Below are 54,099 nucleotides of genomic sequence, written 5' to 3' on the forward strand. Positions count from 1 at the left end.
GCAGTGCCGGCAGCCTACGCGGCCGTCTTCTCCTCCTTCACGGCCAGTTGCCCGCAGGCCGCGTCGATGTCCTTGCCGCGCGAGCGGCGGATGTTGGTTTGCACGCCGCGGTCGGCCAGGTACTTGTGGAAGGCGGTGATTTTGTCGGCCTCCGCGTTCTGGTAGTCGGCGTTTTCGATGGGGTTGTACTCGATGAGGTTGATTTTGCAGGGCAGCCACTTCGAGATTTTGAGGAGGTGCTCGGCATCGTCCAGCCCGTCGTTGAAACCGTCGAATACGATGTACTCATACGTGACTTTGCGGCCGGTTTTCTGGTGGTAATACTGGAGGGCTTCCTTGAGCGCGGCCAAGGAGTTGGCCTCGTTGATGGGCATGATTTCGTTGCGCTTGGCATCGGTGGGGGCGTGCAGCGAGAGGGCCAGGTTGGCCTTCACGTCGTCATCGGCCAGCTTTTTAATCATCTTGGCAATGCCGGCCGTGCTGATGGTGATGCGGCGTGGGGCCATGTTCAGGCCATCGGGCGCGGTAATGCGGCGCACGCTTTCCACCACGTTGGCGTAGTTGAGCAGCGGCTCGCCCATGCCCATGTACACGATGTTGGTGAGCGGCGTGCCGTACTGGCTTTCGCACTGCTCCCGAATGCGCACCACCTGGTCGTAAATCTCGGCCGCGTCGAGGTTGCGCTTGCGGTCCATGTAGCCCGTGGCGCAAAACTTACACGTGAGCGAGCAGCCCACCTGGCTCGAAATGCAGGCCGTCATGCGCGTATCGTGCGGGATGAGTACGCCTTCCACAATGTTGCCATCGTAGAGCTTAAAGGCCGATTTGATGGTGCCGTCGTTGCTGAGCTGCTTGTTCTGCACCGTCACGCCGTTGATGACGAAGTGCTGGTCCAGCAGCTCGCGGGTGGCCACCGAGATGTTGTTCATCTCCTCAAACGTGGCAGCGGTGTTCTTCCACAGCCACTCGGTTACCTGCTTGGCACGGAAGGGCTTCTCGCCGTGCTCCACCATAAAGGCCTTGAGCTCGTCGGGCGAGGTTTTGCGGATATCACGCTTTTTAGCAATGGGGGCGAGGGGCAATTCTAGCAGCATAGTGCAAAGATACAAGCGAGTAGGGCGATGGGTTCCCGGGGGCGGTGAGTTTGCCTCCGGCTGTTTGGCATTGCGCGTTCAACGGCCCCGGTGACTCGCCCGATATTCCCGCAAGCCATCCGATGGCCCCGCAAGTCATCCGATGACTCCGGTAAGGCGTCCGATGGTCCCGCAAGTCATCCGATGGCTCCGGTAAGGCGTCCGATGGTCCCGGTAGCTCGTCCGACGGCTCCGCAAGTCATCCGATGGCTCCGGATGACTGTCCGATGGCCCCGGAAGGCTATCCGATGGTGCCGCAAGTCATCCGATGGTGCCGGTAGCGCATCCGACGGGCCTGGCGCCCGGTAGCGCTACTGCAATTGCGCGGCCAGCTCCGGCGGCAGCGGCCGCAGCTTGCGCAGGTTGTAATCGAAGCAGAGCATACCGGTTTTGGCGCGGGCCACTTCCTTGCCAGCCTGATTGTGGACGTGGTAGACCACGTCGAAGCCATATTTATTGAGGTCGTTGCCGGCCATCTGGATGCGCAGCACGTCGCCGTGGAAGGCCTCGGCCTTGTATTCCACGGCCACATCCACCATGATGAGGCCGAGCTTGGTGACGGCATCGTAGTCGTTGGGCAGGCCGATGGAGCGCAGGAAATGCACCCGCGCCTCGTGCAGCAGGCCCAGCAGGGCATCGTTGCCGAGATGCCCGCCGTAGTTGAGGTCGGTGATGCGGACCGGGATTTCGGTGGCGAAGGAGAAGGTATCGGGCAGGGCTACTTTTACGCGGGGCATTTTTTCACTGAAGAATTAGGAATGAAGAAGGAAGAATTCCCTGACGAGCCAAAGGTAGAAGTGCGCGTGACGGCCGACGGCTCGCCTACGCTCTTTGTGCCGGCCCTGAACGAGCATTACCACTCGCAGCACGGGGCGCGGCAGGAGTCGGCGCATGTATTTATCGAGGCGGGCCTACGTCCTCTGTTAGAAGCAGGCATGGGCCAAGCGCAACCGCTACGCTTGCTCGAAGTGGGCCTGGGCACCGGCCTCAACGCCCTGCTGACGCTGGAAGCCGCACAAGCGGCCGGCGCGGCTGTGGCCTATGATGGTTTTGAAACCTATCCACTGCCGGCCGAAACCGTCGCTGTGCTGGCTTCGCAGTGGCAAGATGAACCGATGCTGGCTACGGCATTTGCCCGAATGCACACCATGCCCTGGGGCTTGCCGCTTATGATAGCGCCGGAATTTTCACTGGCCAAAGTGCAGAAGCCCATTCAAGCCGTTGCCCTGCCAGCTAATCATTACGACCTCATCTACTTCGATGCCTTCGCTCCCGAAAAACAGCCCGAGCTGTGGACAGAAGATATTTTTCATAACCTCTACTATACCGCCGCGCCCGGCGCGGTGCTGGTGAGCTACTGCGCCCAGGGCCAGTTCCGGCGCAACCTGCGCGCCGCCGGCTGGCTGACGGAGAAGCTGCCCGGCCCCCCCGGCAAGCGCGAGATGACGCGGGCGTGGAAGGAGTAGGGGAGGAGGGTAGGAAGGGTGAGTTGCACGTCATGCAGAGCGCAGCGAAGCATCTTTACCGCGTAAGTAATTCAATCAATTGGGTTAGTATTGAGGTAAAGATGCTTCGCTGCGCTCTGCATGACGTTCTTTAGCTTTTCCCTCTGCTAACTCACCAATTCACCGTTTTGTCCCGCAAATTTCTCGATATCGAAAGCCCCGGCTGGGTCACCGATGGCCTCATCAGCGAGGCGCAGCGGCAGCAGCTGCTGGCCCGCTACCCCCAGCAAGCGCCTGCCCTGGGCCTGCTCCCCATCCTGGGCAGCGTGCTGGTGGGCCTGAGCGGCCTGAGCGTGGTAGCGGCCAACTGGCAGGGCCTGCCGGCCGCCCTGCGGCTCGCGCTGCTGCTGGGCAGCTTGGTGGGCAGCTACGCCGCCGGCAGCTACTTCCTGCGGCGCGGCAACCCCGACTTGGGCCACGGCCTCATCGGGCTGGGGCTGATTTTGTTCGGGGCCAGCATCATCCTCACCAGCCAGCTTTACCAGCTGGTGGGCTACGATGCCAGCGGCCTGCTGGCCTGGGTGATAGCCGGCGGGGCTTTGAGCTACGTGTACGGCTCGCGGCTGCTGGTGCTGCTCACGGTGCTCATCGGGGCGGCGGTGCAGACGTACTGCGTCGAGTCGCTGGGGATTTTCAGCTACGTCACGGCCTGGCTGGTGGTGGGCGGCATGGGCTACTACTGGTGGCGGCGGCCCGATACCGTGAGCGCCACCGTGCTGGCCGTGGGCTTGTTGTGGCAGGCGGGGCTGTTCATCATTGTGCAGCATTCCAAAATCACCTGGTTTTTCGTGCCCGCCATGCTCATCTACGCGGCCGGCGACTGGCAGCCCAACCGCGCCGGCGGGCGGGCCTTGCAGGTGCCGTCGCTGGTGGCGGCGTATCTGTTCATGTTCGGGCTGGCCATTTTTGGCGAAGCCGATGCTTATGCCAACATCCTGCGCCCGCCGCTGCTGCCCTACCTGGGGGCGCTGGCGGCGGTGCTGGCCGTGTCGGTGGCCGGCAAGCGGGCGCGGGGCCGCCTCGCCACGTTGCCCGAGTGGCTGCTGCTGCTGCCGGGGTTTTACCTCTCGGGCGGGCTGTCGTTGGCCGTGGCCACGCTGGTGGTGCTGTATGCCCACGCCGGCTCGGTGCTGGCCCGCGCCAACCGCGACCACGACCCCGAGCAACTCACCATCGGTGCGGTGCTGTTTGTGGCCGCCACGGCAGTGGCCTACTTCAAGCTCACCTGGGGCTTTATGGATAAGTCGCTGTTTTTCCTGCTTGGCGGCGTCCTGCTGCTGGCCCTGAGCTGGTACCTGCGTCGCCGTAATGCTCAGGTGCTGGCTGCCGCTGCACCGCCGGTAGCCCAGCAGGCTGGCACGCCGCCGCTTCCAGCTGCCGCATCCGAAGCCTCCGAGCCAACTCCTAATTCATAATTCAACATTCATAATTATCGAATGACGGACCTGCTCTCCTGGTTTTCCGCCCCGGCGCGCCGCCGCCCGCTGCTGCGGGCGCTGGTGGCCGCGCAGGTGCTCTACGTGCTGGGCGTGGCCGGCGCGGGCTACGCCACCACGGCCCTGGGCCAGCGGATAATCCTGGCCACCACGCCCCTCGACCCCAAGGATTTGCTCTACGGCGACTTCGTGCGTCTGCACTACGCCATCAGCGACAATCCGCTGAGCCGCTGGCACGGCGAGGGCGCGCCCACCCGCCGCCAGGCCGTGTTCGTGCTGCTGGCTCCCGGCCCCGACAGCCTCAGCACCGCCGTGGGCGTGTACCCCCAGGCGCCCACGCCCGGCGCGGGCCAGGCGGTATTGCGCGGCTGGGTCACGGATGTGTACCGGGGCTCGTTTGCCCTGCGCTTCAACCTGGAGCGCTACTACGTGCCCGAAGGCAGCGGCCTGCGCCTCGAAAAAGCCGGCCGCCTGCACCCGCTGCGGGTGCGCGTCAGCATCGCGCCGTGGGGCCAGGCCCGCATCACGGGCGTGGATGCGGCGTTGAAGTAGCCGGAATGGATGAAGCAAAAAAGCCCGGTGTGCTGAGCACGCCGGGCTTTTTTGCTTTGCAAAAGTTTTGCTCCGCTATTGAATGCGGTAGGTAACAGGCACGGTAAACGATACGCTCACCTCGCGGCCATTTTGCTTGCCGGGGATGAATTTGGGCAGCGTTTTGATTGCTCGCATGGTTTCCTCATCCAGCCCGGAACCCAGGCCTCTCACCACTTTCACGTCTGTCACATCGCCTTTGGGGTCCACGGTGAAGCTCACGAATACCTTGCCTTCAACCCCGTTTTGCAGGGCCTTGGCCGGGTAGCGCACCGACTTCTGAATAGCGGCTACGATGGCGGCCTGGCCCCCACCGCCGGGCAACTCAGGCATTTGCTCCACCGACACGTAAATTTTTGTGTCCACTACGCCGTCGGTGGCAGCTGGGCGCTCTACCTCTTCCAGTGGCGCAATGTCGACAGCAGTAACGCCTTCCGTGGTAACGGCCGCTACCGTTGCCGTGGCTAAGGCTTGTTGCTCAGGCACCTCTTCCGTCACGCGGTCATCAGGCGCTACCACGGGCGGCGTAAATCGAATGGTAGCTACGTGGATTGGTTGGGCCGGCGGGGCCACCGGCGGCGCGATAGGCGGGGGAGGCAGCACCTTCGGGTCGAGCGGCGGGGCAATAGGGTCTGCCGTGAAGGGGTGCGTCTGCACTTCCACTACGTCCTCCTTCAGCAGTTGCGCCAGCAGCGGAAACACCAGCAGCAACGCCAGCATGGCCGTGGCGATAATCAAGGCCCGCGTCATGTGGCGCTGGTAGAGGGCACGGAGCTCGTAGGCCCCGTAGTGGCGGTTGCGACCATCGAACACGATGTCGTCGAGGCTGGCCGTGGCCAGCTGGGCATTGTTCATCATAATGTGGCGGTTTTGAGAAGGGTTAAGTCATCCTGAGTAATCTTGACCAAGGCGTATTTTGGCTGATGCACGATGTTCATCTCGTCGAGCACGTCAATCATGTCCTGGTATTTCGAGTCGGCCGAGGGCTTGATGAGCACCACCAGGCCCGGCTGTTGCCGCATGCGGGCGATTAGCGCCGGGCGCAGGCCATCGGGGGCGAACGAGGTGGTCTTCAGCTCGGGCACGGCGGCGGTTTTGTCCTGCGGCGCATTCAGCCCGAAGAAATAGTGCACCCGGTGGTTTTTGCCCAGAATGATGGTCATGGACCGCGAGGGGGCTACCGACGTGGGCTCCGTGCTCTTCACCGGCATATTCAGGTCCATCGCGAAGGGCTTGGCGAAGGTGGTGGTGAGCATGAAGAAGGTGAGGAGCAGAAACGCCAGGTCCACCATCGGGGTCATGTCGATGCGGGTCGACATCTTCTTCGCTCGTCGTTTGCCCGGCTTCGCGGAGCCGGCGGATTGCTGCTGGATTTCGGCCATGGGTTCTGTCCTGAAAAGGTGAAAGATACCCGAGCAACGCAGCGCGTTATAGCCTTATTGTGAGAATATTATGAATAATAATTTATTCTCAACCCCTATACTAAATAGCTTAACAGTACGTTTTCACTAGATGCCTCAAAACCGCCACACCCCGCCCGGCGTGATATAGGCCGTGAGCGGCACATCGGTGGGCAGCACGTCGGCAATGGCGGCCACGGGCGCATCGTCCAGCACATTCAGACCGATGAACTGCGTGCCCGGCCGGCATTGGGCCAGAAACCGGTCATAAAAGCCGCCGCCGTAGCCCACGCGGTGGCCAGCGCAGTCCACCGCCAGCAGCGGCACCAGCACAGCATCGAAAGCGGCAGCGGGCACTTCTGTTTCGGCAGTAGCGGCGGGCTCAGGGATGCCCCAGCGGTTGGTAAGTAGCGGCGTGGCCGGTGTCAATTCATAGTGACGCAGCGAGATGCCGTCGGCCTGTACCACGGGCGCGGCTAGGCGCACCGCCAGTTCCTCAGCCCAGATTCGATGAATAATCGGCCAAGTGTCCGGCTCATTCCGTTTGGCCAGCGGCAGAAACAGATGTAGCCAGCGCCACTGCGCCACCGAGAACTGGTGGAATAACTGGTCGCAAAGCTGCTGGCTACGCTGCGCGATTTCGGCAGGTGGCAGGGCCTGGCGGCGGGCGAGGGTGGCGCGGCGCAGAGTGGCTTTATCCTGCATCGTAGCGTGGACCTACTCCTCCTCCAGCACCGTGAACTCCAGCGCCAGCGGCTCAAACGCCTCAATCAGCTGCTCGATGAAGCCGGGATTGTTTATCAGAATGCTGAGCACGTTTTCGCTGCGCTCCTGCAAGCCGCCGCCGGGAAACAGCTTGTCCTTGAGCGCGGCCAGCTGGGTGTAGGCGGTTTCGTGCTTCATTTCGGCGGCTTTGCTCAGGCGCTTTTCGAGGCCGGCGAGGCCGGCGGCGGCTTTCTGCGCTTCGGCGGCCACGGTTTTCACCAGCGTGGGGTCGAGGCGCTGGGCCAGGTCCTGCACCTGCTGGAACGATGCAGCCAGGGCCTGCTGCTGCTCTTTCAGGCTGATTTCTTCCTGGCCCAGGGCCGCGCCTACCTGCTTCTTCAGCTCCGGCAGCGGCCGGAAAATCTCGTGCGTAGTCAGGCCCAGCTTTTTCAGCTTGCCCGCGTTGGCCCGGCTGATGTACTCGGCCGAGTTACGTGGCAGCACGATGGGGAAAGGCACGCCGAACGCCGCAAACACGTCCTTCAATTGAAACCAGTACGCCACCTCAGCCCCGCCGCCGATGTAGACCAAGTTCGGCAGCAGGATTTCCTGATACACCGGGCGCAGCACCACGTTGGGACTGAACTGTTCGGGGTGCGCCTTCGCCAAGGCCAGTAGTTCGGCCTGGCTGTGGCATTTCGCGGTGTTGCGAATGGTAACTTCCACGCAGTCGGCTCCGCTGGCGTCGGGTTCCAGGCGTTCGCGCTTGCCCTCGTCGGTGATGAAAAACAGGTTTACGGGCCGCGAATACACCTGCGGCTTGTAACCGGCGGCGGTCAGGCGGGCGTTGGTGGCCTGCACGGCGGCGTTGGAGGCGTGCGTTCCGATTTCTTTCTCCAGCAGCGGCACCAGGGCCTGTTTCAGGGCCGGGCGGTCGGCATCCAGCGTCACCAGACCGAACTCACCGAAGAGGGAATCGGCCAGCTTGCGGGTGGCTTCGGCCAGGGTTTTCGATTCGGAATAGGCCTTGTGGAAGGCGGCTGGTACCTCGGGCGGCAGCTGGCTTAGCAGCTGCTCGCTGAGGCCGTCGAGGGGCAGGCGGCCCACCGGGCCGCCGGTGCCGGCCGCGTCCCAGGCGTAGGTTTTGCCGAAGAGTGAGAAGTGGTTGATTTCGGCAAAATCATGGTCCTCCGTGGCCATCCAGTGCACCGGCACGAAATCATACTGCGGGTATTTCGCCTTCAATTCCCGGCTCAGCTTGATGGCCGACACGATTTTATAAATGAAATACAGCGGCCCCGTAAGCAGGTTGAGCTGGTGCCCGGTAGTCACGGTGAAGGTGGTGGGCTCGGCCAGCAGGAGCAGGCTGTTTTCGATGGCCGGCTCCGGGTCGGGGGCAAAGCCGTATTGGTCGCGCAGGGCCGCTACCAGCCGCTTGCGGGCTTCGGGCGAGTAGGCGGCTTTCTTTTCTTCAATTTGGGCGGCGAAGTTTTCGAGAGCCGGAAAGCGGTTGTAAAACGGGGCCAGGGCCGGGTTTTGGGCAATGTAATCGGTCAGCAGGCCCGAGAAAGCGCCGGTTTCGGCGTAGGGCAGCGTGGTACAACGAGTAGGCATGGGGGAAATACGAGCAAGGCCGGGTTCGGTATGAACCCTGGCCAATGGCAAAAGTCCGCACAAAACCCGGCCCCGGCCGAAAAGTTAAATCTTACGCTTATTCAGCCGCCCAAAACCGCATTTCGAGCGAGAGGCGCGTTTCATCCTCGTTCAAATTCACGGCCCCGCCGTGCAGCAGGTAGGGCGAGAAAAGCAGCACTTCCTCCGGCCCCGGGTTGGGGCGCAGCAGGTGCAGCGGCTGGGCCGAGGCCACCACGCCGGGCACGCTGTATTGCGCACCGTTGTACACGGCCCCGGCGTGGGTGCGCGTCAGCTGGTCCTCGGGCCACCAGTGCGAGCCGGGCAGCAGCGCCAGCGACGAATCGGCGGTGCTGCCCGCCAGCGGGAAATAGATATTGATGCCGTTACGCAGCCGGTCAATCCACACGTCGCGGTGCAACGGGTTGTTATCGGAGCGCCGGGGCCGCACGATGCGCAAGTGGAACTGCGCCCGGCCGAGGGCCGGGTTGTGGGCGCTGATGGGCCGGCCGCACAACTCCGCCACCCGCGCTTCGAGGGCGGCCACCGGCAGGGGCAGCCACGCCAGTGGGCAGGTGGTGGTTTGCTGCACCACGGCCAGGTGGCGGGCATCGTCGTCGCCAACCAGCCGGTGGTAATCCGTCACGGGCCAGTCGGCCGCGATGTCAAAGCCCGCGCCGCGCACGGCCGTGCGTATCACCTCAATCAGGCCTTCGCGCAGGGTCGCGTTTTCGGCCGGCGTGAGCCAGGGAGCTACCGTGTAGCCGGCTGCTGCCCAGGGCTGCGTGGCCGTGAGGTCGGTATCATTGGCCAGCAGGATTTCGGCCGCGCCGGGGCTGGCAGGGCCTTCCACATGGTATTCGATATCATGCTGGTTGAGACGAGCTTTCATGCGGAAATCTGTCGCGTCTTTATACCAAGTGGCCGTATAGGTCGAAATCCGAGGCCGAGTCAATCTTCACATTTGCAAAATCGCCCAAGCGCACAAACGTGTCCTTTTCCACCGCTACCAGCACTTCGTTGTCCACCTCCGGCGAATCAAATTCCGTGCGGCCCACGAAATGGCCGCTTTCCTTGCGGTCGAACAGCACCTTGTAGGTCTGGCCCACGCGGGCTTCGTTCAGCTCCATCGAAATGCCCTGCTGCAATTCCATGATGGCATCGGCGCGCTCCTGCTTCAGCTCTGCCGGTACGTCGTCCACCAGGGTGTGCGAGTGCGTGTTTTCCTCGTGCGAGTAGGTGAAAATACCCAGGCGCTCAAAGCGGGTCTCCTCCACGAAATCATACATCTCTTGGAAGTCCTTTTCCGTCTCGCCGGGGTGGCCGGCGATGAGCGTGGTACGCAGCGCAATGCCCGGTACGCGCTGCCGAATGGTATCGACCAGCTCAATGGTGCGGCGTTTGGTGATGCCCCGGCGCATGCTTTTTAGCATGGCATCGGAGCCGTGCTGCAAGGGCATATCCAGGTATTTGCAGATGTTTTCGCGCTCGGCCATCACATCCAGCGCATCCAGCGGAAACTGCGACGGGTAGGCGTATTGCAGACGAATCCAGTCGATGCCGTTCACGTCCGACAGGTTGCGGAGCAAATCGGCCAGCTTGCGCTCGCCGTAGGCTTCCAGGCCATAATACGTCAAATCCTGGGCAATGAGAATCAACTCCTTGGTGCCCATGCTGGCGAGGCGCTTGGCCTCCTTCACCAGGTCCTCAATCTTGCGGTCGACGTGCTTGCCGCGCATCAGCGGGATGGCGCAGAACGAGCAGGGGCGGTTGCAGCCCTCCGCAATTTTGAAGTAGGCGTAGTGCTTGGGCGTCGTAATCAGACGCTCGCCGATGAGCTCGTGCTTGTAGTCGGCGTTCAGCACCTTTAGCATCTGCGGCAGCTCCAGGGTGCCGAAATAGGCATCTACCTGCGGAATTTCCACCTCCAGCTCGTCCTTGTAGCGCTGCGAGAGGCAGCCCGTCACGTACAGTTTATCCAGCCGGCCGGCCTCCTTCTCATCCGCGTAGCGCAGAATGGTGTCGATGCTTTCCTGCTTGGCGTTATCAATAAAGCCGCAGGTGTTGATAATGACGATGTTGGCGTCGGACTTCTCGGCCTCGTGGGTCACGTCGAAGTCGTTGGCCTGGAGCTGGCCCATCAAAACTTCGCTGTCCACGATGTTCTTCGAGCAGCCGAGGGTGATGACGTTTACTTTATTGGTGGTCTGATTTCTAACCTTCATGAATCACAGAATTATCGGAACCTACCTGCTGAGATAGGTTGCATAGAATGCCCGCAGGCATAGATTGGTTCGGTTGTGCTTGATTTAGAGCGCCTCAAACTGCCGCAGGAAGCGCATGTCATTCTCCGTGAACAGGCGCAAGTCCTTAATCTGGTACTTGAGCATGGCGATGCGCTCGATGCCCATGCCCCAGGCGTAGCCGGAGTATTTCTCGGGGTCGATGCCAGCGTTTTCGAGTACGGCGGGGTCTACCATGCCGCAACCGCCGATTTCGACCCAGCCCGAGTATTTGCAGATGTTGCAGCCCGCGCCCTTGCAAATCAGGCAGGTAATGTCAATTTCGGCGCTGGGCTCGGTGAAGGGGAAGAAGCTGGGGCGGAAGCGGATGTTGATATCGGCCCCGAACAGCTCCTGCACGAAGTAATACACCGTCTGCTTCAGGTCGGCGAAGCTCACGCCCTCGTCAATGAAAATGCCTTCCACCTGATGGAACATCATGTGGGCGCGGGCTGAAATGGCCTCGTTGCGGAACACCCGGCCTGGCATCACGCGGCGGATGGGCAGGGGCTCGGTTTCCATCACGCGCACCTGCACGGTGCTGGTGTGGGTGCGCAGCAAGTGCGGCAAAGCCGGTGCGCCAGTGGCGGCTTCGCCAGTTGTTCCAGCGTTGGCCGCGCCGGCCGCGTGCGACACCGGGGCCACGAAAAACGTGTCCTGCATGTCGCGCGCCGGGTGGTTTTCGGGGAAGTTGAGGGCCGTGAAGTTGTGCCAGTCGTCCTCAATCTCAGGGCCTTCGGCCACGGCGAAACCGATGCGGCCGAAGATGCGCAGCATCTCCTCGCGCACCAGGCTCAGGGGGTGGCGGGTGCCCAGGGCGTTGGGCACCACGGGCAGGGAGTAGTCGAAATCGGGGTTGGCGGGGGCGTTGTCGGCCGCCGCTTCGGCGGCCTGCTGGGCCTCGTCGAAGCGGGCCTGGGCCTGCTGCTTCAGGGTGTTGAGCTGCTGGCCCACAGCACGTTTGTCTTCGGCAGGCACGGTCTTGAGCTGGTCGAACAAGTCGGCCAGCCGGCCCTTACGGCCGAGGTAGCTGATGCGAAAGGCATCGAGTTCGGCGGGATTATTCAGTTCGGCCGTTGTAATTTCGGCCGTCAGCGCGGCAATGGATTCCTGCATCATAGCCCGCAAAGTTACGGCAAGGCTCCGGCCCTGGCCGAACGTTTCGCAAACACATTCAGTTACGCCGTTTATAAACCACCCACGAAAATCTCCTGCCATGAAGCGCGCCCTATTTTTTTTACTTATCAGCGGAGGCTTAGTTACTTCCGCCGCCGCCCAAAGCGGTGGCTGGGACGCCCCGAGTGGCTGGGATACCCCCAAAAAAGCTCCGGCTAAGAAGACCACCAAGAGCAGCACCTCCACCGCGGCCGGCGCGAAAGCCACGCAAAACGGCGGCGCAGCCGCAGTAGCCCCCGAAGCTGCAGGTGCTATGCCGACCCCCGAGGCAACGCCCGCACCGGCTGCGGCCGATAAAGCTGGCTTTGGTGGCGGTGGCGGCAGCAGTGCCGGCGGCGTGGCCAGCGGCTCGGGCATTTCGGTAGCGCCTGGTGCCCCCGTTATCATGCGCGGCGGTCGTAGCGTGATGGCTGATGATGCTGCTGCCATGCGTGAGCGCCGCCTCAACCGCAAGCCGCGCCGCGACAAGCCGTGGCCTCCGCGCCCGGCTACAGCCCTCGCACCTGCCGCGCCAGCTCCTGCTGCTGCCGCCCCAGTAGCTGCTGAGGCTGCTACCGGCGCCGGCAATGCCGCCAACGGTGCCGAGATGGCTCCTACCGCTGCTGCACCCAAAGCCGGCACGCCCGCCAAGGCTCCCGCTAAGGCCGTTGCTCCCGCTCCTGCGCCTAAGAAAAAAGCGCCTGAGCCGCTGGGTTGGTAGTAGCCTGGCTGCGTTGCAGATAAAGCCTCCGGGTTTTTCTCTGCCTGGCATCAATTAGTATTAGAAAGCCCGGTTGTGCCCTGAAAAGGAACAGCCGGGCTTTTTTGCGTCCCGATTTTTCCTTGTGATAAAAACTGAACTGCGGTGCGGCAGCGGGCAAATGGCATTGGATGAGTAGTGAGCTTGGACCTTACCGCCGGGTTTCGCGTATGCCCGGAGCCGGGCTGCTTCGCAACGCTGGCGTTTTCCCTCACCACCCCCAATTCACGCTTATGATTCGTTCTGTTCTCACCCTGATACTGGCGCTGGCCATCGCGGCGGAAGCATCGGCCCAAACGGCCCCCGCGACCAAAACCGCCGCCCGCAAAACCACAACTACCCGCAAAACCACCGCGAAAAAGATGGTGACGCGCAATACCACCGCCCGCCCCGCGCCCGCCGAAACGGGCGGCCGTACCAAAACCGGCCCCGCTGGCAATGGCTCGGTAGGCTCCACGGAAAGCGCCGATGGCAAGGGCCAGAGCGTGTACGCCGCCCCCGGCATGCCCGTGAACGTGGACAACCCCAAGAAGGTAGAAGGCTACAATGGCCCGGCTCCCGCCCGCACCAAAAGCCGCACCACGCTCACGCCCCGGTAAACTCCCGGCTTCTGTCGATGAAACGGCCCGGTTGGTCCGCATTTGCGGGCTGGCCGGGCCGTTTTGCGTGGGCCGGGGAGGAAGCAGAAGAAGTTGGCACGCTTTTCGAAATGTACCCTGACAGCTAAACGAACCAACTTTTACTTCTCAACTTCTTTTTCCTTCAGCCATGTTCCGCTCCATCCTTACCCTCGCATTGTCGGTGTTCCTATTGGCTGAAGCCAGCGCCCAGACCACGCCCGTCGCCGCCAAAAAGAAGACCACCAAATCGGTGAAAGCCTCGGCCCGCGCCGCCAAAAAAGCCCGCCGCGTCGCCCTCAAAACCACCCCCACCACGCCCGTGATGAACGACGGCTGGCCTCCCCTCGAAACCACGCAAACGGCCGTGGCCACCACCACTCCCGCCACCGACGGCGGCTGGGGCCCGGCCTACCCCGCCGCCAGCACCTCGCGCGGCGAGATTGACAACGCCAACGTGTATGCCGCCCCCGGCATGCCGGTACACATGCGCACCAGCAACGGCATGGTGCCCTACAGCGTGCGCCCGCCCCGCAAGTCGGCCGCTACCCAAACCACGCTCGGCAACTAATTCGGCCCGGTGGCGGCCCGGTTGGGGAAATCCCGGCCGGGCCGCTTCTCGTATTGCCAGTCGGCTTCCGTCGTTCGACCTCACCCACTGCGGGCCGTGGTGCGTATGACGGGAGCCGGTTCGCTTTCGGACCCCGCCTAGGCGGCTACTTTTGTATCAGTTCACTTTTTTATTACTCCATCGATGTTCCGTTACTTTTTCGCCACGCTGCTGCTGGTCACCTTTGCCGTAACCGGAGCCAATGCGCAAACCAAAACCCGCGCCGCCCGCAAGAAAATTGCGCCTTACTCGGCGCGGGGCGCCCGTAAGGCCCCCAATATCAACCCCCACACCGGCAAGCCCTACGGCGCCGGCGTGCCCGAGGAAATCAAGAACGGCTCGATGTCGTACCTGGCCCCCAGCATGCCCATGCGCAAGCAGGTAGGCTACCAAAGCAACGGTGGCTACAACGACAACCGCACCCCGCGCCCCCGCTACGTGAAGCCCGCCAACAGCACCCTCACCCGCGACAGCAACGTGCCCGTAGCGCCCGGCAAAACCAAAGTAAAAACCAAGCGCTAGGCCTGGGTTTCCGAAGGGCATTTGCCAAAAAAAAGAACGGTCATGCTGAGCGCAGCCGAAGCATCTCTACCGCGTAACTAATCCTTACAATTGGATTACTACTGCGGTAGAGATGCTTCGGCTGCGCTCAGCATGACCGTTCTATATTTTCCAGGCAGTCCGGTAACCTGAAATCTACGCCGGTTCCGCCACGGTGGTGGCTTCGTAATAAAGCGTGTTGCAGTTTTCGGGACGCAACACCAGTTGGGCCATGGCGCGCACGTCGGCCACGGTCACGGCCTGGATGCGGCGGCTTTCGTCGTTCACCAAGTTAGCGTCGCCTTGCAGCTTGCTGTAGGCCAGGTTCATGGCGCGGTTCAGGAGGTCGATTTCACCGAACACCAGGCTGCTTTCGGCTTGGTTTTTTACTTTTTCGAGCTCGTGGGCGTCCACGTCCTGGGTCAGGAATTCGGCCACTACGGCTTCCACGGCGGCATCGGCGGCTTTAATATCCACGCCCTCGTTCAGCTTGCCGCTGATGACGAGCAGGCCAGGGTCGAGCGAGCCGGTGAGCGACGCCGAAATGTTGTTGAACAGCGCCTGCTCCTTCACCAGCCGCTGGTGCAACCGCGCCGATTTGCCGTGGCCCAGCATGTCGCTGAGCAAATCCACGGCGTGGTAGCGGGCATCGCCCCGGGCGGGCATGTGGTAGGCCTTGTACAGGGCGCTGAGGGGTACTTCCGCGTGGGCGGTGAGGTGCCGGGCTTCGGCCTGGGCAGGCTCCTGGGGCAGGTGGCGCTGGTAGGCCGGGCCGCCGGGAATGGGGCCGAACCACTTCTCGGCCAGTTGGCGCACGTCGGCGGCGCTCACGGCTCCGGCCACTACCAGTACGGCATTTTGCGGGGCGTAGTGCTTCTTGAAAAAGCCGCGCACGTCGTCCATTACGGCGTTTTCGATGTGCGCAATCTCCTTGCCGATGGTGTTCCACTGGTAGGGGTGGGTGTGGTAGGCGAGGGGCTTGAGCTGGAGCCACACGTCGCCGTAGGGCTGGTTGAGGTAACTCTGCTTGAACTCCTCCACCACCACTTTACGCTGCACTTCGAGGCCGTTTTCGGAGAAAGCCAGGTTCAGCATCCGGTCGCTTTCGAGCCAGAAACCGGTTTCGAGGTTGGCGGCGGGCAGCGAGAGGTAGTAGTTGGTGACGTCGGCCGAGGTGAAGGCGTTGTTTTCGCCTCCCACGCGCTGCAGCGGCTCATCGTAGCTCGGAATATTGACCGAACCCGAAAACATGAGGTGCTCAAACAGGTGAGCGAAACCGGTGTGCTCGGCGTCTTCATCGCGCGAGCCCACGTCGTACATCACGTTGAGCACGGCCATGGGCGTGCTGAAATCTTCGTGTACGATGCAGCGCAGGCCGTTATCGAGGGTGAATTCGGTGAAATGAATCATAGAGAAAGCAATGGAATGGGCTAAAGGTACGCGCCGCGCCCGAGGCTGTTAACCGAGGAAAAGCGCGGCGGGTTTGCGACTGCCCCGAAAACCTGCCGGTCTCAGAAACCGACCCTTCGGACACCCCGGCCCTTGCTGGTGCTACATGGGCATTCGGGTACCCAAAACCAGGTACACGAAACCGATACCTGTAGCGTTAGGAAAAACGGCACCCGGAAGTTTAGCCAGAAAAAAACGTCGTTGGTCGGGCAAAATAAGCCATTGGAGCACGAGCCAGGCTCTGACCTCGCCTTCTGCCGGACCTTTATTAGCTGCCCTTGCTCTAGCCCTATGCCCGAAACATTACCCGCCGTTGTGACCCTCGAAGCTCCTGCTACACTAGCCGAGGCCCAGGACCGCATCGCGGCTCTTGAGGCGGAACTGGCGCGGACCCGGGAACAAGCGGCGGCCGCCGCGCAGCAGCGCGATTTCCTCGAAACCATTCTGCACAGCCTGCCGGCCGAAATAGGCGTAGTGGATGCTGAGCTTCGCTTTCAGTACCTCAACCCGGCCGCCATGGCCGACCCCGCCGCCCGCCAGGCAGCTCAGGGCAAAACCCTGGCTGAGCTGTCCCCGCAGCCCGGCTGTCCGCCCGAATTCACCCCCAAGCTCCGCTCCCTGTTCGACCGCGCCTGCGCCGGCCAAGTGGTGGAGTGGACCGAAGTGGTAGCCAAGCCCACCGGCCCGCGCCATTTCCTGCGCCGCCTGCAACCGGTGTTCGGGCCGGATGGAGCGCTGGCATGGTTTATCGGCTACGGCCTGGATGTGACCGACCGCGAGCAGGCCCGCCAGGCTCTGGCCGACGAGCAGGCCTTCACGCGGCAGGTGCTGGACACCACGCCGAGCATGATTTTCGTGCGCGACCGGGCCGGCAAGTTTCTCTTTCAAAACCGTGCCATTCAGCAGCTTGAGGCTGCCGCCCGGCTGGAAGGCGATGCCGACAGCCGCCGCCGAACCCGCGACGCCGAGTTGGCCCGCTTCGCCGAAATTGATGCCCAAGTGATGGACGGCAACCGGGAAATAGTGGTGGAGGACTGCTTCACCCTGCCCGATGGCAGCGTGCGCTGGTACCACTCCACCAAGCGCCCGCTGCACCGCCCCGACGGTACGGTGCACGTGCTGGGCGTGAGCACCGACATCACCGAGCTTAAGGCCGCCCAGCTGGCCGCCGAAGCCGCCGCCACGGCCCGCCAGAACTTCCTGGCCAACATGAGCCACGAAATCCGCACGCCCCTCAATGGCGTGCTAGGCATGGCGGCCCACCTTACCAAAACCCCGCTCGACCCGCGCCAGCAGCAGCTCATCGACATCATGCAGCGCTCCGGGCAGCACCTGCTGAGCGTGGTGAACGATGTGCTCGACATGGCCAAAATCAGCTCCGGCAAGCTGGAAATGGAGCAGGTGCCTTTCAATCTCTGCGATTCGGTGAGCGCCGCGCTCCAGCCGCTGGCCTTGCAGGCTACCGAGAAAGGGTTGGTTTTCGAGGGTACTTCGCTGCGGGCGAGCTATCCCCAACCCTGGGTTATCGGCGACGCGCACCGCCTCAATCAGATTATCATCAACCTGGCCAGCAACGCGCTCAAGTTCACCGAGCGGGGCACCATCAATGTATCGAGCGAGCTGGTGGCGGAAACGGCTGATACGCTCACGGTGCAGTTCAGCGTGGCCGATACCGGCATTGGCATCGCTCTGGCTCATCAGGAGCGCATCTTTGAGAGCTTCACCCAGGCTTATGCCGACACCAGCCGCCAGTTTGGCGGTACTGGGCTGGGGCTGAGCATTGCCCGGGCGCTGGTGGCGCAGCTGGGCGGCGTGCTCACCATGACCAGCGCCGTGGGCCGGGGCACCACGTTTGTGTTCACCGTGACGCTGCCCAAGGCCCCGGTGCCAGCGCTGGCCCCGGCCTTCACCGCCGCCTACGACACCGGCCGGCTGGCTGGCGTGCGCGTGCTGATGGTGGAAGACAACGAAATCAATCGGGCCGTGGCCCAGATGACGCTGGCTCCCTGGGGCGTGGTGCTGGAAGAAGCCGTGGACGGCCCCGCCGGCCTGGCCTGCCTCGAAGCCAAACCCTACGACATCGTGCTGATGGACATCCAGATGCCCGGCCTGAGCGGCGTGGACGTGACCCGCCGCCTGCGCCAGCTGCCCGATGCGCGGCGGGCCAATACACCAGTTATCGCGCTTACCGCCAACGCTTTTCGCTCGGATGTGGAGCAGTACCTCGCCGCCGGCATGAACGATTACCTGGCCAAGCCCTTCGATGAGGAAGTGCTGTACCACAAGATGGTGGCCTTGCTGGATGCGCCAGCCGAGCCGCTCTACGACCTTACGCGCCTGCGCCGTCAGTCGCAGGGCCGCGCCGCGTTTGTAGGCCAGATACTGCGCTCCTTCCAGGCCAACATGCCGCTGAGCCTGACGCAGCTGCACGCCGCCGCCGCCGCCCGGCACTGGGCCCAGGCCGCCGAAATCGCGCATCACATCAAGCCTAATTTGCTGGCCCTGGGCGTGGCCGGCGTGGCCGCGCCGCTGGAAATCCTCGGTTTGGCGCATCCCAAGGCCACGCCGGGCACGTTGCCCGCGCCGGAGGTGCTGGCCGGAGCCGTGGAGCAGCTGGCCGCCGTGGTGGGCCGGGTGCTGACGGCCATGCCGGCCGAGCTCGCCGCGCTGGAAGCCGCCGCCTAAAGCGGGGCCAGCCGCCGCATCAGCTCGGCTTTGTGGAGCTTGCCCACGGGCACGGTGTAGGGGCCCAGCGTGAGCTGGTGGTCATCGATGGCGTCGATGCGGCGGGTGTTCACGATGTAGGAGCGGTGCACCCGCACGAAGTGGCTGAAGGGAAGCCGCTCTTCCAGGTTCTTGAGCGTGACGTGCACAATGTGCTTGTGCGTGGCCGTGACCAGCACCGAGTACGTGGACATGGCCTCGATGTAGTACACGTCATCGAAATTGATGCGCACTAGCTTGCCATTGACTCTGGCGAATACATTGGAATTTTCCATCCTGAGTGGCAGGGCGGGGGCGGGCCGTGGCCGTAAGGCACGTACTTGCTTCACGGCCTGTAGAAAACGGGCGTAGTCCACGGGCTTTACCAGGTAGTCGGCCACGGGCAGCTCAAAGGCCTCGGCGGCAAAGTTGTGGTGCGAGGTAACCAGCACAATGGCCGGCAGCGGCTGCGACAATATCCGAATCAGTTCCAGGCCGGTGAGGTTGGGCATCTCGATGTCGAGCAGCAGCAAGTCAATTGGCGGGTGCGTTTGCAGAAACTGCAGAGCCGTGAGGCCGTCCGGCAGCGTCGCGGCCAGTTCCAGGCCGGGCGTGAGGGCCACGAAATGCTCCAGGGCCAGGCGGCTCATCTCGTTGTCGTCGACGATGACGCAGGTAAGCGGTAGCAGGTCGGGCATAAAATATGGGCAGGGAAGGAGCTGCCTGGGTGGTAGTGGGTGCCAATAGCGGCAAATGGGCAGAGCTGTAAATCGTTGATTGTTAAACCGGATGGTTGTAAGTAAGCACGACTGTAGAATTATGAAAGCAGCACTAGCGGCTGTCAGGCCTCAAGGTGCTGATTTTCTTTTAGGATTCCTATGTTTTTTGCCCTTCCTCCTGTTTTCATCCACTGCTGCGCCACCATCCATAGAGCTGGCCCGCCGGTTTTCATAATATGATGAGAGGAAAAAGCCATGATGGAACTGCCGGGTAAAATTCGGCCGGGGTTCTGAGGGAATGATGAGGAAGGAAAAGCCCTGTGCAGATGCCCGCGCAGAAAGTAGCCCGGTGCGGGTCCTGCTTTCCTACCTTTGCCCACCCAACCCCACCCACTTAGTCATGACTTTTGACCGCCACGACCTCTCCAACGAAACCCTTTTGCACCTCTATCAGCACCTGCTGCGCCCCCGGCTGATTGAGGAAAAAATGCTGATTCTGCTGCGCCAGGGCAAGGTCAGTAAGTGGTTTTCGGGCATCGGGCAGGAGGCCATTTCGGTGGGCAGTACCCTGGCGCTGGAGGCCGATGAATACATTTTGCCGCTGCACCGCAACCTAGGCGTGTTCACGGGACGCGAGGTGCCGCTGGGTCGTCTGTTTGCGCAGTGGCAGGGCAAGCGCACCGGCTACACCAAGGGCCGCGACCGCAGCTTCCACTTCGGCACCAACGAGCACCACATCGTGGGCATGATTTCGCACCTCGGTCCGCAGCTGGCCGTGGCCGGCGGCATTGCCCTGGCCGATTTGCTCGATAAAAATCCCAAAGTGACCCTCACCTACAGCGGCGACGGCGGGGCCAGCGAAGGCGACTTCCACGAGGCCCTGAACGTGGCCGCCGTATGGCAGCTGCCGGTCATTTTCATGATTGAAAACAATGGCTACGGCCTGAGCACGCCCAGCAACGAGCAGTTCCGCTTCAAATCCTTCGTGGACAAAGGCCCCGCCTACGGCATGGAAGCCGTGCAGGTGGACGGCAACAACGTGCTGGAAGTGTACACCACCGTGAAGCGCCTGGCCGAAGACCTGCGCCAAAACCCGCGCCCCGTGCTGGTGGAAGCCCTCACGTTTCGGATGCGCGGCCACGAGGAAGCCAGCGGCACCAAGTACGTGCCCCAGAGCCTGATGGAAGAGTGGGCCGCCAAAGACCCGGTCGAAAACTTCGAGAAATGGCTGCTGGCCGAAGGCATTCTCACCGAAACCGCCAAGCACGGCATCCGCGAAAAAATCAAGGCCGCCATCGAAGCCGGCCTCCAGGAGGCCGACGCGGAGCCGATGCCCACGGCCGACATTCAGGAGGAAATTGCTGACATGTACCAGCCTTTCGACGCGCCCGCCACGGATGCGCCGAAAGATGGACCGACCCGCGAAATCCGCTTCATCGACGCTATTTCCGAGGGCATGAAGCAGAGCATGACGCGCTACCCCGAGCTCGTGCTCATGGGCCAGGACATTGCCGACTACGGCGGCGTGTTCAAAATCACGGACGGTTTCGTGGCCGAATTCGGCAAGGCCCGGGTGCGCAATACGCCGCTGTGCGAGTCGGCCATCGTGGGCATCGGGCTGGGTTTGAGCATCAAGCGCAAGAAAAGCATGGTCGAGATGCAGTTTGCGGATTTCGTGACCTGCGGCTTCAACCAGATTGTGAACAACCTGGCCAAGAGCCACTACCGCTGGGGCCAGAATGCCGACGTGGTGGTGCGCATGCCCACCGGCGCGGGTTCGGCCGCCGGCCCGTTCCACTCGCAGAGCAACGAGGCGTGGTTCACGCACGTGCCCGGCCTGAAAGTGGTGTACCCCAGCAACCCGCACGACGCGAAAGGGCTGCTCTGCGCCGCGTTTGAAGACCCCAACCCGGTGCTGTATTTTGAGCACAAGATGTTGTACCGCAGCCTGAGTGGCCCCGTGCCGGAGGCCTATTACACCACGCCCATCGGCCAGGCCGCGCTGGCGGCTGAGGGCAACGAAATGAGCATCATCACCTACGGAATGGGCGTGCGCTGGGCTCTGCAAACCTGCCAGGATTTAGGCGTGTCGGCCGATATTCTGGACCTGCGCACCCTGCTGCCCTGGGACCAGGAGGCGGTGCGCAAAACGGTGGAGAAAAACGGCCGCGTCCTCATTCTGCACGAAGACACGATGACCGGCGGTATCGGCGGCGAAATCGCGGCCTGGATTGGCGAGAATTGCTTCGAGCACCTCGATGCGCCCGTGCGCCGGGTGGCGTCGTTGGATACCGCCATTCCGTTTGCGCCGCCGTTGGAGGCGGCTTTTCTGCCCCAGCAGCGTCTGCGCGAGCAGGTGCAGGCCCTGCGTAACTACTAGCCGTTGGGTTGGCGCGGTTTTCGCGCGTGGCCCGCGTATCTTTCTCTTTCTGATTTAATTGGTTCTGCCTGCTTTGCGGTGAAATACTGTTTACCCTCCGTCGTGTTCCGGTCCCTGGTGGGCGTGCTGCTGCTGAGTGCGCTGGGCGGCTGCACGCTTTATCACAAGGTATTTCACCCGTACCGGCTGCCCACGCCCAAGCCGTCGCCGGAGTTTATTGCGCAGCAGAAAGAGAAGAAGGAGCACCAAAAGCTGCAGAACGACCTGGCCAAATCGGCCGCTTCGGCCAAGAAGAAAGCGGGCCCCGACGCGCCGGAAGCCGCCACCGATGTCTCCACGCCCAGCAACGACGGGGCCACGGCCAGCGCCAGCACTACCGCTGCCAAAGGCAGCGTGTACCCCGAGCGTTCCACGGTGCGGTACGACAAGCACGGGCTCATGAAAAAGCCCAAGCTGAACCGCCGCAAGCGCCACAAAGTGAGCAAGGGCTTCCATCCCATCGAGTCTATCCGCAACTTCTTCAAATACGGCCTCCATGCAAAACCCAACTACAGCCCCGACCACCGGCCGGCGCCCAAGCAGCCCAGCACGACGCCCGAACAGGAATTGCCCGATGAAGCCATGCCCACTCCAGCCCCAGCCGCGCCTGCTCCGGAGCCCGCGCCCACTGGCAAGCCTTAGCCGGCTGCTGGGCCTGCTGGCCGTAGCGGCATTTTTGCTGAATGCCGCGCCTGCCCAGGCTCAGATTGAGCGCGTGAAGCCCAGCAAAATAAAAGCCGCCAACCGCCGCGCCCTGCGCGAAGACCGCACCACCGATTCGCCCTATAAAGACAGCCACCTCGACGTGACCAAGGTGCAGCTCAAGCGCGGCCAAAGCACCCAAGCCGTACCCGAAACCCGCAAAGACCTCAACTACAAATCCGGCACCGCGCCCAACGTGCAGCCCCCCGGTTTCCTGGGCCTGCGCCGCCGAAAAACCACCCTGCAACGCCCGCCCAACCAAGCCAGTAGTAAGAAGGAAAAGGCCAACGAAAAAGAATGAGCCGCCCGGCGGGAATCTACTGGCCGTAAGTTGTTGTAGTGTACCCGCGCGCCAACCCGGCGCCATTCAGCCGGCCCCAAGTCTTCATCCAATCCAAAATATCGCAATGTCCACTCCCTGGCTTCCCCTCACCCAGTCCGACGAAATCATCCAGCTGGCCCAGGCCTCGCACGAGCAGCCGGTGCTCATTTTCAAGCACAGCACCACCTGCTCCATCAGCGCGGCGGCCAAGAGCAAGATTGAGCGCCAGTGGGCCGATAGCGGCCTCGACCTGCCCATCTATTACCTCGATTTGCTGCGCTTCCGGCCCCTGTCGGCCCAGGTGGCGGAGCAGTTCAGTATCCGCCACGAGTCGCCGCAACTCCTGCTCATCCAGGCCGGCGAATGCACCTACGACGCCTCGCACATGGGCATCCGCCTCGCCGATGTGAAGCAGGCCGTACAAGGCTAGCAACCAATAGTAAATAAGTGAACGGCTACCCGGTTTCATGCGTTGAAACAGGTAGCCGTTCACTCATTTTAAACCCTTGACTATTTGTACTCGAACACGATGTTTTGCCGCACGTCCGGGTGCAGGCTCAGGCCTACCGGGCAGGTGTGAGCCGAGCGTTCCAGCAAGGTGCGTTCAGTAAGCGCCAGGGTGGCGGGCAGTGTAAACGTCACGTCGATTTGGGCAATGCGGCGCGGAGCTTCCGTGCTCATGTGCTTCACCACGGCAAAGGTGCTGCCCACCAGGTCCCACTGGTGGCGCTCGGCCACAATGCCCATCACCGTCATCATGCACGAGCCCAGGGCCGTGCTCACGAGGTCGGTGGGGGAGAAGGCTTCGCCCCGGCCGTGGTTGTCGGTAGGAGCGTCGGTTTGAATTACATTGCTTGAGGCAACGTGTGTGGCTTCGGTGCGGAGGTGGCCCGCGTAGCGGGCAGTGGCGGTGTTCATTAAGTCAGGAAGTTACCTTTACGAAGTTGTTTGTTCTTTCGCTAATTTACGTATTACTTGGTGCGCCGCGTTTTCGGCGTCGGTTCGGGTCCCTTTTCGGTTAAAGATTATGCGTTTTTTTCCTGCACCTACCTACCGCTGGGGCCTGCTGGCTGCCGGCCTGCTCACGGCCGCCGGCGCGCAAGCCCAGGACCGTGCTGCACCGGCCGCCACCACCACGCCCGCCCCGCCTTCCCGCTCCGCGTCGGCCCCGCTGCGCTCGGACATGCTTTCCGACGCCCCTTCCGATGAGCAGTCGTACCAGAAGGAATTCGTTTTCGGGGTGAACTTCAACACCCAGGGCGGCCTGCTGGGTGGCGCGTCCATCCGCTCCACGCGCGTGCTGGAAGGCCGCCTGCTCCGCTTCTGGAGCCTGGAGGGCGTGATGCTGAAAAACAACGACAAGGAAGAGCGTTACAATACGCTGATTGGCGGCACCTACATCAACCGCAAAACCAATTACGGGTTCGTATTGCGGCCTTCGGTGGGTGTGCAGCGCATCCTGTTCCGCAAGGCTGCTGATGCCGGCGTGCAGGTAAATGCCTTGTTGAGCGCAGGTCCATCATTCGGCCTGCTGATGCCTTACTACATCAGCTACGACCGCACGGCCACGCGCACGAACGTCATCAATCTCTCGACCGATGAAATTGTGAACGAGCAGTACGACCCCTACAAGCATACCATTGTGGGCGCGATTCTTGACCACGGCCCCTTGTTCAGCGGCATTGGCGAAACCAAGGTGGTGCCCGGCTTCCACCTGCGCGGGGCCCTCAGCTTCGAGTACGGCCGCTACCGCGATGCGGTGACGGGATTAGAAGCGGGCTTTCTGGTCGAAGCCTTCACCAAGCGCATGGTCATGCTCAGCCCCAGCATTCTGTCCGACACCGATGTGCTGAACCGCAAGTTCTTCCCCTCGGTGTACCTGACGCTGTATTTCGGGCACCGCTCGTAAGGCTTCGCTCAATGAAGAATTGAGAATTAGGAATGGAGAATTCGGACTGGGACGTCGCCGGATAGGCGAGGCGCATCAATTGCGCCGTAAATTTGTTAGTGCTTAGTATCGAATGGGCCGAGGGTAATTCCTCCTTCTTCATTCCTCATTCCTCATTGAAACAATGATTGATTTGCCCGTTATCCAGCCCGAAACGGCTGCCCCCGCCCGCCCCCGCAAGCCCGACTGGCTGCGCGTGAAGCTGCCCGTGGGCGAAGAATACGCCGCCGTGCGCCGCCTCGTCGACGAGCACAAGCTGCACACCATCTGCGAGAGCGGCAACTGCCCCAACATGGGCGAGTGCTGGGGCGCGGGCACGGCCACGTTCATGATTCTGGGCAACATCTGCACCCGCTCGTGCTCGTTTTGCGCCGTGGCCACCGGCCGCCCCACCGAGTACGACCTCGACGAGCCCCGCCGCGTGGCCGAGGCTATCAAGCTCATGAAGGTGAAGCACGCCGTGCTCACCTCTGTAAATCGCGACGAGCTCAAGGACCGCGGCGCCAGCGTGTGGCGCGAAACCGTGGTACTCACCAAGCAACTCAGCCCCGAAACCACCATCGAAACCCTGATACCGGACGTGAAAGCCAACTGGGACGCGCTCGATGTAATGATTTCGGGTGGCCAGGAAGTGATTTCGCACAACGTGGAAACCGTAGGAAGCCTCTACCGCCTCGTGCGCCCGCAGGCCCGCTACGACCGCAGCTTGGAGCAAATCCGCCGCACGAAGCAGGCCGGCCACCGCACCAAATCCGGCATTATGCTAGGCCTGGGCGAAAAGCCCGACGAACTGTACCAGGCCATGGACGACCTCGTGGCCAATGGCCTCGACATCCTCACCCTCGGCCAGTACCTGCAGCCCACCAAGCGCCACCTCGAAGTAGCCGAGTTCATCACCCCCGACCAATTCGCTCACTACAAAGAAGAAGGCTTGCGCCGCGGCCTGAAATACGTGGAAAGCGGCCCGCTGGTGCGCAGCTCCTACCACGCCGAGCGCCACGTGAACGTGCCCGTGTAAAGGCATTTGAGTGGACCGGTGTAGCTTAGGCCAAAAATCTGCTTATGGCCTTTTTTACTGCTGCTGGTCGCTTACGTCGGCGAACTTATTTTCTGCGAGTGCTGGCGCTCTACGCACTGGCTATGCTGGTTTATGCCCTGCCTGGGCTGCTGTACGCCGTTCAGGTACCATCATCGGTGGCGTTACTGGCGTTGGGCGGCTTTTTGGTCATTTTCTACTTGGTACTCATACAGGTCTTGCTGCGCCTGCACGACCTGAACCTAAGCAGCTGGTGGAGTCTGATAATGCTGCTGCCAGTAGTGAGCTACATTTTGGGCGGTGGTCTGCAATTTGTGCAGGGCACTATTGGCCCCAACCGGTTTGGGCTCGACAGCAAAAGACCTCATCTATTGCCGCCAGCTGTCACTGTAGTTGATTTAGAGGTGAACTAAACTTCACTGAACAAACAAAAAAGCCCCTTCCGTCTACGGAAGGGGCTTTCTTATAGCCGAAGCACGAATGCTATTACCGGCGGGCGTTGTTATCCTGCGGCGGGTAGGTGCTCAGAATGCCGTTCACGATGCGGTGGGTTTCCACTTCATCAATGGTGTTCTGGTTGACCTGGGCCTGGCCGGTGCCACGCCACGCCAGCTCCTTGCGGTGAGCGTCGATGATGTCAATTACCACGGTGCCGGCCTTGTACTGCGTCACGGGCGAATAGCCGCGGTAGCCGCCGTAGCCGTAGCCATAGGGGTAGCCCATGCCATTGTAGTAGGGCGAAACCTGCTGCTTGTCCTCCACGCGGGCGCTGTAGGCCACGTAGATATCGGGCGCGGTGGTTACTTCGGTCAGGCCTTTCTGGGTCATTTCCGAAGCCACGGCGGCCCGCATCCTTTTGTCGAGGAAGGACTCGTAGCCTTTGGCCGGGCCACCCTCGGCATCGCGGGGCTGCTGCGGGTACCAAGCCCAGGTTTTGAAAGCCCGGAAATTCACAGCGTGGTCAAAATCATTGGTCACGCCTACGCGGGAGGCCGTGGTGCAGCCGCTGGGACTCAGCAGCAACACTAAGCTGGCGGCAACCAAGGCCACCGGATGGGCCAGAAAACGGGTGATGCGATTCATAAAAAGGAAGAAGGAAGACGGGTGTATTAATGCCCCTAAAAAGCCGTTTATCAGGATAAATGGGCTGTTTTTAGCGGCTGTGATAGTAACGGAAAAGAGGGTTGCGGCGTTCCATTTTTATGGGGCTGGGCCGGGGGGTAAGCGGATGCAAATAAGAAGACAAAATATTGACATCACCGGAATTTGTCCTACCTTACCTCCAAAATCCCCACCCTTGCTTTTTCCTAGTTGATGAAAAGAACTGCCCTACTCTTTTTGGCTGTCTCCAGTCTGTTTGCTGCCTGCACCTCCACCCGCGACGAAATGAGCAAGGCGGCCGCCGACCGTACCCCCGTAGCGCACAACACCATTGTGGACTGCCCCGTGTACGATGGCATGAAAAAAACGTCCACTGTGCTCGCCCAAACCACCAGCGGCAACGAAGTGCAGGTGACCGATACCATCAACGCCTATTTCGTGCGCGTCCGCCTCGATAAGGACGGCCAGACCAAAGTAGGCTACATGGACCGCCGCTGCTTCGGCGAGCGCGGCAACGAGCGCGGCAACCGCAAATAGCCACGACCCGCGCACTCGCGCGCTGTTTTTAACTTCTCTGCAAATGCAAAAAGCCCGATTCATCGAATCGGGCTTTTTGCGTTGGGAGTCGGCCGCAGTTAGTACGACGGGCCTTTGTCGGCCTGGACCAGCTCTTCCTGCTGGTCGGCGTATTCTTCCATCGGCGTGCAGCTGCAAATCAGGTTGCGGTCGCCGTAGGCCGAGTCGATGCGGCTGACGGCGGGCCAGAACTTATTGGCGCGCACATACTCCATGGGGTACACGGCCTGCTCGCGGGTGTAGGGGCGGGTCCACTCGTGTACGAGGACGGTGGCGGCGGTGTGCGGGGCGTGCTTGAGCACGTTCTCCTTCGCATCGGCTTTGCCCGATTCCACGTCGGCGATTTCCTTGCGAATGGAAATCATGGCGTCGCAGAAGCGGTCGAGCTCGGCTTTGCTTTCGCTTTCTGTGGGCTCAATCATGAGCGTGCCGGCCACGGGGAACGACACGGTGGGCGCGTGGAAACCGTAGTCCATCAGGCGCTTGGCGATGTCTTCTACTTCGATGCCGGCCTTTTTGAAGTGGCGGCATTCCAGAATCATCTCGTGGGCGCAACGGCCGTGGCTGCCGGTGTAAAGCACCGGGTAGTGCGCTTCGAGGCGGGCCTTGATGTAATTGGCATTGAGAATAGCTGTTTCAGTAGCGCGCTGCAGGCCGTCGCCGCCCATCATCGAAATGTAGGCGTAACTGATGGGCAGGATGCTGGCCGAACCCCACGGCGCGGCCGAAACCGAGCCATTCACACGGCCTTCTACCGGAATTACGGCGTGGCCGGGCAGGTAGGGGATGAGGTCGGCTACTACACCGATGGGGCCGATGCCGGGGCCGCCGCCGCCGTGGGGGATGCAGAAGGTTTTGTGCAGGTTGAGGTGGCACACGTCGGCCCCGATGGTGGCGGGGGAGGTGAGGCCCACTTGGGCATTCATGTTGGCCCCGTCCATGTACACGCGGCCGCCGTGGCTGTGAATGGTGGCGCAGATGTCGATGATGGTTTCCTCGTACACGCCGTGCGTGCTCGGGTAGGTCACCATCAGGCAGCTCAGGTTGGCGGCGTGCTGCTCGGCTTTGGCCTTGAGGTCGGCCACATCAATGTTGCCGTCTTCGGTGCTTTTCACCACTACCACTTGCATGCCGGCCATCACGGCCGAAGCAGGGTTGGTGCCGTGGGCCGAGGCCGGAATCAGGGCTACGGTGCGGTGGTGGTCGCCGCGGGCATCGTGGTAGCCTTTGATTGCCAGTAGGCCGGCGTACTCGCCCTGCGCGCCCGAGTTGGGCTGCAGGCTCACGGCCGCGAAGCCGGTGATTTCACACAGCCAGGCTTGCAGGTCCGAGAAAATCTGCTCGTAGCCTTTGGCCTGCTCGATGGGAGCGAAAGGATGAAGGCCGCCGATTTCGGGCCAGGTCACCGGAATCATCTCGGCGGTGGCGTTCAGCTTCATGGTGCAGGAGCCGAGCGCAATCATGGAATGAGCCAGGCTCAAATCCTTGTTTTCGAGCTGCTTCATATAACGCAGCATCTCGTGCTCGGCGTGGTGCGTGTTGAACACGGGATGCGTGAGGTACTCGCTGCTACGCACCAGCGCGGCAGGAACGTGCAGCTCGGCGGCTTCCACGGTTTCGGCCAGCTGGTCGGCTTCCTTGCCCAGCACTTTGGCAAACACGTCCAGAATGTCGGCCACGTCGTGCAGCTCGGTGTTCTGGTTCAGCGAAATGCCGACGCGCTGCTCTTCGAAATAGCGGAAGTTGAGGCGGGCGGCTTCGGCTTCTTTCTTCAGCGCCTGCGCCAGTTCGGCACTTTCGAGGCGTAGGTTCAGGGTGTCGAAGTAAGATGTGTTGGTTTGCTCTACGCCCAGCTTTTTCAGGCCGGCTTCCAGGGTTTGGGCCAGCAGGTGGGTGTTGGTGGCGAACTGCTGGAGGCGCTGCGGGCCGTGGTACACGGCATACATGCCGGCCAATACTGACAGCAGCACCTGCGCGGTGCAGATGTTGGAGGTCGCTTTTTCGCGGCGAATGTGCTGCTCGCGGGTTTGCAGGGCCATGCGGTAGGCCTTGTTGCCGGCCGCGTCGATGCTCTGGCCGATGAGGCGGCCGGGAATAACGCGTTTGAACTGCTCTTTGCAAGTGAAGAAACCGGCGTGGGGGCCACCGTAGCCCATCGGCACGCCGAAGCGCTGGGAGTTGCCTACGCACACATCCGCGCCCAGCTCGCCGGGCGAGGTGAGCAGCGTGAGGGCCAGCAAATCAGCCGCCATCACCACAAAAACGTTGTTTTTCTGCGCCTGGGCGATGAAATCTTTGTAGTCGAACACCTCACCATCGGCGGCGGGATATTGCACCATCGCGCCGAAGAAACCTTCGTTGCTGAGGTCAACTTGGCGGTGGTCACCCACTACCAGCTCGATGCCGACCGGGGTGGCGCGGGTGCGCAACAGGTCGATTGTCTGGGGCAATACCTGCTCCGATACGAAGTATTGGTTCGCGTTTTTCTTCTTGGTCTGGCTGTGCAGCATGTGCATAGCTTCGGCGGCAGCGGTGCCTTCGTCCAGCAGGCTGGCGTTGGCGATTTCGAGGCCGGTGAGGTCAATAACTACCGTTTGGTAGTTGATGAGAGCTTCGAGGCGGCCCTGGGCAATTTCGGCCTGGTAGGGCGTGTAGGCGGTGTACCAGCCGGGGTTTTCCAGAATGTTGCGCTGGATAACGGGGGGCAAAGTCGTGTCGTGGTAACCGAGGCCGATGTAGGACTTGAACACCTGGTTCTGACCGGCAATCTGCTTGAATTTCGCCAAAAAAGCCCGTTCGCTGAGGGCGGCGGGCAGGTCGAGCGGTTTCTTTAGGCGGATGGCGGGCGGCACGGTTTCGGCGATGAGCTGCTCGATGCTGTCCACGCCGATGGTGCGGAGCATCGCCGCCTGGGCATCGGCCCCGGGCGCGTTGTGGCGGGCTTCAAAAACGTCGACTGGCGAGAATTTCAACGACATAAAGACGGGAATAGGTTGGTGGGGAGCCGGTTAGGCGGGTGGGTTTTTGGATTCAGATTCCTTAACAAAGGTACGCCCGAAACGTCCCGGCGAACTGTGGGAAAGCCGTAATTTTGGCCGGCTATCTGGTTTGATGGCGCGTCATGGTGCCGTTGAACCCGCTTGTCATCCTGAGCGCAGCGAAGGACCTTATCACGTTCGCATCGGTTGAATTAGTGCAAACTGTTCAGTGGTGATAAGGTCCTTCGCTGCGCTCAGGATGACAGATGTTTTCCCGCTTCTCACCCAATTCCCACCCCACCCCATGTCCCTCACCATCGGCCTCATCCGCGAAGGCAAAACCCCGCCCGACAAGCGCGTGCCCCTCACCCCCAAAAAGTGCGTCGAGGCGCAGACCAGCTTCCCCGGCCTGCAAATCGTGGTGCAAAGCAGCCCCATCCGCAGCTACGCCGACCAGGAATACCGCGACCTGGGCCTGGAAGTGCGCGACGACCTGAGCACATGCGACGTGCTGATGGGTGTGAAGGAGGTGCCCGTCGACCAGCTCATTCCCAACAAAACCTACCTCTTTTTCTCACACACCGTGAAGAAGCAGCCCGCCAACCGCAAGCTGCTGCAAGCCGTGCTCAAAAAGAACATCACCCTGATTGACTACGAGCTGCTGACCAACGCGCACGGCGAGCGCATTGTGGCGTTCGGGCGCTACGCCGGCATCGTGGGGGCCTATAATGGCCTGCTCACCTACGGCCGCAAGCACGGCCTCTACGACCTGAAACCCGCCTACCAATGCGTGGACATGGACGACATGCAGGAGGAGTTTTTCAAAGTAAAAAAGCTGCCGCCCATCAAAATGGCCATCACTGGCAGCGGGCGTGTGGCGCAGGGCGCCCTGGAGGTGCTCGACCGCATGGGCATCCGGCGGGTGAGTGTGTACGATTATCTGTACCTCGATTTCAACGAGCCGGTGTACACCCAATTGCGCAGCTCCGACTACAACCGCCGCCGCGATGGCCGCGTGTGGGATACCCAGAATTTCCACCAGCACCCCGAGGAGTACGAGTCTACGTTCGGCAATTTCCTGCCCGTCACTGACCTGCTCATTGCCTGCGCCTACTGGCACCCGGCCGCGCCGCTGCTTTTCACCGAAGCCGACACGCGCCGGCCCGATTTCCGCATCAACACCATCGCCGACGTGACGTGCGACGTGAACGGCTCGGTACCCACCACCAAGCGCAGCAGCACCATCGCCGAGCCAGCTTTCGACTACAACCCCGCCACTGGCGAGCTGGAGCCGCCCTACTCGCGCCCGACCAACATCACCGAAATGGCCGTGGATAACCTGCCCTGCGAGCTGCCCCGCAACGCCAGCCGCGACTTCGGCCGCCAGCTCATCGACAAAGTGCTGCCCCACCTGCTGGGCCCCGATGCCGAGGGCGTGATTGCCCGTGCCACCATCGCCAAGGGCGGCCAGCTCACGGAGCGGTATCAGTATCTGGCCGACTACGTGGCCGAAACGGCCAGCGTGTAGTTTAGCCCGGAATTAACAAAAAAAGCCCCTCCTGGAAACAGGAAGGGCTTTTTTTGGTGATGAAGCAATGCGGTGTGAATTGGAAGCCGCCTTGCTTCATTGGGGAAAGAATGATTTAGAACGTGCGGTTGAACCAGCCTTTGATGTCGTCAATGGCGTGGCCGGTTTTCTCTTGCAGTTTGCCGTACCACTCGTCCTGCTTGCCGTCTTCGTAGTCGAGGTCATCGTCGGTGAGGTTGCCCCACTTCTGTTTGGCTTCGCCTTTAATCTGGTTCCAGTTGCCGCGGGCTTTCAGTTCGGTGCTGTTGCCGGTGGCGGTAGCGCTGGCATCGTTGCCGATGTTATTGAACCAGTTCTTGATGTTGTCGATGGTTTCGCCGGTTTTGGCCTGTAGGTTGCCCAGCCACTCATCCTGCTTGCCTTCGTTATAGGTCAGGTCGTCGTCGGTCAGGTTGGCCCATTTCTGCTTGGCGGCACCTTTCAATTGGTTCCAGTTGCCGCGAGCTTGCAACTCGGTATTGTCGCTGATGTTATTTTGATTAACGTCCATGGTTGAAAGGGGAGTTTAGTTAGAAAGAAATGAGGGCGGGAAGAGGTGAAATTGTTGGGCTTGTACGCAAGGCTTTTTGGGCGCGTTGAGGCCGTGGGCCGAATGCCGAAATTTTACACCCGCTGCCACGCGCTGGTCTCCCGGTCTGGCTGCGGGGCCGCGCTATTGAAAGCCTGCCACTAGGCTACCAATCAGCACCACCCACACGCCCGCGCCCACGCCGTAGCCACCCCAGGCTCGGCCGCGCTTGCGGCGCTGGGCCTCCGCGCGGTAGGCCGGGCCATAGACCGGGTCGGCCAGCAGTTCGGGGTGAGGAGCATGGAGGTTGGCCGCCGTTATGGGATGCGGCGCAATGCTGACCGGGGCCACCGCGCCCAGCAGCGGCCCGCCGTAGAGCGTCGCGCCCAACGCGCCCCAGAACGGGCCGTTGGTGGTATAGCTGCGGGCCGCGTCCTGGTGGCCTTTGGTGCGGCGCTGGGCCTCGCTCAGGCCCGGCAAAAGGTCGGGCGCTGGCGGCTTTTCGGGGGAAGCTGTTGGATGCAGCACTTCGCGGGTACCGTTGGCGTAGCGCACCAGAAATACATCGGCGGCGGCCAGTTGGATGGTGTCGACCCCGGCCAGCGGCAGGTAGCGAAGCGCCAGGGGCGAAATGGTGAGTACCCGGCCCGGAATTTCGGTGCCATCGGTGCGGAGAATAACATCGATGGTTGTGGCTTGTTGGGCCCGGCCCCGGCCCATAACGGCCAGGAGCAGCACTGGCAGCAGCAAGCAGCGGCGCAGGGCCGCGAGAATGTCGGTGGTACGCATGGCCTACCGATGCCGGGCATTGAACCCCAGCATCAGGCTGATGCGGGCACCGCCGTTGCCCGGCACCACGGCCAAGTTCACGGGAAAGTTGATGCCGTTGGAGCGAAACGAGGTTCCCATGGCCAGCACTAGGTTGGCCCCCAGCGGCGTCAGGTTCGGCCCCACGCCGAACTCAAGGCCCTTGGCCCCGCGAATGCCCAGCAGCCCGCTGATGCTGGGCAGAAACTTGCCCTGCTCCAGCCCGCCCACCAGCGGCACGAATTCGGCCAGCCCGCTCACCCCGTTGGGCATCCGAAACAAGCGGCTCTCGAACTGCCAGCCAAACTGCGTCAGGAAGGGGTTGAGGTCGGGCATGCTTTCGTGGGCCTTGTCCAGCACGCTGGCCGAAAGCACGGTAAAGCCAATACGCGGGCCATCGAGCCGAATGGGCTCGTCCAGAATGGCATCGTCGGGTGCCGCATTGCTGAGCGTGGGCACCTCGGCCGGAAAAGCCGTGCGCGCCGCCGCACCCGATACGGGCAGGCCAGTGCCGACCGCCGCCGGGGGCGCATTCAGCACTTCCTTGGTGCCGTTGGCGTAGCGAATCAGGAACACATCGCTGCGCCAGATGCTGATGAGCGGGCCGTCGGGGTTGTCGGCGCGGCGGTATTTTACTTCGGAGGGCGTGATTTCGACCACCTTCACCGCGATTTCGTCGCCGTTGCGCTTGGTGAGGAGGTCCTGGGCGCGGGCCGGGCCGACCAACAGTACCAGCAGGAAAAACAGGGAGAGTAGGCGTGTGAACATGGCGCAAGAGGCTAAGGGTGAAAACATGGCTAAAGGTGGCGCATTTAGTAGCCGGCTTTCAACCGTATTTTGCATATTGTTAGACCTTAGGCAAAGTCTTTTGAGTTGCGCAAGTATTTGTCTGATAATGGTTAATGTTTTGATAAAAGGATATTAATTCGTGTCCTAAATAATCGAAAATCTCTATCTACTGCACCAATGGACGACCTGCGCACCACGCTCCTCACTCTCAGCCCCGACGACCGGCGCGATTTTGGCCGCTTCATTCAGCGGCAGCGCCGCAAAACCATCGGCCGGCTCGATTCGCGCCTCTACGAGCTGCTGGTGCGAGCCAAGGAGCTGAAAACTGAGCAGCTCATCGCCCAGCTCTACCCTGATGCGCCCAACCCCGTGGCTTACTACGCGTTGCGCAAGCGCCTCATGCGCCACCTCACCGACTACCTGCTGCTGCGCCAGCGCCAGCTCGATACCACGGCCGCCGCCACCGTGCGCGGCCACCTGACCCTGGCCCAGTATCTGTTTGAAGCCGGCATCCCGCGCCTGGCCTGGACCACCCTGCGCAAAGCCGAAAAGCTGGGCCGCGAAACCGAGCAGTACGAGCAGCTGAACGCCGTGTACAACCTCCAGATTCAGCACGCTGAATCGCCCCACGCCGCGCCACTCGACGAAATCCTGCCCCGCTACCGGGCCAACAAAAAAGCCGCCGATGAGGAGGAGCGGGCCAACATTGCCGACAGCCTGCTGCGCCAGCGCCTGCGCGAGGCGCGGGTGCGTGGCCGGGCCACGGTATCCGTCGATGCCATTTTGCAGCAGATTCTGGCCGAATACGACTTGCAGGAAGCCTTCGCCCGTTCGCCCTCGCTGCTGAGCCGGCTCATGTCCATCACGCGCAGCGCCATGCTGGTGCGGCGCGATTTTACGTCGTTTGCCGTTTTTATCGAGCGCTGCTATAATCTGATGGAGCGCCGCCACGGCTTTGCGCCGGCCCAGCGCGGGCACCAGCTCAAGCTGCTCTACATGCTGGCCCACGCCCTGTACCGCTCCCGCCGCTTTGCCGAGTCGGTGGCATACCTGGAAAAAGGCACTGCGCTGATGAGCGCCGGGCCGGGCCGGCAGTTCAGCGAGTTTGCGCCGCGCTTCACCTTCCTGCTGGCCGCCAACTACGCCTTCCTGCGCCGCAATGCCGAAAGCATCAGCCTGCTCGAAGCCACTTTGCGCGGCCCCAAAGCCCTCGCCACCGCCGATGACCTCACCGCCCGCTTCCAGCTCACGTTCCACTACTTCGCCGAAGGCAAGTTTGCCAAAGCCAACCAAGCCCTGCTCAGCCTGGCCCGCACCGACCACTGGCTGGAGCAGCACCTCGGTCTGGAATGGATGCTGAACCGCAACATCGGCGAAATGCTCATCCAAATCGAGCTCGACAATACCGAGCAGGCCCTGACCCGCCTGCGCGCCATCGAGCGCACCATCCGCGAGCTGTTTCCCGCCGTGCCCGCCGATGCGGCCACCGCCACCCAGGCCGTACCCGCCGGTGGCCCCTATCACCCCGTGCTCATTTACCTGAGCCTGGTGCGCGAGCTCATCGAAAACCCCGCCACCGCGCACAACCACGATTTTGGCAACCGCGTGACGCACCTGCCCGCCTTCATTTCCGAGGAGCGCGAAGACCTGCAGGTCATCAGCTTCTACTCCTGGCTGCGTGCCCGCACCCTGGGCCGCCCGTACTACGACGTGCTGCTGGAAATTGCCAATGCCTGAGTATTGCGCATAAAAAAAGCCCCGCGCAATCACTTGCGCGGGGCTTTTCAGGAAATCAGGGCCGACTGGAATTACTTCTTAGCGGCTTCTTTCATGTTCTCTTTGGTCTGCTGGGCCGATTTGGCGGCAGCGTCGCCCATGGCGTCCATTTTGGCACCGGCGGCGTTCATTTTGGCATCCATCTTGGCACCGGCGGCGTCCATTTTGGCGTCCATTTTGGCACCGGCGGCGTCCATTTTAGCGCCGGCTTTTTCGGCGGCGGCGTCCATTTTGGCACCGGCTTCCTGGGCACCAGCTTTCATGTTGGCCGAGGCATTGTCGACGGCAGCGCCGGCGGCGGCACCAGCTTCGGTAGCCGTGGTGGCAGTGCTATCGGTGGTTACGGTAGCAGTGGTACCTTCGGGCGTGGTGGTCGTGGTTTCGGTAGTTTTGGTTTGCTCGCAAGCGGTGGCGGTGAAGGCGACGGCAGCGGCTACGAAGAGGGCTTTAACGGAGATTTTCATGGTCGTTGAATTTGAGAGTGAGATTTGACGGTTAATCAACGAGGAGGAAAAAGGTAACCCACGGGCGGGGCAGGCCCAACGGGTTTCGCTCCGAACCAGCCGGTGCAAACCGCCCAGCTAACTTTTATCGGCCCGCAACAGTATAGCCCTCACGCATCTTCTTATTCTTGCATTCCCATGGATTCCACCGCCGCCACTCCGCAAACGCCCGCCACGCCCGCCGTGCCCATGGCCGTAAGCGACCAGCAAAATACTGCCCTGCTCGACGATACGCTCACTTTCCTCACGGCCAGTACGCCCACCAACGCCGGCCCGCAGGGCCGCACCGAGGTTGAGCGCTGGGCGGCCGTGCTGGCCGCCTCCGACCGCCCCGGCCTAGCCAAAATCAAGCAGGAACTCAGCCAGCTCAGCGACCTACTGGCTGATGCTAAAACCCCCGCCCACGACATCGCGGAAATCCTCGCCAGCCTGGGGGCCGAAACCGCCAAAGTAGCCGAAGAGGCCGGCGGCGACTACGCCGCGCCCCTCGCCAACCTGAGCAAGCAGCTCATCAAAGCCGGCAACACGCTCTCGAAGTAAGCTGCCGGCTGCCTCGCCGTAACCATTGTAGCGCGAACTTTGTAGTTCGCGTCCCCGCGCTACCCGGAAAAATTCCGGTTGGCCGCGTGGCGACGCGAACCACCAAGCTCGCGCTACTGCTTTTTATGGCTCCATTATCTCCCACCGACCTGCTGCCCTACGACCCATTCGATGGCATGCGCTTCGGCCCCGAAACCTGCTTCCTCAGCGGCCAGCCCGTTGGCCCCGATGATACCGTTCCCGTCTTCGCCGAGTGGCTGCAGACCCGCTATAACCTGGCCGAGCGCCCCATTCAGCTCCTCGACCAGCGCACCGTCCTCATCAAGGATTTGCGCTTGCCCGCTGCCCCCGCCGCCCGCCAGCGCATCGAAGAGCTGGAGGGTAGGGTAGAGGCCGCCGCCGCGCAAGGCCCCGCTGCCCTGCGCGCCCTCGGCGATGACACGCTTTTCCTCTGGATGGGCAAAATGTTCTACGGCATCTTCATCACCGAGCTGCTGAACGAATTCGAGCCCCTGATAAAGCCCAAGTACCCGCTGGCCGAAAACGCCGCGCTGGTACGCCGCTTCCAGGCATTTTTTCAGTTGCTGCAAGGCCTGCGCGTGCCCACCGAATACGCCGATTTCGTGCCCGGCTCCGTTTTCGTCCTCGAAGCCGACCCGACCGAAGACGTGACGCCCTTCGAGTACGATGACGACCTGAATACCCTCGTTTTTAGCATCAAGCTCGATAAAACCGTGCTGGTCGCCTGCCTGGTCGATATCGGCCTCGTGGGCCAAGCTATGCGCAAGGTGTACGCCGATGCCCAACGCCCGCTGCATCCGGTCCAGATTGCCGAATTCAAGGCCCGCGTGTACTACGCTGCCCACCTGCTACACGTCGTGCCGGATATCTACCCCCGCCACCCGCGCCCCGGTGACACCCAAATCGTCTTCGACGCCCTCATCGACGACGTTACCGGCGCCATCTTCAACCCTTGGGAAAACAGCGCCTACACCCAAACCCTGGCCGAAATGTGGCAACGCTGGAACATCACCCTCGCCGACGTAGTAGCCAAACCCGCCGAGCCGCTGAGCTTGCTTTACAACTCAGACGGAAGTCCGCGCGAGTTGAGAAACTGGCCGGGTTTGTAATTGCTTAACCAAGAAAAAGAACGTCATGCTCATCTGGCGTCCGCGCAGCCGAAGCATCTCTACCGTGTAACTAACCCAATCGACGGGGATTACTACTGCGGTAGAGATGCTTCGACTCCGCTCAGCATGACGGCCTATCTATATCATGTCCGTGTTCAAGTATCCTTTTCGTCACTACTTTCTACCGCTATTGATTCTGCTGCCGCTCACCAGCTGCCTCAACCTCCTCAAACCCCGCCACGACTTCGCCACCTACACGCCTGCGCCCGGCCCCGATTACGCCCATGATAGCCTCTGGGCCGCTCTGCCCACCCGCCGCGATTCCGCCGACGCCGTGCCCGAGCAGTCCAACCTCCGCGACGAGCAAGCCACTGCCGCCGCCGATGTTTTCTTTATCCACCCCACCACCTACTATTGGCGTGCCGCTTGGAACGCCGACCTCGGCCGGGAGAAGTTAAACCGCTACACCGACAAAAGCACCATCCGCCACCAGGCCAGCGCCTTCAATGCGGCCGGCCGCATCTACGCCCCGCGCTACCGCCAAGCCACGCTCTATTCCTTCTTCGACGAGGAAACCACCAACGGCCAGGCCGCCCTCGACCTCGCCTACGCCGACGTAAAAACCGCTTTTCAGTACTACCTCGCCCACTACAACCAAGGCCGCCCCATCATCATTGCCGGCCACAGCCAGGGCACGGCCCACGCCACGCGCCTCCTCCACGAGTTTTTCGATAACGACCCTAAGCTGCGCCACCAGCTCGTGGCCGCCTACCTTATCGGCTTCAAAGTGAAGCCCGACGAGTACCAAACCATCCGGCCCTGCCCCGATTCGCTCGCCACCGGCTGCTTTATCAGCTACAATTCCGTGGCCACCGGCAACGACTATCCGCCCTTTCACCCCTTCGTTGCCACCAATCCCCTCACCTGGACGCTTGACACCTTGCTAGCCCCCGCCACCCTCAACCGCGGCGGCGTCAGCCAGGATTTCAAGCGCATCGACCCGCAAGTCACCGATGCCAAAGTCCATCAGGGTCTCCTCTGGATAACTCCGCCCAAGCCCGGCGGCTACCCGCGCTTCCTGCTCCCCGGCCGCCCCGAGCTGCGCCATTCCTACCACATCGCCGACTACGGCCTGTTCTACATGAATATCCGCGAGAACGCCAAGGCGCGGGTGCACGCGTGGCAGGGACGCAATAGTCAATGAATCGATTTAGAAATACCTTTCTCAACCATCGCCGACCTGTATAGCATGTAGCCTTTGCGGATAAAAAATTGAGGCATGCTGCCGCGTTGTAGCATGCCTCAATTTTTTATCCGCAAAGGCTACAGGGTTGTAGCCCGCTTTGGTTTTTTATCAACGAAGGCTACAGCCATTTCTTTATCGCTGACCACCCGCTATTTCCAAGGACATCCGCGAGAACGTTAAGGCGCGGGTACGGGCTTGGCAACTGCTACACCAGTAATTGCATCATCAAACAGTTCGAGCGGTTGCGCATACTCACCTTGCTAACTAATCCCATGAAAATACTTCTGGTTATGCTGATGGCAAGTTTATCTGCCACCGCGCAAACAACACCCGTACGCTATCCAAAGCTCAGCAAAACCCTCGACAGCTTGGCTTATGTTGACCAGTGGCCGATGCAGCGAATGTTCCAGCAGCTTCCCGATAGCGCCGGGCGAAATTTAGTCCAAGTTGAAAAAATCAACTTTGCCCGCCATCAGCCCATCTTGGAAAGAATTGTGAAGCAGTACGGCTACCCTGGCTTTAAGCAAGTGGGCGAAAAAAGCGCCCACAACTTCTGGCTCTTGGTGCAACACGCCGATGCATACCCCGATTTTCAGCGGCAAGTGTTGCGCCTGATGCTGCCCGAGGTGAAAAGAAAGAATGCCGCCCCAGCCGACTATGCTTACCTGACTGACCGCATAGCAACTAATGCTGGACAGCTTGAGGAATATGGAACCCAAGTAACATACACAGGATATGTAGGGAAGGACTTTAGTAAAGTCATTGCTGTTCCGGTGTCATTGCGCGACCCCAAAAATGTAGATAAACGTCGTGCTGCTATTGGGATGGAACCGCTACAGAAATATTTGGATGGGATGGCTGAAATGACCAGGCAAATGAATAAGCCCCAACCACAGGCACAATAAAAAAGGCCCGCTAGCGCAATGCCAGCGGGCCTTTCTCATTCAGCAGTCAGCCGCAATTAAGCGCCGATAGCCACACGCTTGAAGTCCGAAACCGTCATGCCTTTCGACTTGCTGTCGAGCAGCTGGGCGATGGTCATCGAGTTGTCTTTCACGAATTCCTGGTTCAGCAAGGTGTTGTCCTTGTAGAACTTGTTGAGTTTGCCGAGAGCAATTTTCTCCAGCATAGCCTCGGGCTTGCCTTCGGCGCGGGCCTGCTCTTTGCCTACTTCAATTTCACGCTCAGCAATGGAAGCATCCACACCATCTTTATCAACGGCGATAGGCTTCATGGCTACAATTTGCATAGCCACGTCGCGGCCTACGGCAGCGGCATCAGCCGAACCAACGTTTTTCAGGCCCACGAGTACGGCCTTCTTGTTGTCGGAGTGGATGTACGAAGCCACTTTCTCAGCGGTCAGCGTAGCGTAAGTCACTTCCAGCTTCTCGCCGATTTTGCCCATCAGGTCGGTCACGTGCTCCTGCACGGTCAGGCCGTCCGAAGCTTTGGCTGCGAGGATGTCCTCTTTCGTGCCAGCGTCGATGCGGATAGCGGTGTCCAGGATTTGCTGAGCCAACTCACGGAAGTTAGCCACTTTAGCTACCGATTCAGTCTCGCAAGCCAAGGCCACCAGTTTGCCTTTGGTGCCGTCTTCGCTCACGTTCACCAGCACAAGGCCTTCCGACGTTTCGTTGTCGGCGCGCTTGTCAGCGATTTTCTGGCCGTGCTTGCGCAGGATGTCGCGGGCGGCTTCGAAGTCGCCGTCGGCTTCCACCAGGGCTTTTTTGCAATCCATCATGCCCGCACCGGTCATGGTGCGGAGCTTATTTACGTCTGCGGCGGTAATAGCGGCCATTAGAGTATTTATTTGGGAGGGTTGAGGAATGAACTTCAAACTCCCCTCCTTACCAAGGAGGGGACGCTGGCGCGAAGCGTCAGCTGGGGTGGTTGTGGGCGTCTGAATCGTTCCGCACTGTTCAATGCCATAACCACCCCCGTCCGAACCTTCGGTTCGAACATCCCCTCCTTGGTAAGGAGGGGAGTAAATAAAAAAGGGAACCTCCGGAGCCTAGACTACTCGAAGGTTCCCTTTTTTCAAAGAGCTAAGAAGGGACTATTCTTCGTCAGCAGCCGTCTTTTCAGCAACAGCAGCCTCGTCGGCTTCTTTGCGGTCGGCGTCTTCTTTGTCAACTTTGCGCTCCGACAGGCCGTCTTCGATGGCCTTACCAATCACACCAACAATCAGTTGGATAGATTTCGAAGCATCGTCGTTAGCAGGAATCGGGAACTGAACCAGCTCGGGGTTCGAGTTCGTGTCGCAGATAGCGAAAACGGGGATACCCAGTTTGTGGGCTTCTTTCACGGCGATGTGCTCGCGCTTCACGTCCACGATGAACAGGGCAGCGGGCAGACGGCCGAGGTCGGCGATACCACCGAGTACGCGGTCCAGCTTGGCGCGCTCACGCGACATCATCAGCTTCTCACGCTTGGCAAGAGCGGCGTAGGCCGTGTTCTCTTTCACCATCTTATCGATGGTGGCCATCTTCTTCAGGCTCTTGCGAACCGTGGCGAAGTTGGTGAGCATGCCGCCCAACCACCGGTCGGTCACGAAAGGCATCTTCAAACGCTCGGCTTCCGTCGTAACGATTTCCTGCGCCTGCTTTTTCGTGGCTACGAACATGATTTTGCGGCCGCTTTTCGCGATGTTGCGAATAGCCGTGGCAGCGTAATCAAGCGAAACCAACGTTTTGTTGAGGTCGATGATGTGGATGCCGTTCTTCTCCATGAAGATGTACGGCGCCATTTTGGGGTCCCACTTGCGGGTGAGGTGACCAAAATGGGCACCTGCGTCGAGCAGGTCCTTATAAGTCGTCTGAGCCATGATAGTATCCTCCTGGTTTTAGCGTTTCGAGAACTGGAACGAGCGACGAGCTTTGCGCTTGCCGAATTTCTTGCGTTCCACCATGCGCGGGTCGCGGGTGAGGAAACCTTCCTTCTTCAAAGCAGGACGGGTTTCTTCGTTGTCGCTAACGAGCGCCTTGGTGATTGCCAGACGGATAGCTTCAGCCTGAGCCGAAATGCCACCGCCTTTCACGTTCACCTTGATGTCGTACTGGCCGACTTGCTCAAGAATTGCCAGGGGCTGGTTGACTACGTTTTCCAGCAACTCGTTGCTGAAATACGACTTCATGTCCCGGTCATTGATAGTGATATTCCCTTGCCCGGCCTGCATGTAAATGCGGGCCACCGAGGTTTTTCTTCTACCAGAGGTGTTGGTAATTGCCATTTAGTGAGAAAATTAAAGAGCGTAAGCCGTCGTGGCTTACAGGTTTTTGAGTTCGATAGCAACGGGCTGCTGTGCCTCGTGCGGATGCTCCATGCCGGCGTACACGTACAGGTTGCGGTACTGGGCCGAGCCGAGTTTGTTGCCTTGCAGCATGCCTTTCACAGCGTGCTCGATGACACGACGCGAGTCGCGGTTCATCTGCTCGCGCACAGTGCGACGCTTCTGGCCGCCGGGGTAGCCCGAGTGGGTGATGTAGACCTTCTCGGTCATTTTCTTGCCCGTTACGCGCAGGTTGTCAGCGTTGAGGACGATGACGTTGTCACCGCAATCAGCGTTAGGCGTGAACGAAGGCTTGTGCTTGCCGCGCAGAATGTTGGCAATCTGCGAGCAAACGCGGCCCAGAGGGGCGACGCTGGCGTCGATGATAACCCAGCTCTTCTGGGCGTTGGCCTTGCTGACGTGGGTCGTCTTGAAGCTCAGGTGGTCCATGAGTCGAAAAAAAAGGTATGCTAAACTATTGAATAAGAGTGCGGAGCCGCTTGGGCTTCGGGAAAAACGGACACAAAGGTACTGATTTATGGGGAAATAGACAAGTGCAGCGCAGTAGTTTTTCTGTGAAAGCATTGTGTCTGTGCTTACAGCGGCTTAAATCGTATCGGGGCTACATGGGCTGGCGCGTACTTTTGCCGCTTATTGCTTGCTGCCGGCCCCGGTGCTCCATATGAATCTACTCGCTTCCCATCCCGACGCTTCTTATACTGACCGCCGTGTCCGGTTATTGCTGGCGGGCCTGCTGGGCCTGTCGGTGGTGATGGCCTTCCTCACCAAAGGGACTTACGATTCGGGCGACAGCATCAAGCACTATTTGTTTGCCCACTATGCCTTTCAGCACCCGTTGAATCTGTTGGATTCGTGGGCCAAGCCCCTGTTTACGCTGCTGGCTTCGGGGCCGGCGCAGGCGGGTTTTATTGGCATGAAGCTGTTTCAGTGCGTGGTGGTGGCCGCATCGGCGTGGTGCGCCTACGTGGTGGCGCGGGCGCTGCGCCTTCCCGCGCCGGAGCTGGCTATACTGTTTGCCTATGTCACGCCGGACTATTTTCTCATTCAGTTTTCGGGCCTTACAGAGCCGTTGTTTGGGCTGATATTAATAGGCTCAGTGGCTCTGGCCATGACGAAACGGCCGGGCTGGTCGGCGGCCCTGATTTCCTGGCTGCCCTTCGTGCGCTCCGAGGGCTTTATATTAATTGGTATCTGGGTGGTGTTCCTGGCTTGGCGTCGGCAGTGGCGCAGCTTGCCGCTGCTGGTGCTGGGCTACGCCGTGTACAGCGTGGTTGGCGGCATCGTGTTTGGCGAGCCGGGCTGGGTATTTGGCCACAATCCCTACGGTACGGTATCGGTGTACGGGCACGGCGACTGGAATCATTTCCTGATTAGCCTGCCGGGCTTGCTGGGCTGGGTGCTCACGGTGCTGGCCGCCCTGGGTGGCGTGCGAATGCTACGTCACTGCGCCCAACCGGAGCGCTGGCAGCAACCGCTTTTCAGCGCAGAATTGCTGCTGGTGTACGGCAGCATTACGGTGTTCATTCTGGCGCATACTATCTTTTGGGCGAAAGGACTGTTTAATTCCTTTGGCCTGACGCGCGTGCTGACCGTTACCGCGCCGTTGTTTGCCGTGGTGGCTCTCAATGGATTGGCTTGGTTAGCCGAGCTAGGCAGGTCGGAGAAAGCGCAGCGGCGCATTCGCCTGGCGGGGGCGGTAGCGGCGGTGGCGTTCTTATTCACCGGGGCGCGTAATGCCTTTCGCTGGCAGCGCGACTTTGGCCAGTCTGCCGACCAGCAAGTGGCAGAGGGCGCGGCGGCTTGGCTGCGCCAAACCAACAACACTACCCGGCCCCTCGCCTACGAGTTTCCTTACGTATCGATGGCCACTCAAAACGACTTTTTCAACCTGGAAAAGCACCCTAGTACTAACCTGAACTGGGCTCCCCATCTCGAACTCCTGCCCGTGGGCACGCTGCTGATATGGGATGATTGGTTTTTTCCGGTTGAGGGGCGCCTGCCGATGGCCCAGCTCCAGGCAGACAACCGCTTCCGCCAACGCTGGCAAGCAGCCCTTCCCCGCGACCCCTACCACCCCGAGCGGGACACCGTACGCGTAGTCGTGTTTGAGCGGGTGCGGTAAGGATTTACCGATTCTGGGCCAGTACATCCACCAGCACCCGGAAATCCTTCGGATACGGAGCTTCCACGCTGATTTCTTCGCCATCCAGCCCGGTAAACTGCAGCTTGAGGGCGTGCAGAGCAAACCGCTTGATGAACGGCTGTTCTTCCTCGCCCTCTTTCACGTTGAATTTTTTCTTCAGCGAAGACAGGTAGAAATCCTCCCCACCATAGTCCTTATCACCAATAATGGGGGCCTGCAGGTACATCAGATGCAGGCGAATCTGGTGCATGCGGCCGGTGACGGGCTCGCAGAGAATGAGCGAGTGGCGGGCGAAGTTTTCGAGGGTGGTGAAGTAGGTTTCGGCGGGCTTGCCCTTGTAGGCGAGGCGCGCTTTGCCGCGCGTGGTGGTTTCAATGCTGCGCTCCACCAGCTGGTGGTCGAACTGCGGGGTACCCCACACGGCGGCGTGGTACTGCTTTTTTACCTCGCGGTTTTCGAACTGCATGGCGAGGTGGCGGTAGGCGGCCGGGTTTTTGGCGAAGGCCAGCGCGCCGCTGGTTTCGCGGTCGAGACGGTGGGCGGCCTGGATGTCGTCGTGGTGCTGGCGGGCTAGGCGTAGCATGTTGGGCGCGCCGCCCACCCGCTCATCGAGCGTGGCCAGAAACGGCGGCTTGTTGACGACGAGGTAATCGTCGTTTTCGAAAATAACGAGGTCGGAGAAATTCGGGAGCTTCATAAGAGGCCGCAAAGGTACGACGGCCTCAGGCCGCGCTTCCCACCGCGCCATTTTTGGGTTTGTTCAGCTTGAATTCCAGCGTGGTGCCCTCGCCCACGGTGCTTTTTACCTTGATGGTGGACTTGTGCGCCTCCACAATGTGCTTGCTGATGGCCAGGCCCAGCCCCGAGCCACCCGACTCCCGCGAACGGCTCTTATCGATGCGATAAAACCGCTCGAAAATGCGGCCCTGATGCTCGGGGGCGATGCCCGCGCCGTCGTCACGCACGGCAATGCGAACGGAACGGCCGCTTTCAACCAATGAAACCACTACGCGGCCTTTGTCGCGGCCGTACTTAATGGCGTTGTCAATCAGATTGATGAGAACCTGGCGGATGCGGTTGCGGTCGGCCACTACCAGCAGGCCGGTTTCGGGCAGGCTGGGCGGGAATAGCTCCAGGTGGGTGCCGCGCCGGGCGGCCTGCTGCTCCAGCAGCTCGAAGATTTCGCGCACCAGCACAATCAAATCGAAGCGCTGGCGGCGCATCCGCACCACGCCTTTTTCGAGCTGCGCGATGGTGACCAGGTCCTGTACGAGCGCATCAAGCGTGTCGAGACTTGCGGCGGCTTTGCGCAGGAACTTGCGGCGGGTGGCCAGGTCAATTTCGTCGTCCTCGTCATCAAGAATGGTGTGGACGAAGCCCTGGGCGGCAAAAAGCGGCGTCTTCAATTCGTGCGAAACATCGGCTAGAAACTCGCGGCGCAGGGCTTGCAGGCGCACCAGTTCATCTAATTCCTGCTGACGGCGCTCGGCCATGAGCAGGATTTCGTCGCGCACGCGCTTCACCGGCTCGGGCCGGAACAGGAATTTGTTGCTCAGCTTCTTGAATTCCTTGCGTTTGATGTGCTCCAGACCCGCGTAAATGCCGTTGATTTCCCGGAAAATCAGGGCTTCAAACGACAGATAAATCAGCAGAAAACAAGCCGCCACCGTAACACCCGCCGCCAGAAATGCCTCCCGAAACGGCAGCGTGGGGCCGATGCGGGCATAGGTAGTGAGCACGCCCGCCACCAGCAGCGCGATAAGGATGGCAATGGTGCGAGAGGATAAATTCATGCGCAAATATGGAAAGGCGGGACTTATGAGGCGAATACATACCTTTATCGTCCGGCAATTCCGCCCGGCCTACCAACCGTCCGATTTGATGAAAAAACTAGTACTCCTATCTGCCATTTTGCTTGGGGGCGCGGCCGCTGCCCAGGCGCAGAGCAACGTCGTCAAAATTAACGCAGTAAGCTTAGCCGTGCAGACGGGCTCGGTTTTTTGGGAACATCAAATTGCCGTTGACCGCAGTCTAAATCTGGGCGCTTTCGTCACTAACTACAACGACAAACATTCGGGTACTTTCTCCTCCGAAACCCAATTCAGAGGATTTGGGCTAACGGGGGAGTACCGTTTTCATTCCGGAACCGAAGCGCTGCGCGGGTTTTTCTTCGGGCCATACCTGCGCTTTCAGCATTTCAACTTCACTGAAACTTCCACCTTTCTCTCGAATGCTCCCACGCAGGACAAAGCTACGCTCACCACCTTCGGCGGGGGCGGCGTGCTGGGTTGGCAGGGTATCATTGCCGGGCACCTCAGCATCGAGCCCTTTCTGGGGGTGGGATATGCTGCCGGAAGTGTTGATAACCTTGATGATAACCATGGAACCCTAGACGTTCGTGGAGGAATTGTCGGCTTGGAGTTGCGCCCCGGCTTGTCGATTGGCTACGCATTCGGCAAAGCGACAGAATAATGCCTGCCGCTAGTCCACGTTGAACTTGTAGCCCACGCCCTTGATGGTCTGGATGTGGTGGTCGCCCACTTTTTCGCGCACTTTGCGCACGTGCACGTCCACGGTGCGGGCCAGCACGAATACGTCGTTGCCCCAGATATTCTGGAGCAGCTCTTCGCGGTTGAACACCTTGTGGGGCGAGGCGGCCAGGAAGGCCAGTAGCTCAAATTCCTTCTTGGGAAGGGTGATTTTCTTGCCTTCCTGATACACGGCGAAGGCGGTGCGGTCGATGCGCAGGCCGTTGATGTCGATGGCATCTACTGCGGCGTGGGGGTCCTGGTCGCGGCGCTTCACGGCGGCCAGGCGGCCGAGCAGGGCGCGCGGCTTGATGGGCTTGGCGATGAAGTCGTCGGCCCCGGCCTCGAAGGCGGCCACCTCGGAGAATTCTTCGGCCCGGGCGGTGAGGAACAGGATGTAGGTGTCCTTGAACTTGGGGTTTTCGCGCAGCAGGCGGCAGGCGGCGATGCCGTCGAGGTTGGGCATCATCACGTCGAGCAGGATGATGTCGGGGTGAAACTCGGCGGCTACTTCCAGGGCTTTGCGGCCGTCGGAGGCGGAGGCGGTTTGGTAGCCTTCCTTCTTCAGGTTGAACTCCAGCAGCTCGACAATGTCCGGGTCGTCATCAACCACGAGAATCTTGTACACGGGCGTTTTGGCAGCAGTCACGGCGTTTGGGGCTTAGGTGAAGCGAGGCAATGTTTCCGCAAAAGTACCGCTCCCGGCGGCCGGCATCATGTTACGATTGTGTGATGTCCGGCAGCCGTTCCGGCGGCGGCGACGGGAGGCACAGCGCTACGATGAAGAACCCATTCAGAAAAGAGTACAGCAGGGCGTGAATGGCCCAGATATTCAGACTGAGCTCTTTGGATTGAAACAGGACCAGGTTACTGGTGAGAAAAATCAGGCTGTTGGCCGAGAAATACAGCAACACGCCCGCCGAAATCCAGAACATTGGCTCGCGCTCCAATGGTGCCAATGATACGGGCAATGTCTTGAGCACGCGCCTGTAATACAGCCCCACCAGGACCAGCATGGCCACGCTTTCGATGAAATGCTGGATGGGGCTGAACTCGACCGTGCCGGGCCGGGGCCAGCTGGTGAGCGCCGTGCCCAACACAAACAGGCCGATGCCAACCGGCAGATACCGGGCCACGGGATGCGGCCACAGCGCCCGCCGGTACATCAGGCCCAGCAGCGTAAACTCGATGGCGGTATCAATAGGGGCCAGAAACAGGTTGGGCTGGTGGTGGCGCTGAAACCATAAAGACACCACCGTAACCACCAACGCCAGCCACGACAGCCACGCCAAGTAGCGTCGCACGGCCTCGTACCGGCGGTACCGGACCAGCCCCACCACGCACGCCACCACGAGCGGAACCGACGAAAAATTGACAATAAAATGCTGGATGGCGTTCATGGTTACTACGAAAGTAACCCGTCAGGCCAGGCAGGCAATAGATATACTGATATTAAGAATGCTCTTGCTGCCGCGCTTGGCTAGTTGGCCAGGTTCAGTTTCCACTTCAGGCCCTGGTAGCGCACCATGTCCACCTTCACGGTGCCCACGAACATCTCGGCCTGAAACAGCACCGGAATCTTGTTACGGTCATCAGAGAGGTACACTGAAATGGCGTTTTCGCCCCGGAATAGCTTATTATTGGGCATTTTGGGCACCAGCTTGAACGCGCGCACGTCGCCGGCTTTGGTTTCCACCACTTCGCGGCCTTTGTACACCACGTCCAGGATGAAATTGTCACCGTCGAAGTAGCCGGGCATCCGCACCACGTCGCCCACTTTCATGCGGTCGAAATTGATGGTGCGCAGGTAATAAAAGCCGCTCACCAGCTCCAAGGTGTTGTTGGCCACCTTCACGGTGGTGTGCTTGGGGTTTTCCTTGTTGTGGTCCTGCACCTCAGCCACGTCGCGCAGGTGGTCGAAATCGACGGTTTCCTTCTTGCGGTAGTTCTTCTCGGCGATGTCGCGCTGGGCGCGGATGGGCAGGATGCTGGTGGTGTCGATGTAGGCCCGCCACTGGTCGCGGATGCGCAGGAAAAAGTCGAACGAGCCGGTGGTTTTGCCGCTCACGGTGGCCTTGTAGCAGGGCCGGTCATTCACGCGCTCCAGGCTGCCGCCGGTTTCCACGGTGGCCTCGCCGCCATTGATGAGGCCGTAGTGGACGGTGTAGCGAATGGTTTCGCCGCGCCCGAAGCTGGATTGTGGAACGTTGCGCACGGCATCGCCAGGGCCCATTGCGAGCTGGGCGGAGGCGAGCAATACCAGGAGAGCAGGAGTAAGAAATAACCAGCGGCGCGTCATATCAATAACTATAATAAAAAGAAGGGGCAGCCTGACCCTAGACAAACGTAATGCCAGCCCCGGAGCTAAGGTAAAGGTACGAACATAAAAAAAGCCCGTTGCGATTTGCAACGGGCTTTGGATTATTTACGGAAGGTGCGGCTGTGCTTACAGCGTGTCTTCGCCGTCCTCCGGAATGCTCATGTCAACGGGAATTACGTCCTCGTCGCCCTTGGCCATGTCGCGGATTTTCTTCTCGATTTCGGCGGCCAACTCGGGGTTGTCGAGCAGCAAAGTCTTCACGGCTTCGCGGCCCTGGCCGATTTTGGTTTCGCCGTAGTTGAACCACGAGCCCGACTTGCCGATGATGCCCATGTCGACGCCAAGGTCCACAATCTCACCGACTTTGGAAATGCCCTGGCCGTAGATGATGTCGAACTCGACCACTTTGAAGGGCGGCGCTACTTTGTTCTTCACCACCTTCACCTTGGTGCGGTTGCCGGTCACGTTGTCCTTATCCTCCTTGATTTGGCCGATGCGGCGGATATCGAGGCGCACGGAAGCGTAGAATTTCAGGGCGTTACCACCGGTGGTGGTTTCGGGCGAGCCGAACATTACGCCGATTTTCTCACGGAGCTGGTTGATGAACACGCAGCAGCAGCCGGTTTTGTTGATGGTGCCGGTGAGCTTGCGCAGGGCCTGGCTCATGAGGCGAGCGTGCAGGCCCACTTTCGAGTCGCCCATGTCGCCTTCGAGTTCGCCTTTCGGTACGAGGGCGGCCACGGAGTCAATCACGATGATGTCGATGGCGCCGGACGAAATCAGCTGGTCGGCGATTTCGAGGGCTTGCTCGCCGTTATCGGGCTGGGCGATGAGCAGGTTGCTGGTATCGATGCCCAGTTTCTCGGCGTAGGATTTGTCGAAGGCGTGCTCGGCGTCGATGAACGCGGCCATGCCGCCTTTCTTCTGCGCTTCGGCAATCATGTGCATGGTCAGCGTGGTCTTACCCGACGATTCCGGGCCGTAGATTTCGATGACGCGGCCGCGGGGCACGCCGCCAATGCCGAGGGCAATGTCGAGCGAAAGCGAGCCGGTGCTGATGCTTGGAATGTCGCCCACCTTGTTGTCGGAGAGCTTCATTACGGTGCCTTTGCCATAGGCCTTATCCAGCTTGTCCAGGGTGAGCTGGAGGGCTTTCATTTTTTCGGCCGCGGTGTTGACTTCCGCCTTTTCAACTCTTTCGGCTTTCGGAGCCGCTTTGGTAGCTAGTGCCATGTGGGGGTATTTGAGAAAAAGGGATTAGGTTTGGTAAAGTTACTGGTTTTGGCCGGGTCGCAATCGAATAAATCTATTCCTTGTTAAAGGCCCCGAATGGGCTGTTTTGCGGCGGCTTTTTCTAACACAGAGGTTAGTGGTTTGGTGCCGTTGAGAGGCGAAATATATGAGGAATTATCTAAAAATATTAGTTGGCCTTGTGGCTGTGCTAATTAGAGTGGAAACAGCACAGGCGCAATTGGACAATCGGGCGTTTACAAGTCCTACTCCAGGCAGGCCGGAAGGCCACATGGAGATGGATAATTTGCTAAATGAACAGAGGAAGGAAACTGATTCTGTAACGGCAAATATTATTCGGGCAGCAAATCCGGCGGCTGCCGGGGACCTGCGCGTCTCGCTCAATGCCTTCACCTTCTTCAAGGACAACGAATACTTCAACAAGATTGTAGACGGCTACACGCTGTACGGTACGCAGTTGAACCCGCAACTCGTTTATTATCCCACCAAAGACCTGCGGCTGGAAGGCGGCGTGTTCATCTGGAAAGACTTCGGCAACCCGGTGTTGAAGGCGGTGCGGCCCACGTTTCGGGCCACCTGGACCACGGGCAAGCAGCAGATAATCCTGGGCAACATCCGGGCAAACCTGCACCACAACTACATCGAGCCGATGTTCAACTTCGAGCGGGTGATGCTGAACCCGCTGGAGGAAGGCATTCAGATGCGCTACACAGGCTCGCGGCTGTTTGTGGACCAGTGGGTGGACTGGCAGCGCCAGCAGTACCGCTACAGCAACTACCAGGAAGAAGTGGCCGGCGGCCTGACCAGCAGCTACCGCATCAGCCCCGACAACAGCCGCTGGACGGTGGCCATCCCGTTTCAGTTCACGGCCATCCACCACGGCGGGCAGATTGATACGCTGGACAAGCCCCTGCAAACGGTGTTCAACGAGGCCTTTGGCCTGGAGGCGCGCCGCACCCTGGACGGGCCCACGCTGCGGGCCGTGCGGTTCAATGGCTACGTGCTCGGGTATCAGGATTATTCCTTCACGAAGGGCCAGTTTCCGTTTCAATACGGCCGGGCGCTGTATCTGAACGGTACCCTCGAAACCCGCTACGCTGATGTGATGGTGAGCTACTGGCAGGGTTCGCGCTTCATGTCGCCGCTGGGGGGCGACTTGTACCAGAGCGCTTCGCGCACGGTGTCGAACCCGGATTTTCTGGACCCCAAGCGCAAGATTATCATGGTGCGGCTGCTGCGCGACTTCCGCATTTCCGACGGTGCCGCGCTCTCAGCGCGGGTCGAACCGGTGTTCGACCTCAACGCCAAGCTGCTGGATTATTCCTTCGGGATGTACTTCAATTTCCGGCAGGACTGGCTGCTGGGCAACGTGGGTAAACGCGTGCGGGTGGGGCAGTAGCCGGTGGGGCGATTTGGCCCGCGTCAGGCGTTGCGCACGAGCCAGAAGCGGCAGATTTGGCTTAGCGTATCCGAATTACGGAACCAGAGCGGGCGCTTGGGCGGCGGCTCTGGCTGAAAGCCCACGGCGCGCGCCACGGCCTGCCCGCGCACATTGCCCTGAAAGCAGCGGATGAGCAGGCGCTGGCTGCCCACCGTATTAAAGCCAAAGTCGATGACGGCGGCCAGGGCCTCGCGGGCGTAGCCGTGGCCCTCGGCGGCGGCGGCCAGGTAGTAACCGATTTCGGCCTGGCCCTTTTGCTGGGGCATGAGGCAGATATCACCCACATATTCGGCCGTGGCGCGGTGCCAGATGCCGAACACGTAGAAGCGCCCGGTGCGCCAGTCCTCGGCGAAGGTGCGCAGGGACACCACGGCATCGGCCACGGACCGCACGGCTTGCAGGCGGTCGGGGAAGGAGGCCTGGAAGCGGGGACGGTCGGCGTGCAGCAACGCGAAAAACGCATCGGCATCGGCCGGCTCGTAGGGGCGCAGGCAGAGGCGTTCGGTGTAGAGCGGGGCGCGGGGCAGCATAGCAGCGTACTACGGAAAAAGGGCCGCCTCCGTGTCCGGAAGCGGCCCTTTCACAAGAAATAAATCGGCTATTTGTTCTCGCCCACGTACTGGCTGGGGCTGCCCAGGGCCTGCTGGGTGCGCATCACGTTCACCTGCCGGGCGGCTTCGTTGAAGAATTCGAGGCGGCGGATGAGCATTTCCTTCACCAGCACGCGGCCTTCGGGGGTGCGCATGGTGCCGCGCTTGTCGGCCAGCACGCGCTGCATGGCGGCCAGCGTCTGGCCCTCGTGCTTCATGAACTGCTGCTGGAACTCGGCCAGCCGAGCCACGCCACTGGCGCTAAGAGTGAAGTCCTCGCCAGCGCCCTGGTTCAGCACCTCGCACAGCACGTACACTTCAATGGGCAGGCTGGTTTCGAGGGCCGTGGTGCGCAGGTCGAGGCCGGCGGCCAGGGCGTCGAGGATGATGCGCACGTTGCGCTCAAATTGCTGATAGTAGGCTTGGGCTTCCATATTAGGGACTTGTCAGGGCTTTTGTCATCCTGAGCAGAGCGAAGGACCTTATCACGTTTGGAGCAGTAATTACTGCCAATTGTTCATCGGTGATAAGGTCCTTCGCTGCGCTCAGGATGACAGACGTTTTCTACAAAAGTTCTTTCACAATCTGCTCCACGCCGATGCCTTCGGCTTCGGCTTTGAAGTTGCGCACGAGGCGGTGGCGCAATATCGGCACGGCCACGGCGCGCACGTCCTCAATATCCGGCGAGTATTTGCCGTTGAGCAGGGCGTTGCACTTGGCACCCACGATGAGGTGCTGCGAGGCGCGGGGACCGGCTCCCCATTCCAGCAGCTGGTTGGTGCGGGGGGCGGCGCGCTCGGTGTTGGGGCGGGTTTTGTGCACGAGGCCCACGGCGTATTCCACCACGTTATCGGCCACCGGCACCCGGCGCACCAGCTCCTGGAAGGCCTGAATGTCGGCGGCGTGGAGGACTTTGTTGACCGTCTGCTTGATGTTGGAAGTCGTCTGCTTCACGATGTTCAACTCCTCGGCATATGTCGGGTAGCCCAGCTCGATGTTGAACATGAAGCGGTCGAGCTGCGCTTCGGGCAGGGGGTAGGTGCCTTCCTGCTCGATGGGGTTCTGCGTAGCCAGCACGAAGAACGGGCGGCTGAGCGGGTAGCGCTGCCCGGCCACCGTCACGGCGTATTCCTGCATCGATTCGAGCAGGGCGGCCTGGGTTTTGGGCGGCGTCCGGTTGATTTCGTCGGCCAGAATGATGTTGGCGAAGATGGGGCCTTTCACGAAGTGAAAATCCCGCTGCTGGTTCATCGTTTCCGAGCCCACGATATCGCTGGGCATCAAATCGGGCGTGAACTGGATGCGGTTAAACGACAAATCCAGTGAGTCGG

Annotated in this window: 57 protein-coding genes (1 of these 57 cut by a window edge); 25 read left to right on the top strand and 32 right to left on the bottom strand. The window is 60.8% G+C overall.

Annotated features, from left to right (window positions below; all coding sequences use genetic code 11):
- Positions 1-14 precede the first annotated feature (14 nt).
- Positions 15-1,094, bottom strand: coding sequence for a dual-specificity RNA methyltransferase RlmN (gene rlmN / locus AAFH49_RS00390; RefSeq protein WP_342295133.1), 1,080 nt, complete (start codon positions 1,092-1,094; stop codon positions 15-17).
- A 350-nt stretch (positions 1,095-1,444) separates the two neighbouring features.
- The gene (locus tag AAFH49_RS00395; RefSeq protein ID WP_342295135.1) at positions 1,445-1,870 is read right to left on the bottom strand and encodes a thioesterase family protein; all 426 of its coding nucleotides are present in this window, start codon (positions 1,868-1,870) and stop codon (positions 1,445-1,447) included.
- Positions 1,871-1,891: 21 nt separating this feature from the next.
- Here AAFH49_RS00395 and mnmC2 point away from each other — a divergent pair, with 21 nt between their 5' ends.
- From mnmC2 to AAFH49_RS00410, 3 genes are all read left to right on the top strand, one after another.
- Positions 1,892-2,599: a tRNA (5-methylaminomethyl-2-thiouridine)(34)-methyltransferase MnmC2 gene (gene mnmC2 / locus AAFH49_RS00400; RefSeq protein ID WP_342295136.1), complete on the top strand. Its 708-nt coding sequence runs from the start codon at positions 1,892-1,894 to the stop codon at positions 2,597-2,599.
- 167 nt (positions 2,600-2,766) lie between these two features.
- A complete protein-coding gene (locus AAFH49_RS00405; protein ID WP_342295139.1) occupies positions 2,767-4,053 on the top strand; it encodes a DUF2157 domain-containing protein in 1,287 nt (428 codons plus the stop codon).
- Between the two features lie 21 nt (positions 4,054-4,074).
- Positions 4,075-4,626: a GDYXXLXY domain-containing protein gene (locus tag AAFH49_RS00410; RefSeq protein WP_342295141.1), complete on the top strand. Its 552-nt coding sequence runs from the start codon at positions 4,075-4,077 to the stop codon at positions 4,624-4,626.
- Positions 4,627-4,701: 75 nt separating this feature from the next.
- On the opposite strand, the gene AAFH49_RS00415 is transcribed toward AAFH49_RS00410, so the two are convergent.
- From AAFH49_RS00415 to pheS, 7 genes are all read right to left on the bottom strand, one after another.
- Positions 4,702-5,523, bottom strand: a complete 822-nt coding sequence (locus tag AAFH49_RS00415; RefSeq protein ID WP_342295144.1) for an energy transducer TonB — start codon at positions 5,521-5,523, stop codon at positions 4,702-4,704.
- Entirely contained in the window at positions 5,520-6,047 is a 528-nt protein-coding gene (locus tag AAFH49_RS00420) for an ExbD/TolR family protein (protein WP_342295147.1), read from the bottom strand. The genes AAFH49_RS00415 and AAFH49_RS00420 overlap by 4 nt, the downstream gene beginning before the upstream one ends.
- A gap of 135 nt (positions 6,048-6,182) precedes the next feature.
- The gene (locus AAFH49_RS00425) at positions 6,183-6,770 is read right to left on the bottom strand and encodes a 5-formyltetrahydrofolate cyclo-ligase (RefSeq protein WP_342295149.1); all 588 of its coding nucleotides are present in this window, start codon (positions 6,768-6,770) and stop codon (positions 6,183-6,185) included.
- A gap of 12 nt (positions 6,771-6,782) precedes the next feature.
- Positions 6,783-8,384 (bottom strand): bacillithiol biosynthesis cysteine-adding enzyme BshC, encoded by a 1,602-nt coding sequence (gene bshC / locus AAFH49_RS00430; protein WP_342295151.1) that lies wholly within the window; start codon positions 8,382-8,384, stop codon positions 6,783-6,785.
- Between the two features lie 97 nt (positions 8,385-8,481).
- Positions 8,482-9,294 carry a phytanoyl-CoA dioxygenase family protein gene (locus AAFH49_RS00435; RefSeq protein WP_342295152.1) on the bottom strand — a complete coding sequence of 271 codons (813 nt, stop codon included), beginning with the start codon at positions 9,292-9,294 and terminating at the stop codon, positions 8,482-8,484.
- A gap of 19 nt (positions 9,295-9,313) precedes the next feature.
- Positions 9,314-10,627: a 30S ribosomal protein S12 methylthiotransferase RimO gene (rimO, locus tag AAFH49_RS00440; protein ID WP_342295153.1), complete on the bottom strand. Its 1,314-nt coding sequence runs from the start codon at positions 10,625-10,627 to the stop codon at positions 9,314-9,316.
- A gap of 84 nt (positions 10,628-10,711) precedes the next feature.
- Positions 10,712-11,800 carry a phenylalanine--tRNA ligase subunit alpha gene (gene pheS, locus AAFH49_RS00445; RefSeq protein WP_425293309.1) on the bottom strand — a complete coding sequence of 363 codons (1,089 nt, stop codon included), beginning with the start codon at positions 11,798-11,800 and terminating at the stop codon, positions 10,712-10,714.
- Positions 11,801-11,900: 100 nt separating this feature from the next.
- Between pheS and AAFH49_RS00450 the strand changes: the two genes are divergently transcribed.
- The 4 genes from AAFH49_RS00450 to AAFH49_RS00465 all read left to right on the top strand — a co-directional run bounded on the left by AAFH49_RS00450 (position 11,901) and on the right by AAFH49_RS00465 (position 14,348).
- The gene (locus tag AAFH49_RS00450; RefSeq protein WP_342295156.1) at positions 11,901-12,560 is read left to right on the top strand and encodes a hypothetical protein; all 660 of its coding nucleotides are present in this window, start codon (positions 11,901-11,903) and stop codon (positions 12,558-12,560) included.
- Positions 12,561-12,832: 272 nt separating this feature from the next.
- Positions 12,833-13,198 (top strand): hypothetical protein, encoded by a 366-nt coding sequence (locus tag AAFH49_RS00455; RefSeq protein ID WP_342295158.1) that lies wholly within the window; start codon positions 12,833-12,835, stop codon positions 13,196-13,198.
- Positions 13,199-13,367: 169 nt separating this feature from the next.
- Positions 13,368-13,787 (top strand): hypothetical protein, encoded by a 420-nt coding sequence (locus tag AAFH49_RS00460; protein WP_342295160.1) that lies wholly within the window; start codon positions 13,368-13,370, stop codon positions 13,785-13,787.
- A 183-nt stretch (positions 13,788-13,970) separates the two neighbouring features.
- Positions 13,971-14,348, top strand: a complete 378-nt coding sequence (locus tag AAFH49_RS00465) for a hypothetical protein (protein WP_342295162.1) — start codon at positions 13,971-13,973, stop codon at positions 14,346-14,348.
- 174 nt (positions 14,349-14,522) lie between these two features.
- On the opposite strand, the gene AAFH49_RS00470 is transcribed toward AAFH49_RS00465, so the two are convergent.
- Positions 14,523-15,776 carry a M16 family metallopeptidase gene (locus tag AAFH49_RS00470; RefSeq protein WP_342295163.1) on the bottom strand — a complete coding sequence of 418 codons (1,254 nt, stop codon included), beginning with the start codon at positions 15,774-15,776 and terminating at the stop codon, positions 14,523-14,525.
- A gap of 330 nt (positions 15,777-16,106) precedes the next feature.
- Between AAFH49_RS00470 and AAFH49_RS00475 the strand changes: the two genes are divergently transcribed.
- Positions 16,107-18,500 (top strand): ATP-binding protein, encoded by a 2,394-nt coding sequence (locus AAFH49_RS00475; protein WP_342295164.1) that lies wholly within the window; start codon positions 16,107-16,109, stop codon positions 18,498-18,500.
- Here the strand turns inward: AAFH49_RS00475 and AAFH49_RS00480 are convergent.
- Together AAFH49_RS00480 and AAFH49_RS00485 are read right to left on the bottom strand one after the other, a co-directional pair.
- Positions 18,497-19,216 (bottom strand): LytR/AlgR family response regulator transcription factor, encoded by a 720-nt coding sequence (locus AAFH49_RS00480; RefSeq protein ID WP_342295166.1) that lies wholly within the window; start codon positions 19,214-19,216, stop codon positions 18,497-18,499. The two genes, AAFH49_RS00475 and AAFH49_RS00480, sit on opposite strands and share 4 nt — an antisense overlap.
- 143 nt (positions 19,217-19,359) lie before the next feature.
- The gene (locus tag AAFH49_RS00485; protein ID WP_342295168.1) at positions 19,360-19,494 is read right to left on the bottom strand and encodes a hypothetical protein; all 135 of its coding nucleotides are present in this window, start codon (positions 19,492-19,494) and stop codon (positions 19,360-19,362) included.
- Between the two features lie 143 nt (positions 19,495-19,637).
- Here AAFH49_RS00485 and AAFH49_RS00490 point away from each other — a divergent pair, with 143 nt between their 5' ends.
- From AAFH49_RS00490 to ytxJ, 4 genes are all read left to right on the top strand, one after another.
- Positions 19,638-21,617 carry an alpha-ketoacid dehydrogenase subunit alpha/beta gene (locus AAFH49_RS00490; RefSeq protein ID WP_342295169.1) on the top strand — a complete coding sequence of 660 codons (1,980 nt, stop codon included), beginning with the start codon at positions 19,638-19,640 and terminating at the stop codon, positions 21,615-21,617.
- A gap of 102 nt (positions 21,618-21,719) precedes the next feature.
- Positions 21,720-22,298 (top strand): hypothetical protein, encoded by a 579-nt coding sequence (locus tag AAFH49_RS00495; RefSeq protein WP_342295172.1) that lies wholly within the window; start codon positions 21,720-21,722, stop codon positions 22,296-22,298.
- Complete coding sequence (locus AAFH49_RS00500; RefSeq protein ID WP_342295175.1) at positions 22,231-22,659, top strand: hypothetical protein; 429 nt, start codon at positions 22,231-22,233, stop codon at positions 22,657-22,659. Before AAFH49_RS00495 ends, AAFH49_RS00500 begins: the two co-directional genes overlap by 68 nt.
- 106 nt (positions 22,660-22,765) lie before the next feature.
- Positions 22,766-23,110, top strand: coding sequence for a bacillithiol system redox-active protein YtxJ (ytxJ, locus tag AAFH49_RS00505; protein WP_342295176.1), 345 nt, complete (start codon positions 22,766-22,768; stop codon positions 23,108-23,110).
- A gap of 80 nt (positions 23,111-23,190) precedes the next feature.
- Here ytxJ and AAFH49_RS00510 read toward each other — a convergent pair whose 3' ends face one another.
- Entirely contained in the window at positions 23,191-23,598 is a 408-nt protein-coding gene (locus tag AAFH49_RS00510; protein ID WP_342295179.1) for an OsmC family protein, read from the bottom strand.
- 109 nt (positions 23,599-23,707) lie between these two features.
- Here AAFH49_RS00510 and AAFH49_RS00515 point away from each other — a divergent pair, with 109 nt between their 5' ends.
- The 3 genes from AAFH49_RS00515 (at position 23,708) to AAFH49_RS00525 (ending at position 26,077) form a co-directional block, all read left to right on the top strand.
- Complete coding sequence (locus tag AAFH49_RS00515) at positions 23,708-24,589, top strand: hypothetical protein (protein ID WP_342295181.1); 882 nt, start codon at positions 23,708-23,710, stop codon at positions 24,587-24,589.
- Between the two features lie 163 nt (positions 24,590-24,752).
- On the top strand, positions 24,753-25,646 hold the full coding sequence (gene lipA, locus AAFH49_RS00520) for a lipoyl synthase (RefSeq protein ID WP_342295184.1): 894 nt from the start codon (positions 24,753-24,755) through the stop codon (positions 25,644-25,646).
- A 44-nt stretch (positions 25,647-25,690) separates the two neighbouring features.
- Entirely contained in the window at positions 25,691-26,077 is a 387-nt protein-coding gene (locus tag AAFH49_RS00525) for a DUF805 domain-containing protein (protein ID WP_342295186.1), read from the top strand.
- 73 nt (positions 26,078-26,150) lie between these two features.
- Here AAFH49_RS00525 and AAFH49_RS00530 read toward each other — a convergent pair whose 3' ends face one another.
- Positions 26,151-26,747, bottom strand: a complete 597-nt coding sequence (locus AAFH49_RS00530; protein WP_342295189.1) for a DUF4136 domain-containing protein — start codon at positions 26,745-26,747, stop codon at positions 26,151-26,153.
- 231 nt (positions 26,748-26,978) lie between these two features.
- Between AAFH49_RS00530 and AAFH49_RS00535 the strand changes: the two genes are divergently transcribed.
- On the top strand, positions 26,979-27,302 hold the full coding sequence (locus tag AAFH49_RS00535; protein WP_342295192.1) for a hypothetical protein: 324 nt from the start codon (positions 26,979-26,981) through the stop codon (positions 27,300-27,302).
- Positions 27,303-27,400: 98 nt separating this feature from the next.
- Here the strand turns inward: AAFH49_RS00535 and gcvP are convergent, their stop codons facing one another.
- Positions 27,401-30,319: an aminomethyl-transferring glycine dehydrogenase gene (gcvP, locus tag AAFH49_RS00540; protein ID WP_342295194.1), complete on the bottom strand. Its 2,919-nt coding sequence runs from the start codon at positions 30,317-30,319 to the stop codon at positions 27,401-27,403.
- A 304-nt stretch (positions 30,320-30,623) separates the two neighbouring features.
- Here gcvP and AAFH49_RS00545 point away from each other — a divergent pair, with 304 nt between their 5' ends.
- On the top strand, positions 30,624-31,847 hold the full coding sequence (locus tag AAFH49_RS00545; RefSeq protein ID WP_342295195.1) for an NAD(P)-dependent oxidoreductase: 1,224 nt from the start codon (positions 30,624-30,626) through the stop codon (positions 31,845-31,847).
- A gap of 115 nt (positions 31,848-31,962) precedes the next feature.
- Here AAFH49_RS00545 and AAFH49_RS00550 read toward each other — a convergent pair whose 3' ends face one another.
- The 3 genes from AAFH49_RS00550 to AAFH49_RS00560 form a co-directional block, all read right to left on the bottom strand.
- Positions 31,963-32,397, bottom strand: a complete 435-nt coding sequence (locus AAFH49_RS00550) for a CsbD family protein (RefSeq protein ID WP_342295196.1) — start codon at positions 32,395-32,397, stop codon at positions 31,963-31,965.
- A 162-nt stretch (positions 32,398-32,559) separates the two neighbouring features.
- The gene (locus AAFH49_RS00555; protein WP_342295197.1) at positions 32,560-33,204 is read right to left on the bottom strand and encodes a hypothetical protein; all 645 of its coding nucleotides are present in this window, start codon (positions 33,202-33,204) and stop codon (positions 32,560-32,562) included.
- A 3-nt stretch (positions 33,205-33,207) separates the two neighbouring features.
- Positions 33,208-33,990, bottom strand: a complete 783-nt coding sequence (locus tag AAFH49_RS00560; RefSeq protein ID WP_342295198.1) for a hypothetical protein — start codon at positions 33,988-33,990, stop codon at positions 33,208-33,210.
- Positions 33,991-34,188: 198 nt separating this feature from the next.
- Here AAFH49_RS00560 and AAFH49_RS00565 point away from each other — a divergent pair, with 198 nt between their 5' ends.
- Complete coding sequence (locus AAFH49_RS00565; protein WP_342295199.1) at positions 34,189-35,748, top strand: hypothetical protein; 1,560 nt, start codon at positions 34,189-34,191, stop codon at positions 35,746-35,748.
- Positions 35,749-35,819: 71 nt separating this feature from the next.
- Here the strand turns inward: AAFH49_RS00565 and AAFH49_RS00570 are convergent, their stop codons facing one another.
- On the bottom strand, positions 35,820-36,251 hold the full coding sequence (locus tag AAFH49_RS00570) for a hypothetical protein (RefSeq protein ID WP_342295200.1): 432 nt from the start codon (positions 36,249-36,251) through the stop codon (positions 35,820-35,822).
- Between the two features lie 177 nt (positions 36,252-36,428).
- On the opposite strand from AAFH49_RS00570, the gene AAFH49_RS00575 reads away from it, so the two are divergent.
- From AAFH49_RS00575 to AAFH49_RS00590, 4 genes are all read left to right on the top strand, one after another.
- Positions 36,429-36,830, top strand: coding sequence for a hypothetical protein (locus tag AAFH49_RS00575; protein WP_342295201.1), 402 nt, complete (start codon positions 36,429-36,431; stop codon positions 36,828-36,830).
- A 125-nt stretch (positions 36,831-36,955) separates the two neighbouring features.
- A complete protein-coding gene (locus AAFH49_RS00580) occupies positions 36,956-37,960 on the top strand; it encodes a hypothetical protein (protein WP_342295203.1) in 1,005 nt (334 codons plus the stop codon).
- A gap of 190 nt (positions 37,961-38,150) precedes the next feature.
- Complete coding sequence (locus tag AAFH49_RS00585; protein ID WP_342295204.1) at positions 38,151-39,164, top strand: DUF3089 domain-containing protein; 1,014 nt, start codon at positions 38,151-38,153, stop codon at positions 39,162-39,164.
- Positions 39,165-39,478: 314 nt separating this feature from the next.
- A complete protein-coding gene (locus AAFH49_RS00590; RefSeq protein ID WP_342295205.1) occupies positions 39,479-40,111 on the top strand; it encodes a DUF6624 domain-containing protein in 633 nt (210 codons plus the stop codon).
- Between the two features lie 56 nt (positions 40,112-40,167).
- On the opposite strand, the gene tsf is transcribed toward AAFH49_RS00590, so the two are convergent.
- From tsf to rplM, 4 genes are all read right to left on the bottom strand, one after another.
- Entirely contained in the window at positions 40,168-41,004 is an 837-nt protein-coding gene (gene tsf / locus AAFH49_RS00595; protein WP_342295206.1) for a translation elongation factor Ts, read from the bottom strand.
- A gap of 258 nt (positions 41,005-41,262) precedes the next feature.
- Positions 41,263-42,030, bottom strand: coding sequence for a 30S ribosomal protein S2 (gene rpsB / locus AAFH49_RS00600; protein WP_342295207.1), 768 nt, complete (start codon positions 42,028-42,030; stop codon positions 41,263-41,265).
- Between the two features lie 18 nt (positions 42,031-42,048).
- Positions 42,049-42,435 carry a 30S ribosomal protein S9 gene (rpsI, locus tag AAFH49_RS00605; RefSeq protein ID WP_168672488.1) on the bottom strand — a complete coding sequence of 129 codons (387 nt, stop codon included), beginning with the start codon at positions 42,433-42,435 and terminating at the stop codon, positions 42,049-42,051.
- Positions 42,436-42,471: 36 nt separating this feature from the next.
- Positions 42,472-42,924 carry a 50S ribosomal protein L13 gene (rplM, locus tag AAFH49_RS00610; protein WP_342295208.1) on the bottom strand — a complete coding sequence of 151 codons (453 nt, stop codon included), beginning with the start codon at positions 42,922-42,924 and terminating at the stop codon, positions 42,472-42,474.
- 232 nt (positions 42,925-43,156) lie between these two features.
- On the opposite strand from rplM, the gene AAFH49_RS00615 reads away from it, so the two are divergent.
- The gene (locus AAFH49_RS00615; protein ID WP_342295209.1) at positions 43,157-44,617 is read left to right on the top strand and encodes a hypothetical protein; all 1,461 of its coding nucleotides are present in this window, start codon (positions 43,157-43,159) and stop codon (positions 44,615-44,617) included.
- A 4-nt stretch (positions 44,618-44,621) separates the two neighbouring features.
- Here AAFH49_RS00615 and AAFH49_RS00620 read toward each other — a convergent pair whose 3' ends face one another.
- Positions 44,622-45,335: an RluA family pseudouridine synthase gene (locus AAFH49_RS00620; protein WP_342295210.1), complete on the bottom strand. Its 714-nt coding sequence runs from the start codon at positions 45,333-45,335 to the stop codon at positions 44,622-44,624.
- A gap of 25 nt (positions 45,336-45,360) precedes the next feature.
- Positions 45,361-46,431 (bottom strand): sensor histidine kinase, encoded by a 1,071-nt coding sequence (locus tag AAFH49_RS00625; RefSeq protein WP_342295211.1) that lies wholly within the window; start codon positions 46,429-46,431, stop codon positions 45,361-45,363.
- An 88-nt stretch (positions 46,432-46,519) separates the two neighbouring features.
- On the opposite strand from AAFH49_RS00625, the gene AAFH49_RS00630 reads away from it, so the two are divergent.
- Positions 46,520-47,110 carry a DUF3575 domain-containing protein gene (locus tag AAFH49_RS00630; RefSeq protein ID WP_342295212.1) on the top strand — a complete coding sequence of 197 codons (591 nt, stop codon included), beginning with the start codon at positions 46,520-46,522 and terminating at the stop codon, positions 47,108-47,110.
- 9 nt (positions 47,111-47,119) lie between these two features.
- Here the strand turns inward: AAFH49_RS00630 and AAFH49_RS00635 are convergent, their stop codons facing one another.
- The 4 genes from AAFH49_RS00635 to recA all read right to left on the bottom strand — a co-directional run bounded on the left by AAFH49_RS00635 (position 47,120) and on the right by recA (position 50,644).
- Positions 47,120-47,815, bottom strand: coding sequence for a response regulator transcription factor (locus AAFH49_RS00635; protein WP_342295213.1), 696 nt, complete (start codon positions 47,813-47,815; stop codon positions 47,120-47,122).
- 70 nt (positions 47,816-47,885) lie between these two features.
- The gene (locus AAFH49_RS00640; protein ID WP_342295214.1) at positions 47,886-48,566 is read right to left on the bottom strand and encodes a hypothetical protein; all 681 of its coding nucleotides are present in this window, start codon (positions 48,564-48,566) and stop codon (positions 47,886-47,888) included.
- Between the two features lie 80 nt (positions 48,567-48,646).
- Positions 48,647-49,399, bottom strand: coding sequence for a DUF3108 domain-containing protein (locus AAFH49_RS00645; RefSeq protein ID WP_342295215.1), 753 nt, complete (start codon positions 49,397-49,399; stop codon positions 48,647-48,649).
- Between the two features lie 213 nt (positions 49,400-49,612).
- Complete coding sequence (recA, locus tag AAFH49_RS00650; RefSeq protein WP_342295341.1) at positions 49,613-50,644, bottom strand: recombinase RecA; 1,032 nt, start codon at positions 50,642-50,644, stop codon at positions 49,613-49,615.
- 370 nt (positions 50,645-51,014) lie between these two features.
- On the opposite strand from recA, the gene AAFH49_RS00655 reads away from it, so the two are divergent.
- Positions 51,015-52,136, top strand: a complete 1,122-nt coding sequence (locus AAFH49_RS00655; RefSeq protein ID WP_342295216.1) for a hypothetical protein — start codon at positions 51,015-51,017, stop codon at positions 52,134-52,136.
- A 23-nt stretch (positions 52,137-52,159) separates the two neighbouring features.
- Here the strand turns inward: AAFH49_RS00655 and AAFH49_RS00660 are convergent, their stop codons facing one another.
- The 3 genes from AAFH49_RS00660 to AAFH49_RS00670 form a co-directional block, all read right to left on the bottom strand.
- On the bottom strand, positions 52,160-52,708 hold the full coding sequence (locus AAFH49_RS00660) for a GNAT family N-acetyltransferase (protein WP_342295217.1): 549 nt from the start codon (positions 52,706-52,708) through the stop codon (positions 52,160-52,162).
- A gap of 68 nt (positions 52,709-52,776) precedes the next feature.
- Complete coding sequence (locus tag AAFH49_RS00665; RefSeq protein ID WP_342295218.1) at positions 52,777-53,202, bottom strand: hypothetical protein; 426 nt, start codon at positions 53,200-53,202, stop codon at positions 52,777-52,779.
- A 130-nt stretch (positions 53,203-53,332) separates the two neighbouring features.
- A protein-coding gene (locus tag AAFH49_RS00670) for an AAA family ATPase (RefSeq protein ID WP_342295219.1) crosses the window boundary here: on the bottom strand, positions 53,333-54,099 show its 3' portion. 199 nt of this gene lie beyond the right edge of the window; the window shows 767 of its 966 coding nt (coding positions 200-966); its start codon lies off the right edge, out of view; the stop codon is at positions 53,333-53,335.

It is taken from the genome of Hymenobacter segetis, from assembly GCF_038448715.1.
GTDB classification, from domain to species: Bacteria; Bacteroidota; Bacteroidia; order Cytophagales; family Hymenobacteraceae; genus Hymenobacter; species Hymenobacter segetis.

Excerpts from the sequence above, each read along its gene's own strand:
- rlmN (WP_342295133.1), bottom strand. The coding sequence starts at position 1,094 with ATGCTGCTAGAATTGCCCCTCGCCCCCATTGCTAAAAAGCGTGATATC.
- AAFH49_RS00395 (WP_342295135.1), bottom strand. The coding sequence starts at position 1,870 with ATGCCCCGCGTAAAAGTAGCCCTGCCCGATACCTTCTCCTTCGCCACC.
- mnmC2 (WP_342295136.1), top strand. The coding sequence starts at position 1,892 with ATGAAGAAGGAAGAATTCCCTGACGAGCCAAAGGTAGAAGTGCGCGTG.
- AAFH49_RS00410 (WP_342295141.1), top strand. The coding sequence starts at position 4,075 with ATGACGGACCTGCTCTCCTGGTTTTCCGCCCCGGCGCGCCGCCGCCCG.
- AAFH49_RS00415 (WP_342295144.1), bottom strand. The coding sequence starts at position 5,523 with ATGATGAACAATGCCCAGCTGGCCACGGCCAGCCTCGACGACATCGTG.
- AAFH49_RS00420 (WP_342295147.1), bottom strand. The coding sequence starts at position 6,047 with ATGGCCGAAATCCAGCAGCAATCCGCCGGCTCCGCGAAGCCGGGCAAA.
- AAFH49_RS00425 (WP_342295149.1), bottom strand. The coding sequence starts at position 6,770 with ATGCAGGATAAAGCCACTCTGCGCCGCGCCACCCTCGCCCGCCGCCAG.
- bshC (WP_342295151.1), bottom strand. The coding sequence starts at position 8,384 with ATGCCTACTCGTTGTACCACGCTGCCCTACGCCGAAACCGGCGCTTTC.
- AAFH49_RS00435 (WP_342295152.1), bottom strand. The coding sequence starts at position 9,294 with ATGAAAGCTCGTCTCAACCAGCATGATATCGAATACCATGTGGAAGGC.
- rimO (WP_342295153.1), bottom strand. The coding sequence starts at position 10,627 with ATGAAGGTTAGAAATCAGACCACCAATAAAGTAAACGTCATCACCCTC.
- pheS (WP_425293309.1), bottom strand. The coding sequence starts at position 11,800 with ATGCAGGAATCCATTGCCGCGCTGACGGCCGAAATTACAACGGCCGAA.
- AAFH49_RS00450 (WP_342295156.1), top strand. The coding sequence starts at position 11,901 with ATGAAGCGCGCCCTATTTTTTTTACTTATCAGCGGAGGCTTAGTTACT.
- AAFH49_RS00455 (WP_342295158.1), top strand. The coding sequence starts at position 12,833 with ATGATTCGTTCTGTTCTCACCCTGATACTGGCGCTGGCCATCGCGGCG.
- AAFH49_RS00460 (WP_342295160.1), top strand. The coding sequence starts at position 13,368 with ATGTTCCGCTCCATCCTTACCCTCGCATTGTCGGTGTTCCTATTGGCT.
- AAFH49_RS00465 (WP_342295162.1), top strand. The coding sequence starts at position 13,971 with ATGTTCCGTTACTTTTTCGCCACGCTGCTGCTGGTCACCTTTGCCGTA.
- AAFH49_RS00470 (WP_342295163.1), bottom strand. The coding sequence starts at position 15,776 with ATGATTCATTTCACCGAATTCACCCTCGATAACGGCCTGCGCTGCATC.
- AAFH49_RS00475 (WP_342295164.1), top strand. The coding sequence starts at position 16,107 with ATGCCCGAAACATTACCCGCCGTTGTGACCCTCGAAGCTCCTGCTACA.
- AAFH49_RS00480 (WP_342295166.1), bottom strand. The coding sequence starts at position 19,216 with ATGCCCGACCTGCTACCGCTTACCTGCGTCATCGTCGACGACAACGAG.
- AAFH49_RS00485 (WP_342295168.1), bottom strand. The coding sequence starts at position 19,494 with ATGGCTTTTTCCTCTCATCATATTATGAAAACCGGCGGGCCAGCTCTA.
- AAFH49_RS00490 (WP_342295169.1), top strand. The coding sequence starts at position 19,638 with ATGACTTTTGACCGCCACGACCTCTCCAACGAAACCCTTTTGCACCTC.
- AAFH49_RS00500 (WP_342295175.1), top strand. The coding sequence starts at position 22,231 with ATGAAGCCATGCCCACTCCAGCCCCAGCCGCGCCTGCTCCGGAGCCCG.
- ytxJ (WP_342295176.1), top strand. The coding sequence starts at position 22,766 with ATGTCCACTCCCTGGCTTCCCCTCACCCAGTCCGACGAAATCATCCAG.
- AAFH49_RS00510 (WP_342295179.1), bottom strand. The coding sequence starts at position 23,598 with ATGAACACCGCCACTGCCCGCTACGCGGGCCACCTCCGCACCGAAGCC.
- AAFH49_RS00515 (WP_342295181.1), top strand. The coding sequence starts at position 23,708 with ATGCGTTTTTTTCCTGCACCTACCTACCGCTGGGGCCTGCTGGCTGCC.
- lipA (WP_342295184.1), top strand. The coding sequence starts at position 24,753 with ATGATTGATTTGCCCGTTATCCAGCCCGAAACGGCTGCCCCCGCCCGC.
- AAFH49_RS00525 (WP_342295186.1), top strand. The coding sequence starts at position 25,691 with ATGGCCTTTTTTACTGCTGCTGGTCGCTTACGTCGGCGAACTTATTTT.
- AAFH49_RS00530 (WP_342295189.1), bottom strand. The coding sequence starts at position 26,747 with ATGAATCGCATCACCCGTTTTCTGGCCCATCCGGTGGCCTTGGTTGCC.
- AAFH49_RS00535 (WP_342295192.1), top strand. The coding sequence starts at position 26,979 with ATGAAAAGAACTGCCCTACTCTTTTTGGCTGTCTCCAGTCTGTTTGCT.
- gcvP (WP_342295194.1), bottom strand. The coding sequence starts at position 30,319 with ATGTCGTTGAAATTCTCGCCAGTCGACGTTTTTGAAGCCCGCCACAAC.
- AAFH49_RS00545 (WP_342295195.1), top strand. The coding sequence starts at position 30,624 with ATGTCCCTCACCATCGGCCTCATCCGCGAAGGCAAAACCCCGCCCGAC.
- AAFH49_RS00550 (WP_342295196.1), bottom strand. The coding sequence starts at position 32,397 with ATGGACGTTAATCAAAATAACATCAGCGACAATACCGAGTTGCAAGCT.
- AAFH49_RS00555 (WP_342295197.1), bottom strand. The coding sequence starts at position 33,204 with ATGCGTACCACCGACATTCTCGCGGCCCTGCGCCGCTGCTTGCTGCTG.
- AAFH49_RS00560 (WP_342295198.1), bottom strand. The coding sequence starts at position 33,990 with ATGTTCACACGCCTACTCTCCCTGTTTTTCCTGCTGGTACTGTTGGTC.
- AAFH49_RS00565 (WP_342295199.1), top strand. The coding sequence starts at position 34,189 with ATGGACGACCTGCGCACCACGCTCCTCACTCTCAGCCCCGACGACCGG.
- AAFH49_RS00570 (WP_342295200.1), bottom strand. The coding sequence starts at position 36,251 with ATGAAAATCTCCGTTAAAGCCCTCTTCGTAGCCGCTGCCGTCGCCTTC.
- AAFH49_RS00575 (WP_342295201.1), top strand. The coding sequence starts at position 36,429 with ATGGATTCCACCGCCGCCACTCCGCAAACGCCCGCCACGCCCGCCGTG.
- AAFH49_RS00580 (WP_342295203.1), top strand. The coding sequence starts at position 36,956 with ATGGCTCCATTATCTCCCACCGACCTGCTGCCCTACGACCCATTCGAT.
- AAFH49_RS00590 (WP_342295205.1), top strand. The coding sequence starts at position 39,479 with ATGAAAATACTTCTGGTTATGCTGATGGCAAGTTTATCTGCCACCGCG.
- tsf (WP_342295206.1), bottom strand. The coding sequence starts at position 41,004 with ATGGCCGCTATTACCGCCGCAGACGTAAATAAGCTCCGCACCATGACC.
- rpsB (WP_342295207.1), bottom strand. The coding sequence starts at position 42,030 with ATGGCTCAGACGACTTATAAGGACCTGCTCGACGCAGGTGCCCATTTT.
- rpsI (WP_168672488.1), bottom strand. The coding sequence starts at position 42,435 with ATGGCAATTACCAACACCTCTGGTAGAAGAAAAACCTCGGTGGCCCGC.
- rplM (WP_342295208.1), bottom strand. The coding sequence starts at position 42,924 with ATGGACCACCTGAGCTTCAAGACGACCCACGTCAGCAAGGCCAACGCC.
- AAFH49_RS00615 (WP_342295209.1), top strand. The coding sequence starts at position 43,157 with ATGAATCTACTCGCTTCCCATCCCGACGCTTCTTATACTGACCGCCGT.
- AAFH49_RS00620 (WP_342295210.1), bottom strand. The coding sequence starts at position 45,335 with ATGAAGCTCCCGAATTTCTCCGACCTCGTTATTTTCGAAAACGACGAT.
- AAFH49_RS00625 (WP_342295211.1), bottom strand. The coding sequence starts at position 46,431 with ATGAATTTATCCTCTCGCACCATTGCCATCCTTATCGCGCTGCTGGTG.
- AAFH49_RS00630 (WP_342295212.1), top strand. The coding sequence starts at position 46,520 with ATGAAAAAACTAGTACTCCTATCTGCCATTTTGCTTGGGGGCGCGGCC.
- AAFH49_RS00640 (WP_342295214.1), bottom strand. The coding sequence starts at position 48,566 with ATGAACGCCATCCAGCATTTTATTGTCAATTTTTCGTCGGTTCCGCTC.
- AAFH49_RS00645 (WP_342295215.1), bottom strand. The coding sequence starts at position 49,399 with ATGGGCCCTGGCGATGCCGTGCGCAACGTTCCACAATCCAGCTTCGGG.
- recA (WP_342295341.1), bottom strand. The coding sequence starts at position 50,644 with ATGAAAGCCCTCCAGCTCACCCTGGACAAGCTGGATAAGGCCTATGGC.
- AAFH49_RS00655 (WP_342295216.1), top strand. The coding sequence starts at position 51,015 with ATGGATAATTTGCTAAATGAACAGAGGAAGGAAACTGATTCTGTAACG.
- AAFH49_RS00660 (WP_342295217.1), bottom strand. The coding sequence starts at position 52,708 with ATGCTGCCCCGCGCCCCGCTCTACACCGAACGCCTCTGCCTGCGCCCC.
- AAFH49_RS00665 (WP_342295218.1), bottom strand. The coding sequence starts at position 53,202 with ATGGAAGCCCAAGCCTACTATCAGCAATTTGAGCGCAACGTGCGCATC.